The sequence below is a fragment of the Pseudomonas sp. C8002 genome (genome assembly GCF_013385765.1).
Lineage (GTDB): Bacteria > Pseudomonadota > Gammaproteobacteria > Pseudomonadales > Pseudomonadaceae > Aquipseudomonas.
The window spans coordinates 1-56,173 of sequence record NZ_JACAPJ010000009.1; the positions used below are offsets into that span (position 1 = coordinate 1).

Here is a 56,173-nt window from a genome sequence, read left to right on the forward strand (position 1 = left end):
CCGCCGTCTTCGCGAGCAAGCCCGCTCCCACATTTAGTCCTCACTCGGCTTGATTACAGCGCGACCGGCGCTCTTTCACACAGGGTATTGAGCGCCGCCGCCCACTGCGGGTCATCGTTCAGGCACGGCACCAACACCAACTCCTCGCCCCCCGCCTCGCGGAATTGCTCCAGGCCGCGATCACCAATTTCCTCCAGTGTCTCGATGCAGTCCGCAACAAACGCCGGGCACATTACCAGTAGCTTCTTCACGCCCTGTTGAGCCAACGCTTCAAGGCGTGCCTCGGTGTACGGTTCGATCCACTTGGCCCGGCCCAGCCGCGACTGGAACGCCACCGACCATTTGCCATCCGGCAAGCCAAGGCGCTCGGCAAAATCCCGCGCAACGCTGAAACACTGCGCGCGATAGCACGTGGCAAGCACCTCGGGAGAGGCGTTCTGGCAGCAGTTGGCGTCCTTGAAGCAGTGTTGCCCCGTAGGGTCGAGCTTTTTCAGGTGGCGCTCGGGCAACCCATGAAAGCTCAGCAGGAGGTGATCGAAATCCTCTTCCACATAGGCTCTGGCGCTGTTGGCCAAGGCGTCCAGGTACTCCGGTTCATCGTAGAACGGCTGCAGAATCGAAAACTCGATCGCCAACTTTTTGTGCCGCACCACGCGCCGGGCCTCTTCGATTACCGTGGTCACGGTGCTGTCGGCAAACTGCGGGTACAACGGCGCCAGGGTCACTTTCTTGATGCCTTGGGACGCCAGCCGGGTCAGTACGCTTTCAATCGACGGCTCGCCATAGCGCATGGCCAACTCCACCGGCCCCTGGGTCCACTGTGCAGTCATCTGTTGTTGCAAGCGACGGCTAAGAACTACCAGCGGCGAGCCTTCGTCCCACCAGATCGAGGCGTAGGCATGGGCCGATTGCTCCGGGCGCTTGATCAGGATCAGCGACACCAGCAAACGCCGAACCGGCCATGGCAGGTCAATGACGTAAGGGTCCATCAGGAACTGATTGAGGTAGCTGCGCACATCCGCCACCGAAGTGGACGCCGGTGAACCCAGGTTGACCAGTAACAACGCGTGATCCGTCATGCAACATCCTATCTCTAGAGGCGGCTGGACAAGTCGTCCAGGGCCGCATGCAACTCAGTGAACTGGAAAGTGAAACCGGCCGCCAACAGCCGCTGCGGCAAAGCCCGCTGGCCACCCAGCAACAAACCGGACAACTCGCCCAGGCCGATACGCAAGGCAAACGCCGGCATGGGCATGAACGCCGGGCGGTGCAGCACCTTGCCCAGGGTCTTGGCGAACTCCAGGTTGCGTACCGGGTGTGGCGCGCAGGCATTATAAGGACCGCTGGCATCGGTCTTGTGCAGAAGAAAATCAATCAGGGCGATTTGATCCTTTATATGGACCCATGGCATCCACTGCCGACCATTGCCGATAGGCCCGCCCAGCGCCAGTTTGAACGGCAGCAACAGCCGCGACAAAAAGCCGCCCTCCGCCGCCAGCACCAGCCCGGTACGCACCAGCACCACGCGGATGCCCAATGCCTCGGCACGCTGGGCGGTTTCTTCCCAGGCAATGGATAACTGGCTGCCGAAATCGTCCTGCACCGGGCCGCTGTCTTCGGTCAGCTCGCGCTCACCACCGTCGCCGTACCAGCCCACCGCGGAACCGGAGATCAACACCGCCGGTTTGTGTTCAAGGCCCTCAAGCCAGGCCAGCAGCGTTTCGGTGAGGCCGATACGGCTGCTCCACAACAGCGCCTTGCGTTTATGCGTCCAGGGCCGGTCGGCAATCGGCGCGCCGGCCAGATTGACCACCGCGTCCACCGCCTCGTTTATGTCCTGCAGGCGGGCGACGCCACGCACCTGGGCGCCGCACAATTTAGCCACTTGTTCGGGATGGCGGCTCCAGACCGTGAGGCGATGGCCCTGGGCAAGCCAGTATTGGCAAAGTTGACGGCCGATCAAACCGGTACCGCCGGTCAGCAAAATGTGCATGAGTTGTTCCTCGTGTAACGTTCGCCGACCACCGTTAGTCTATTTTATAAACAGGGATGTTTTAATCGGGCGCAACGCTGGTTAAACCTTCAGGTTTAACCATAGGTCACGCCAAACGATCAGGTACGCCAAAACTTATACCAAAAAACAATATTGTACAGCTATTGGTGTCGGCGTAGTCTGTACCCAACGGTAAAACGAGGCCTCCCATGACTGTTCCCATCGCGATCATTGGCACCGGCATCGCCGGTCTCTCCGCCGCCCGAGCGTTGAAAGACGCGGGGCACGTTGTACAACTCTTCGATAAAAGCCGCGGCAGTGGCGGTCGCATGTCCAGCAAGCGCAGCGATGCGGGCTCGCTGGACATGGGCGCACAGTACTTCACCGCCCGCGACCGGCGCTTCGTCAACGAGGTGCAACGCTGGCAGGCCAATGGTTGCGCCGAGCAATGGAAGCCACAGCTGTACAACTTCAAGTCCGGCCAACTGACGCCCTCCCCCGATGAACAGATCCGCTGGGTCGGCACGCCGCGCATGAGTGCGATCACCCGCGCCCTGCTCGATGACTTGCCGGTGCAGTTCGGTTGCCGCATCACCGAAGTGTTCCAGGGTAAACATCACTGGAACCTGCTGGACGCCGACGGCGAAAGCCACGGCCCGTTCAGCCACGTGATCATCGCCACCCCGGCGCCCCAGGCCACTGCCTTGCTGGCCGCTGCGCCCAAGCTGGCGAGTGTCGCCGCCGGGGTCAAGATGGACCCGACCTGGGCCATTGCCCTGGCCTTCGACAAGCCGCTGGATACGCCCATGGAAGGCTGCTTCGTCCAGGACAGCCCGCTGGACTGGCTGGCGCGCAACCGCAGCAAACCGGGGCGCGACACCACCCTCGACACCTGGGTTTTGCACGCCACCAGCACCTGGAGCAAGCAACACCTGGACCTGTCCAAGGAAGCCGTGATCGAACACCTGCACGGCGCCTTCGCCGAACTGCTGCACAGCGCCATGCCGGCGCCTTCCTTCACCCTCGCCCACCGCTGGCTGTACGCGCGGCCGTCCACCAGCCATGAATTTGGCGTGCTGGCCGACGCCGACCTGGGCCTGTATGTATGTGGCGACTGGTGCCTGTCAGGCCGCGTGGAAGGTGCGTGGCTCAGCGGCCAGGAGGCGGCGCGGCGGTTGATCGAGCACCTGCGATGAACCGCATCAATCCCGCCAAGTTGCTGCTGTCGAAGTGGACAGCAGCCCGCCCGCAGTACAAGGAAAAACATTTTCTGGTGACCAAACTGCTGCGTGATGACGAAGGCGATGTGCAGGAAATCGAGCTGGAAGCCGTGATGAGCCATCGCGTGCAGCGCCTGGCCTGGCAAACCCTGCAAAACGCCGAAGACTGGAAAATCGGCTGGAAATAGCCATTCCGCAAATACCTGTACAAATTATTTGACTTGTACAGCTTCAAACCTATGATGAGATTAAGTTGTACAGAAATTTAACTCTGTACAGGAATTTCATCGAGGTTTGGCCATGTCCAGCACCCTGCCCGCCACCGGCAAACCGAAAATCGCCATCAGCGCCTGCCTGTTGGGCGAGAACGTGCGCTTCAACGGCGGGCATAAACAATCCCAGCTGTGTAGCCAGACCCTGGCCGATTATTTCGACTTCGTGCCGCTGTGTCCTGAAGTCGCCATTGGCCTGGGCATCCCCCGCGAGCCGATTCGCCTGGTGGGCGACCCGCTCAATCCCCAGGCCGTTGGCACCGTAAACCGCGAACTTAACGTGACCCAGCCGCTGGACGATTACGGCCAGCAAATGGCTGCTGAACACACCGACCTCTGCGGTTACATCTTCATGCAGAAATCCCCGTCCTGCGGCCTGGAGCGGGTCAAGGTCTATCAGGACAACGGCATGCCCATCGACGGCGGCGGGCGCGGCATCTACGCCCAGGCGTTTTGTGCGCGCCACCCCAACCTGCCGGTGGAAGAAGACGGTCGGCTGAATGACCCGGTCCTGCGGGAAAACTTCCTGACCCGGGTGTTCGTCTACGCCACCTGGCAGCAACTGCTCGCCGAAGGCCTGACCCGTCACCGCCTGCTGGAATTTCACTCGCGCTACAAATACCTGCTGATGGCCCACAGCCCGGTGCATTACAAAAGCCTCGGCAACCTGCTGGGCAGCATGCCCAGGGACGTCGACCTGGGCGCCTTGGCCGCCGGTTACTTCAGCGAACTGATGAGCGCCCTGACCCAGTGCGCCACACGCGGCACCCACACCAACGTGCTGCAACACATCAGCGGCTACCTCAAGCAGGCCATCAGCGCCGAAGACAAACAGGAAATGCAGACCATCATCAGCCAATACCGCCAGGGCATCGTGCCGCTGGTGGTACCGCTGACGCTGCTCAAGCACCACTTTCGCCAGCATCCGGACCGCTATATCGCGCAGCAGGCCTACCTGCAACCGCACCCGGAAAACCTCAGCCTGCGTAATGCGATTTAACCTATGACTTTTCCCCTGCAAGAACCTGGCGAAGACATCGCCGAGGCCATCGAACAAGGCTGGCTGCCGATCCGCGAAGTGGCGCGCCAGACCGGCGTCAACGCCGTGACCTTGCGCGCCTGGGAGCGGCGCTACGGCCTGATCGTGCCCCAGCGCACGCCCAAGGGGCACCGCCTGTTCAGTGCCGAGCACGTGCAACGCATCCATACCATCCTGACCTGGCTCAACCGCGGTGTGCCGGTCAGCCAGGTCAAGAGCCTGATCGACACCGCGCAAGCCACCAGCGAACCGCCGGTGGAAAACGAATGGCACAACCGCCGCCAGCACCTGGTGCAGGCCATCAGCGAACTGGCCGAGCGCCGGGTGGATGATGCCTTCAACCAGGCCATGGCGCTGTACCCGCCGCGCACCTTGTGCGAGCAACTGTTATTGCCGTTGCTCAAGGAGCTCGAACTGCGCTGGCAAGGCCAGTTCGGCGCGCAGATGGAACGGGTATTTTTCTATTCCTGGCTGCGCAGCAAATTCGGTGCGCGGATGTATCACAACAACCGCCAGCTCAACGGCGCCCCCCTGCTGCTGATCAACCATTCCGACCTGCCGCTGGAGCCGCACCTGTGGCTCACCGCCTGGCTCGCCAGCAGCGCCGATTGCCCGGTGGAAGTTTTCGACTGGCCATTGCCGGTGGGCGAACTGGCCCTGGCCGTCGAGCATCTGCAACCCCGCGCGGTACTGCTGTATTCGAGCAAGGCACTCCATACCTCGGTGCTGGGCAAACTGTTGAGCGGCTTCAGTTGCCCAAAACTGATAACCGGACCAACGGTATGCATCCACCAGGCGGAGCTGTCCGTATTAACCCAAGAGATTCCTGAATTGCTCCTGGCCGAAGACCCGTTGTCGGCCCATCAGGTACTGATCCAGCGTGGACTTATTTAAATGCACTTGATCTGGCTGCGCACCGACCTGCGCCTACATGACAACACCGCCCTCGCCGCCGCCGCACAGCGTGGCCCGACAGCGGCCGTCTACCTGATCAGCCCCGGGCAATGGCTGGCCCACGATGACGCTCCGTGCAAGGTCGATTTCTGGCTGCGCAACCTGCAGCGCTTGAGCTCGGCACTGAGCGAGTTGAACATTCCGTTATTGATCCGCCATGCCGACACTTGGGATCAAGCACCTGAAGTTTTGGCAGGCCTGTGCCAGGAACTGTCGGTGGAGTCGGTGCACGTCAATGACGAATACGGCATCCACGAAGAGCGCCGCGACGCCGCCGTGGCCAAGGCCCTCGAAGCTCAAGGCATCACGTTCCACACCTATCTGGACCAGTTGTTTTTCCAGCCCGGCAGCGTGCTGACCAAGACCGGCACCTACTTCCAGGTGTTCAGCCAGTTCCGCAAGGTCTGCTACAGCCGCCTGCATGGCGCCTTGCCGCGTTTGGTCGCCACTCCCAAGGCGCAGGCACCGCTCACACTCAAAAGCGACGAGGTTCCGGATCACGTCGAGGGCTTCGCTACCCCGAGCGAAGCCTTGCGCGCCCTGTGGCCTGCCGGCGAAGCCGAAGCCCGGCGCCGTCTCGACCAGTTCGCCGACGCACAAATCAGCTACTACAAGGACGAACGCGACTTCCCGGCCAAGCCCGGTACCAGCCAGCTTTCGGCCTACCTTGCAGCGGGCGTGGTTTCACCGCGCCAGTGCCTGCATGCCGCGCTGCAAAGCAACCAGGGTGAATTCGAAAGCGGCGACATCGGCACGATTACCTGGATCAACGAGCTGCTGTGGCGCGAGTTCTACAAACATATTCTGGTGGGCTACCCACGGGTCTCGCGCCACCGCGCATTCCGTCCAGAGACCGAAGCCGTGGCCTGGCGCAACAGCCCGGAAGACTTGAAAGCGTGGCAGGAAGCACGCACCGGCCTGCCGATCATCGACGCCGCCATGCGCCAGCTGCTGGAAACCGGCTGGATGCACAATCGCCTGCGCATGGTGGTGGCGATGTTCCTGACCAAAAACCTGCTGATCGACTGGCGCGAAGGCGAGCGCTTTTTCATGCGTCACCTGATCGATGGCGACCTGGCAGCCAACAACGGTGGCTGGCAGTGGAGCTCGTCCACCGGCACCGACTCGGCCCCGTACTTCCGGATTTTCAGCCCCTTGAGCCAATCGGAAAAATTCGACGGCGAAGGTGTGTTTATCAAGCACTGGATGCCACAGTTGTCGGCGCTGAACAAAAAGGAAGTGCACAACCCCGACGCCGTGGGCGGCCTGTTTGGTGTGGCCGACTATCCTCGTCCTATCGTCGATTTGAAAAAATCCCGCGAGCGCGCCCTCGCCGCTTTCCGCAGCCTGCCTTCACGCCAGGCGGTCGGAGGTGCTTATGAGTGATTTCCTGCGCTGCTTCGCCCAGGTGTTCGCCAGTGTGGACAAGCACAACCTGCACCTGCTCGACGGCCTGTACAGCCAGGACATCAGTTTCACCGACCCACTGCACGAGGTGCACGGGCTGCCGGCGTTGCACCGCTACTTCGCCGAGCTGTACGACAACGTTACCCAGTTGCGCTTTGACTTCCATGGCTTTGATCAAGTGGCGGAAGGCGAAGGCTACCTGCGCTGGACAATGAGCTTCTGCCACCCGCGCCTGGCCAAGGGCGAAGTGATTCGTGTGGAAGGCTGCTCGCACCTGCTGTGGCGCGACAAGGTGTATCGCCACCGGGATTATTTTGACGCTGGACAGTTGCTGTATGAACACGTGCCGGTCCTTGGCGGTGTGGTCAGCTGGCTGAAAAGGAGAATGGGATGAGCCTTAACCTTCCACGTCGTTACTGGTTGACCGGTGCCAGCAGTGGCATCGGGGCCGAACTGGCCAAGACGCTGCTCGAAAGCGGTGCCCATGTGGCCCTTAGTTCCCGCTCCAAGGCGCCCCTGGAACAGCTTGCCCAGCAATACCCCGGGCAAGTGCTGGTGGTGGCCGGCGACCTGACCAACAGCCAGACCGTACGCGAGATCGGTGAACACATCGCGGTGGCCTGGGGTTCGCTGGATACGGTGATCCTGAATGCCGGCACCTGCGAATACGTGGATGCCAGGCAGTTCGACGCCTCGATCATCGAGCACGTGGTGCGCACCAACCTGCTGGCCAGCAGTTACTGCATCGAGGCCGCGCTGCCGCTGTTGCGTGCCGGTCATACACCGCACCTGGTCGGTGTGGCCAGTGCGGTGACCTACCTGCCGATGCCCAGGGCGGAAGCCTATGGTGCGTCGAAGGCCGGCCTGCGTTACCTGTTCGAGTCCCTGCGTATCGACCTGTCGCCTGAAGGGATCGACGTCACCGTGGTCAGCCCGGGGTTTGTCGACACGCCGCTGACCGCCCGCAATGATTTCCCGATGCCCCTGAGCTGGCCGGCAGACAAGGCCGCGCGACATATCTTCGCCAAGCTGCAAAACCGTCCATTGGAAATTGCCTTCCCTGCCCTGTTTATTGCCGCCTTGTGGCCACTGTCGAAACTGCCGAACCGCGTCCAGTTGATCATTGGCAAACGCATGCTGCGCAGCCCGCCGCCGAGAAAGGACGACCTGTGAAGATCGCCATTATCGGCAGCGGCATTGCCGGGCTGACCAGCGCCTACCTGCTCAGTCGCCGCCACGACATCACCCTGTTCGAAGCGGGCGACCGCATCGGCGGCCACACCCATACGGTGAATGTCACGGTGGAAGGCAAAAGCCATGCGGTGGACACCGGCTTTATCGTGTTCAACGACTGGACCTATCCCAACTTCATCAAGCTGCTGGGGCAAATTGGCGTGACGTACAAACCCACCGAGATGAGCTTTTCGGTGTGCGACCCGAACGCCGGGTTCGAGTACAACGGCAACAACCTCAACAGCCTGTTTGCCCAGCGCCGGAATATTCTGTCGCCGGGGTTCTGGGGCATGTTGCGCGATATCCTGCGCTTCAACCGCCAGGCGCCCCTGGACCTGCAAGAGCAACGCATCAGCGCCGAGATGACCCTGGGCGAGTACCTGCAAGCGGGCGGCTACGGCCAGCGATTTATCCAGCACTACATCGTGCCGATGGGCGCGGCGATCTGGTCGATGTCCCTGGCCGACATGCTCGGGTTTCCCCTGCAATTCTTCGTGCGGTTCTTCAAGAACCATGGCTTGTTGTCGGTGAGCAACCGGCCGCAGTGGTGCGTGATCGAAGGCGGTTCCAGCCGCTATATCGAGCCGCTGACCCAGTCCTTCCGCGAAAATATCCGCCTCAATTGCCCGGTCACCCGGGTTGAGCGTTCAGCCATCGGCGCAGTTATCCACAGCGCCGCCGGCAGCGAGGCATTCGACAAGGTGGTGTTCGCCTGCCACAGCGACCAGGCCCTGGCGTTGCTGGGGGATGCGAGCCTGGCCGAGCAACAGATCCTTGGCGCCCTGCCCTACGCCGACAATGACGTCGTCCTGCACACCGATACCCGTCTGCTGCCCGAGCGCAAACTGGCCTGGGCCAGCTGGAATTACCGCCTGGATGGCCGCGCGCAAAAACAGGCGGCGGTGACCTACGACATGAACATCCTGCAGGGCATCGACAGCACCACCACCTTTTGCGTGAGCCTCAATCAAACGGCGCTGATCAACCCGCTCAAAGTCCTCGCCCGCTACACCTACGCCCACCCGCAATACAGCCTGGCCGCCGTGGCCGCCCAAGCGCGCTGGGAAGAACTGCACGGCGCGCAGCACACCTATTATTGCGGCGCCTACTGGGCCAACGGTTTCCACGAAGACGGCGTGGTCAGCGCATTGCGCGTGGCCAAGGCGTTCGGGGAAATCCTGTGAACAGCGCCCTGTACAGTGGCTGGATCGCCCATCGGCGGTTTACGCCAAAGGGCCATGCCTTCCGCTACCGGATCGGCCTGCTGTACCTGGACCTCAGCGAACAGGACGAAGTGTTCGGCTTGTCGCCATTGGCGGGCGAGCGCTGGGCGCCGTTCGCGTTTCGCCAGCAGGATTACCTGCGTGAATTTACCCGTCACGGCATGAGCTTGACCGATGCCGTACGCCAAGAAGTCGGCAAGGCCCTGGGGCGCATCCCCTCGGGCGTTATCTGCCTGCTGACCCAGGCCCGCAGTTGGGGCCTGGCCTTTAACCCGGTGAGTTTCTTCTACTGCTTCGAGGCCGACGGAACGCTGGCCGCGATCCTTTGTGAAGTGACCAACACCCCGTGGCGCGAGCGCTATCACTACGTGCTGCCAGCCCAGGCGCTGCCTGCCGGTGAGCATCAGCACTTCGCCGTGGCCAAGGCGTTTCATGTGTCGCCGTTCTTGCCCCGGGACCTGGAATACCGCATGAGCTTCAGCCCGCCCGCCGCCAGGCTCGGCGTGCATATGGCCGACTGGCAGGGCGAACTGAAAGTCTTCGACGCCACCTTGAGCCTGCAACGCGAAGCCCTGAACCGCGCCAGCCTGCACCGCTACCTGTGGCGCTTCCCGTGGATGACCGCCAAGACCTGCCTGGCCATTTATTGGCAGGCCTTGCGCCTCTTGCTTAAACGCACGCCGATTTTTTCCCATCACGCCGCCGAAGGCGCTTCTCGCACCGCAGTCGGTTACACCAAGGATCGCCGCCATGAAATCCCCTAGCTTATCGGTCAAATCCAACCGCTTGAACGTCAACGGCATGACCGCCGCGCTGCTGCGCAAAGCCGTGCTGCGCCAGCTCGGCCAACTGCGCCACGGCCAGTTGGTGGTGATCGAGGACGGCGAACGGCAAGTCTTCGGCGCACGGGAAGCGCACCTGCTGGGGGAGATCCAGATCCTCGATTCAGCCGTGTGGGGGCTGGTGGCGGCCAACGGCTCCATCGGCGCCGGCGAGGCATTTATCCATGGTTACTGGAGCAGCCCGGACCTGACCGCCGTGGTACGAGTGATGGTCAGCAACCTCGACGTGCTGGATGCGCTGGAAGGTGGGCTGGCCAAACTGGCGCGGCCCTTCACCCAGGGCCTGCACTGGCTCAACCGCAATACGCGCAAGGGCTCGCAGAAAAACATTGCCGCCCACTACGACCTGGGCAACGACCTGTTCGAGGAGTTCCTCGACCCGACCATGATGTATTCGGCCGCGCAGTTCCTCACCGCTGACGACACCCTGGAACAGGCGCAGTTGAACAAGCTGGAACGCATCTGCCAGAAGCTCGCGCTGAAACCGTCCGACCACCTGCTGGAAATCGGCACCGGCTGGGGCAGCATGGCGATTTATGCCGCGCAGCAGTACGGCTGCAAGGTCACCACCACGACCCTGTCCAAAGAGCAGTTTGCCTACACCGAAAAACGCATCGAGGCCCTGGGTTTGCAGAATCAGGTGACGTTGCTGCTGGAGGACTACCGCGACCTGACCGGGCAGTACGACAAGCTGGTGTCGATCGAGATGATCGAAGCCGTGGGCCACCGCTTCCTGCCGACCTATTTCAAACAGTGCGCGCAGTTGCTCAAGAGCAACGGCCTGATGTTGCTGCAAGCGATCACCATTCGCGAGCAACGCTACGAACAAGCCAAGAGCAGCGTGGATTTTATCCAGCGCTATATCTTCCCCGGCGGCGCCTTGCCCTGTGTACAGAAGATGCTGGAGGTCGTCAGCCGCGACACTGACATGAACCTGCTGCACATGGAGGACTTCGGCCTGCACTACGCGCGAACCCTGCGCCTGTGGCATGAGAACTTTCGCCGCGCCCACAGCCGCCTGACGGAAATGGGCTACGACGAATACTTCCTGCGGCTGTGGGAGTTTTACCTGTGCTACTGCGAAGGCGGCTTTATGGAGCGCACCATCGGCACCGCGCAGATGCTGCTGGCCAAGCCGGCGGCGCTGACCCAGCCACTGCTCGGGCGCTTTGATGCTTAAACCACTGGCAAATGCCGTGCTGTTCCAGTGCGGCTGGTTTGCCTGTGTGCTGGGCGGCGACAGTCTGTGGCTGTTGGTGGGGTTGGCGGTGCTGGTAATCCACCTGCTGTGGATAAGTTCGTGGTCAGCGGAAGGCCAGGTGATTCTTGCCGTCACCTTGTTGGGCACCGTGATCGACACCGTGCTACGAGCATTCGGCGTGTTTCATTTCAGCCTGCCCGGACCGTTGGCACCATGGTGGCTGATCCTGTTGTGGGCATTGCTGGCGACCACGCTGCGCCATTGCCTGGCCTGGAGCGCCCAGCCCTGGTGGCGTGCGAGTTTGTTGGGGGCGGTGGGCGGGCCGTTGTCCTATTACGCGGGCAGCCAACTGGCCGGGGTGAGTTTCGGCTATGGCACCGTGCCGACCGTCATCGGCCTGGCGTTACTCTGGGGGATGATTTTTCCGTTGTTGCATTGGATTGCCAGGCAGTTGGCACATTGACGTCCGTCAGGCCTTTCACACACCTATGAGCCGCTTGCCTTACACTGCGCGCCTATGACCAACATCCCCCATACCCAAATCGCCGAACCTGCCGTCACCTGCTCCACCTGCGCCGCGTGCTGCTGCCAGCTGGAAGTCATGCTGATCACCGACACCGGCGTGCCCGATCGCTTTATCGATACCGACGATTGGGGCGGCGAAGTCATGCTGCGCCTGGATGACGGCTGGTGCGCGGCGCTGGATCGCGACACGATGATGTGCACGATTTACGAGAAGCGGCCGCTGATCTGCCGGGAATTCGAGATGGGCGCGCCGGAGTGCATCGATGAGCGCCAGGGGATTGCGACGGTGTATCGCTGATTTCGGAACCAATGAGTAGCAAATGTGGGAGCGGGCTTGCTCGCGAAAGCGGTGTGTCAGTCAACTGATTCGTGGCTGATATACCGCTTTCGCGAGCAAGCCCGCTCCCACAATGGTTTTGCAGTGTGCTTAAAAAACTACAACGGCAGCGTGTAGTGCAGCGAATAACTCTCTACACCATCATTATTGCTGCTGATCCCGGCATTGGAGTAATGGGTGGCCCGAATGCCCACTTCACTGCCACCGACAAAGCGCAAGCCAAAGCCCAGCCGGTCTTCAAACTGGAAAGCCTGGCCGATATTGTTGTCTTCTACCCGCGTGCGGGAGAACACGGCCACACCCACGCCGGCCTCGATGTACGGCTTCACCCTCTCCCCGGCAAACTCATACACAAACACGGGCGAGAACGACAGGCTGCTGACACTGGCGCGCTTGTCACCGTCCCAGTAGGTGTAGGCGCCGCTCCAGTACCCGGTCACGCGCCCCGTATCGGTCTGCCACCAGCTTTTATCCCAGTCCGAGGTCAGCCCCAACCGATAGGTCATGGTCGAATCGCTCGTACTTCCCACCCCAAGTTCCAGGCCTGCCGCCTGTGCGGAAAAAGAGTGCCCCAACATTGCGGCCGCAATCGCAGCCAAACAGAACAAGCGCTTCATAGAGAAACATCCCTTCCGAACGAAGTTGTATGATTTTGTACCGGCTAACTTGCTATAGAAGCTGCCGTATAGCCAGAAGTTCAGCGGATAAAGGCGTTATTTCACGTTTTTTTCACACGCCAAAACTACTCACAACTCCGGGAGATTTCCATAGGGTCGGTAGGATATTTCTTAGATGCTGCGGATCGCCGCTGGTCCAGAACTGTACAGGCGGCGGATTGCCAGTGGCCAGCAGTTCGCGATTACTCAAAAGACGCTGCAATTGACGCGCTACTGCCGCCCCGGTGTCGATCAAAATGATCGTCGGCGGGAGCATCTCGGCGAGCAGGGGCTTGAGGAACGGGTAGTGGGTGCAGCCGAGGATGATGGTGTCGCAACCGGCCGCAATCAGCGGCTCCACGTAGCCTTGCAACAGCAGGCGCAGGGCCGGGCTGTCCAGGTCGCCGGTTTCGATCAGCTCCACCAGGCCCGGGCAGGGTTGGGTGACCACCCGCACATCGGTGGCGAAGCGGTCGAGCAAGGCGGCGAACTTGGCGCTTTGCAGGGTGCCGGTGGTCGCCAGCACGCCGACGACGCCACTGCGGGTCGCGGCAGCCGCAGGTTTGACTGCCGGTTCCATGCCCACCAATGGCCAGTCGGGATAGTCCTGGCGCAAATCGGCAACCGCCGCAACGGTCGCCGTGTTGCAGGCAATCACAAACGCTTTGGCGCCCTTCTCACGGAAGAACGTCGCCACCTTTCGCGAACGATCGAGGATGAACGCCGGGGTTTTCTCGCCGTAGGGGATATTCCCGCCATCCGCCACGTACAGCAGCGACTCATGGGGCAGCAGACGCTGGATTTCGTCCAGCACCGACAGGCCGCCGACACCGGAGTCGAACACACCAATCGGCGCATCCTTAACCATGTTGGCTACCGCAGACGATGCAACCGGGGTCACGCTTGACCCGCAGCTCGCGAAAACGCGTGGTCAGGGCGTCGATCAACAAAAGCCGCCCCACCAACGGCTCGCCGAAACCGGCCAGTAACTTCAAGGCTTCCAGGGCCTGCAGGCTGCCGACCAGGCCCACCAACGGGCCGATGACGCCGGCTTCGCTGCAGGTCAGTTCGGCGTCGCTGCCGTGCCCGTATAAACAGTGGTAGCAGGGGCTTTCGGCGCGACGAGGGTCGAACACCGACAGCTGGCCTTCGAGGCGAATCGCCGCACCGCTCACCAAAGGCTTGCCGGCAGCGACACACGCAGCGTTGACCGCTTCGCGGGTGGAGAAGTTGTCGCTGCAATCCAGTACCACATCGACCACCGCCACGGCGGCCGCGAGGGAATCCTCATCCAGCGCGCTGCGATGGGCAACCAGCAGTATTTGAGGATTGATCGCGCTCAGGCGGCGAATCGCCGAGTCGACCTTGCTCAGGCCGACGCTGTCGGTGTCGTGAATGATCTGGCGTTGCAGGTTGGTCAGGTCGACAGTGTCGAAATCCGCCAAATGCAGCTCACCCACACCCGCCGCCGCCAGGTACAGCGCCACCGGCGAACCGAGGCCACCCAGGCCGACGATCAGCGCGCGGCTGTTTTTCAGGCGCAACTGGCCTTCGATGTCGACATGCTGCAACAGAATCTGCCGGCTATAGCGCAACAGCTCCTGGTCGTTCATCACGGGCGGCGTCCCAACGTGATGCGTTCGTGGCCGCCCAGGTCGATGCGGCTGTGGACTTCTTCAAAGCCTTCCCCCAGCAGCAGGTCGCGCACGGCGGGCGCCTGGTCGTAACCGTGTTCCAGCAGCAACCAACCTGCGGCGTCGAGGTGCGCGGGTGCCTGGGCGATGATCAGCCGCAGGTCGTCCAGGCCGTCATGCCCGGATACCAGCGCGCTGGCCGGTTCAAAGCGCACGTCACCGGCCACCAGGTGCGGGTCGGTGTCGGCTATATAAGGTGGGTTGCTGATGATCAGGTTGTAAGTGTGGCCTTCGAGGGCACTGAACCAATGGCTGTTCAGCACCGTGGCGTTGTTCAGGTGCAGGCGCTGGCGGTTGCGTTCGGCCAGGGCCACGGCTTCCAGCACGCGGTCGACCGCCGTGACTTGCCAGGCCGGGCGTTCGCTGGCCAGGGCCAGGGCAATCGCGCCGCTGCCGGTGCCCAGGTCCAGGACCTTGGCCGGTGTGGCAGGCAGCAATTCCAGGGCGGCTTCCACCAGCATCTCGGTTTCCGGACGCGGGATCAGCGTGTGCGGTGCCACTTCCAGGTCGAGCTTCCAGAAGCCTTGCTGGCCGAGGATGTAGGCCACGGGCTCGCCGGCACGACGGCGTTGCAGGTAGTCGGCAAAGGTCAGCGCGTGTTCACTGCTGACGATTTTTTCCGGCCAGGTGTGCAGGTAGCTGCGGGACTTGCCCAAGGCGGCGGCCAGCAACAATTCCACGTCCAGGCGCGCAGTCGGCGAGTCCGGCAGGTCGGCGGCGCGTAACAAACTGGCAATAATGGTCATTTATTCACCTATCGCCGCAAGCTGGTCGGCCTGGTATTCGGCCAACAACGGCTCGATTACCGCATCGACGCCACCGGCGAGGATTTCGTCCAGGGAGTACAGCGTCAGGTTGACGCGATGGTCGGTGACCCGGCCCTGGGCAAAGTTGTAGGTACGAATGCGCTCGGAACGGTCGCCCGAGCCCACCAGCAACTTACGCTCGCTGGCAATCGCATTGGCGGCAGCGCTGGTCTGCTGGTCATTCAGCTTGGCCGACAGCCAGGACATGGCCCGCGCACGGTTCTTGTGCTGGGAACGTTCTTCCTGGCACTCCACCACGATGCCCGAAGGCAAGTGAGTGATACGGATCGCCGAGTCAGTCTTGTTGACGTGCTGGCCACCGGCGCCCGATGAGCGGTAGGTGTCGACCCGCAGGTCTGCCGGGTTGATCTCGATGGCTTCCTGCTCGTCGGGCTCGGGCAACACGGCCACGGTGCACGCCGAGGTGTGGATACGGCCCTGGGATTCCGTGGCCGGCACCCGCTGCACACGGTGCACGCCGGATTCGAACTTCAGTTTGCCGTAGACATTCTCGCCCTCAACCCGGGCGATGACTTCTTTATAGCCGCCGTGTTCGCCTTCGTTCTCGGACAAAATCTCCACACGCCAGCCGCGACGCTCGGCATAGCGCGAATACATGCGGAACAGGTCGCCGGAGAAAATCGCCGCTTCGTCACCGCCGGTGCCGGCGCGGATTTCAAGGAATACGTTGCGCCCGTCGTTCGGGTCCTTGGGCAACAGCATGCGTTGCAGGTCGCCTTCCAGTTCGATCAGCTTGTCCTTGGCCTCTCGCACTTCTTCAACGGCCATTTCGCGCATGTCCGGGTCGCTGTCCTTGAGCAGCGCCTGGGCGCCTTCGAGGTCAGCCTGAACCTTGAGCAACTGTTTATAGGTGCCCACGATCGGCTCAACTTCCGCGTACTCCTTGGAATAGGTGCGGAACTTGGTCTGATCGGAGATGACCTCGCCATCGCCGAGCAAGGCGGTCAGTTCTTCGAAACGGTCCTGAAGGACGTCCAGTTTATTGAGCAGTGACGCTTTCATTGCGGTTTTTTATCCGAAGAGCTTTCTGTCGCGCCCTCACCGAGGGCAAAGAGTTCCTGGGCCATGGCCAGCGCATCGAGGCGGCCTTCGGCGGTAAGCTTTTTCAACTGGACACTGGGAGCGTGCAACAACTTGTTGGTCAGGCCGCGCGCCAACTGCATCAGCACGTCTTCGGCGCTGCTGCCGTTGGCGAGCATACGCTGGGCCTTGATCAATTCCTCGTCCCGCAGGCGTTCGCCTTGCTGACGGTAGGCCTTGAGCACGTCCACTGCCGCCAGTTCACGCAGGCGCACCATGAAATCGTCGGCACCGGTGCTGACCATTTCCTCGGCAGCCTGGGCAGCGCCCTGGCGACTCTTGAGGTTTTCGGCGACCACTTCGTGCAGGTCGTCGACGCTGTAGAGGTAAACGTCGTCCAACTCGCCGACTTCAGGCTCGATATCCCGGGGAACGGCGATATCCACCATGAAGATCGGCTTGTGCTTGCGCAGTTTCAGGGCGCTTTCTACCGCGCCCTTGCCGAGGATCGGCAACTGGCTGGCAGTAGAGCTGATGACGATGTCGCTGCGCACCAGCTCGGCCGGGATGTCGGAGAGCAACACCGCGTGGGCACCGAACTGCTCGGCCAGGATGCTGGCGCGTTCCAGCGTACGGTTGGCGACGACAATGCGCTTTACGCCCAGTTCGTGCAGGTGGCGGGCGACCAGGGTGATGGTCTCGCCGGCGCCGATCAGCAGGGCCTGGCTGCGCTGCAAGTCACTGAAAATCTGTTTGGCCAGGCTGACGGCGGCAAACGCCACGGACACCGGGTTTTCACCGATGGCGGTGTCGGTGCGCACCTGCTTGGCGGAGTTGAAGGTGGCCTGGAACAGGCGCCCCAGCAGCGGGCCGATGGTGCCGGCCTCGCGGGCCACGGCGTAGGCGGACTTCATCTGGCCGAGAATCTGCGGTTCGCCCAACACCAGCGAATCCAGCCCGGAGGCGACGCGCATCATGTGACGAACTGCCGCATCCTCTTCGTGCACATATGAGCTTTGGCGCAGCTCATCGAGGCTCAAATGGTGGTAATCGGCCAGCCAGCGCAGCACCACATCCGCTGAAAGATGTTCCTGCTCTATATAGAGCTCGCTGCGATTACAGGTCGAAAGGATCGCAGCTTCGCGACTGTCGGTGAGCCGGCAGAGCTGCTGCAAGGCCTCAACCAACTGCTCGGGAGTAAAAGCCACGCGCTCGCGGACGTCTACAGAAGCAGTCTTGTGGTTAATACCGAGTGCAAGGAAGGCCATTCAATATCGCTGATGATGTCGGGAAGCCGACAATTGTCCTACTTCGAATGATTCAGAACAACCACCGTAGGCTATTGTCCTAGTAGCTTACGCCTATAAAGGCCATCTGTAGGAGCGAGCTTGCTCGCGATGGTCGTTAACGATAACGCTGGCTTACGGGATAAAACGCGTTGTCCTCTGGTTCTTCGCGAGCAAGCTCGCTCCTACACGGTTATGTTTGGCCGAAGGCTTGTGTCATGATGATCCGACCGCAGGTTAGTCGTCCTCTTCCTATATGAATAGATCTTCCGCGTTGCTCCTTGCTTTTGTCTTTCTCAGCGGCTGCCAGGCCATGGCACCCGTGTCGCCGGACGGTACGCCGCCGGTAGAAGACAGCACCCCCGCCCCTGAAAAGCCCAAGGTTTATTCCTCGTTCAGTGAAGAGACGATCTTCAGCCTGCTGAGCGCGGAGCTGGCCGGCCAGCGCAATCGTTTCGACATTGCCCTGGATAACTACGTGACCCAGGCCATCAATACTCAGGATCCGGGGATTTCGGAGCGGGCGTTTCGCATCGCCGAGTACCTGGGCGCCGATCAGGCGGGCCTGGACTCCTCGCTGATCTGGGCGAAAAACGCCCCGGACGATCTCGAGGCGCAACGGGCAGCGGCCATTCAACTGGCCCGCGCCGGACGCTATGACGACTCCATGGTGTATATGGAGAAGGTCCTGCAGGGCAAGGGCGACACGCATTTCGACTTCCTCGCGCTGTCGGCCGCCGACACCGATCAGGACACCCGCAACGGCCTGATGAAGAGTTTCGACCGCCTGCTGCAAAAACACCCGAACAACAGCCAGCTGATTTTCGGCAAGGCGCTGTTGTTGCAACAGGATGATGAGCCCGAGGCTGCGCTGAAGCTGCTGGAGCAACACCCGCCGGAAGAGGGCGAGATTGCGCCGATCCTGCTGCGCGCCCGCCTGCTGCAAAACCTCAACCGCGGCAAGGAAGCGATTCCGCTGCTGGAAAAAAGCATCAAGAAGTACCCGGGCGACAAACGCCTGCTGCTGACCTATGCCCGCATGCTGGTTGAACAGGACCGCATGGAAGACGCCAAGGTGCAGTTCGCCAACCTCGTGCAGCAATACCCGGACGATGACGAATTGCGCTACTCCCTGGCGCTGGTGTGCCTGGAAGCCAAGGCCTGGGATGAGGCCAAGGGTTACCTGGAAGACCTGATCGCCCGCGAGAGCCACGTGGATTCGGCGCACCTGAACCTGGGCCGTATCGCTGAAGAGCGTAACGACCCGCAGGCTGCATTGCTTGAATACGCCCAGGTCGGCGCCGGCAATGACTACCTGCCGGCGCAACTGCGCCAGGCCGATATCCTGATGAACAACGGCCGCACCGACGAGGCGGAAAAACGCCTGGCTGCCGCACGGGATGCCGAACCGGACTACGCGATCCAGCTGTACCTGATCCAGGCCGAGACCTTGTCGGCCAACAAGCAGGGCGATCGCGCCTGGAAAATCCTCCAGCAAGCCTTGCTGCAGTATCCGGACGACTTGAACCTGCTGTACACCCGCGCCATGCAGGCGGAAAAACGCAATGACCTGGCGCAGATGGAAAAAGACCTGCGCCTTATCATCAAGCGCGACCCGGACAATGCCATGGCACTGAACGCCCTGGGTTACACCTTGTCCGACCGTACAACGCGCTACGCCGAAGCCAAGGAGCTGATTGAAAAGGCTCACCAGCTCAACCCGGAAGACCCGGCCGTACTCGACAGCCTCGGCTGGGTGAATTACCGCCTGGGCAACCTGGACGAAGCCGAACGCTTGTTGCGCCAGGCGCTGGAGCGCTTCCCCGACCAGGAAGTCGCCGCACACCTGGGCGAAGTGCTCTGGGCCAATGGCAAGCAGCGTGAAGCGCGACAAATCTGGGAGAAGTTCCTCAAGGAACAGCCCGAAAGCCCAATCCTGCGCAGCACCATCAAGCGCCTGACCGGATCCGAGACCCTTTAACTTTATGTTTTTGCGCCACGTTATCGTTTTCAGCTTTATTGCCCTGCTTGCCGGCTGTTCCGGTCTTGGCACCCGTGAATCTGTCGAAGGCCCGGGCAACCCGGCGCAGTGGCAGCAGCACAAGGATCAACTGAGCAGCCTTGATGGTTGGCAGATCGAGGGCAAGGTGGGCATTCGCGCCCCGAAAGATTCGGGCAGCGGCACCTTGTTCTGGCTGCAACGCCAGGACTATTACGACATTCGCCTGTCTGGCCCGCTGGGCCGCGGTGCGGCACGCCTGACCGGCCGGCCGGGGCAAGTCAGCCTGGAAGTGGCCAATCAGGGCCGCTATGAAGCGCCAACGCCGGAAGCCCTGCTGGAAGAACAGATGGGCTGGAAACTCCCCGTATCGCACCTGGTGTGGTGGGTACGCGGTCTTCCTGCGCCAGACAGCAAGAGCCGCCTGAGCCTCAATGGCGACAGCCGCCTGGCTTCGCTGGAACAGGATGGCTGGCAGGTCGAATACCTGAGCTATGTGCAACAGAACGGTTACTGGCTGCCCGAGCGCATCAAGCTGCATGGCACCGACCTTGACGTCACGCTGGTGATCAAGGACTGGCAACCGCGCAAGCTGGGGCAGTGAGATGAACGAGCAACGCCTGACCCTGCCCTCCCCGGCCAAACTGAATTTGATGCTGCACATTCTCGGTCGCCGTGAAGACGGCTATCACGAGTTGCAGACGATTTTTCAATTTCTCGACTACGGCGATGAGCTGACCTTCGCCGTTCGCGATGACGGCGTGATCCAGTTGCACACCGAATTCGACGGCGTGCCTCACGACAGCAACCTGATTGTGAAGGCCGCGAAAAAACTCCAGGAACAATCCGGTTGCCCGTTGGGCATCGACATCTGGATCGAAAAAATCCTGCCCATGGGCGGCGGCATCGGTGGCGGCAGCTCAAATGCCGCAACGACATTGCTCGGCCTGAATCACTTGTGGCAACTGGGTTGGGACCACGATCGCCTGGCGGCGCTGGGCCTGACACTGGGCGCGGACGTCCCGGTTTTCGTGCGTGGGCACGCCGCTTTTGCCGAAGGCGTGGGGGAGAAACTCACCCCTGTAGACCCCGAAGAGCCGTGGTATGTCGTGCTTGTTCCGCAAGTATCTGTAAGTACAGCAGAAATTTTTTCAGATCCACTGTTGACACGTAACTCTCCTCCCATTAAAGTGCGCCCCGTTCCCAAGGGAAACAGTCGAAATGACTGCTTACCGGTTGTAGCAAGGCGTTATCCAGATGTACGTAACGCTTTGAATTTGTTAGGTAATTTTACCGAAGCAAAATTAACCGGAACTGGAAGTTGTGTGTTTGGGGGCTTCCCAAGCAAAGCTGAAGCTGATAAAGTCTCGGCCCTTCTTACAGAGACCCTTACAGGGTTTGTAGCAAAGGGAAGCAACGTTTCGATGTTGCATCGCAAGCTGCAAAGTCTGCTCTAAAGGAACCGAGTACTGGGTACTCGTTGCAACAGATACAGGGGCGTCGCCAAGCGGTAAGGCAGCAGGTTTTGATCCTGCCATGCGTTGGTTCGAATCCAGCCGCCCCTGCCATTTTCTATACTCATCCAGGTTACCCTCAGCCTCTAGGTACTGCGCGTGTCCAAGATGATGGTCTTTACGGGGAATGCTAACCCCGATCTGGCTCGGCGTGTTGTACGTCAGCTGCATATCCCTCTCGGTGACATCTCTGTCGGTAAATTCTCCGACGGCGAAATTACAGCCGAGATCAATGAAAACGTCCGCGGTAAAGATGTCTTCATTATTCAGCCGACTTGCGCTCCGACCAACGATAACCTGATGGAACTCGTCGTGATGGCTGATGCCTTCCGCCGCTCCTCAGCGACTCGAATCACAGCTGTAATCCCTTACTTTGGTTATGCCCGTCAGGATCGCCGTCCGCGTTCCGCACGTGTGGCTATCAGCGCGAAAGTCGTTGCTGACATGCTGACCGTGGTAGGTATCGACCGTGTTCTCACGGTTGACCTGCACGCTGACCAAATCCAGGGGTTCTTCGATATTCCGGTAGATAACATCTACGGCTCCCCCGTCCTGGTGGATGACATCGAAGACCAGCGCTTTGAAAACCTGATGATCGTGTCCCCGGACATTGGTGGCGTCGTGCGTGCACGGGCTGTTGCCAAATCCCTGGGCGTGGATCTCGGGATCATCGACAAACGCCGCGAGAAAGCCAATCACTCTGAAGTGATGCATATCATCGGTGATGTCGAAGGGCGTACCTGTATTCTGGTTGATGACATGGTCGACACCGCCGGCACCCTGTGCCACGCGGCGAAAGCCTTGAAAGAGCACGGTGCAGCAAAAGTCTTCGCCTACTGCACACACCCTGTGCTGTCGGGCCGAGCGATCGAGAACATCGAGAACTCAATGCTGGACGAACTGGTGGTGACTAACACCATCCCGTTGTCCGCTGCCGCTCAAGCCTGTTCGCGTATCCGTCAACTGGATATCGCACCGGTAGTTGCCGAAGCGGTTCGCCGCATCAGCAACGAAGAATCGATCAGCGCGATGTTCCGTTAAGGGTCAAACCTTAGCAGCATCAACCTGACGAAAAGCGCCCCGCCCCAGCATTCTGTTGGGGCGGGGCTTTTTTGCCCATATCGCCTTTAGCGCTGGTCGCAAACGCTAGGGCGAATGTGGTTATTTTGGAGATACAACATGAACGATTTTACTTTGAATGCTGAACTGCGTTCCGACCTGGGGAAAGGTGCGAGCCGCCGCCTGCGTCGTCTCGCAAGCCTGGTTCCAGCTGTAGTTTACGGTGGCGAAAAAGCCCCTGAATCCATCAGCATGCTGGCTAAAGAAATCGCCAAACTGCTCGAAAACGACGCGGCTTACAGCCACATCATCGAGCTGAACGTTGGCGGCACCAAGCAGAACGTCATCATCAAGGCACTGCAACGTCACCCAGCTAAAGGCCACGTGCTGCACGCTGACTTCGTACGCGTAGTAGCTGGTCAGAAACTGACCGCTATCGTGCCTGTGCACTTCGTTGGTGAAGAAGCTCCGGTCAAGAAAGGCGGCGAAGTTTCGCACGTTATCGCCGAGATCGAAGTGACCTGCCTGCCGAAAGACCTGCCTGAGTTCATCGAAGTCGACCTGTCGGCTCTGGAAATCGGCGCAATCGTTCACCTGTCCGACCTCAAGGCTCCTAAAGGCGTTGAGTTCGTTGCACTGGCTCACGGTGACGACAAAGCTGTTGCAAACGTACACGCTCCACGCGTTGCACCAGAAGCTGAAGAAGGCGCTGCAGAGTAATTCACTCTGTAATGCCGGAGCTTGAGGAAACATCGCGGACCGGAACGTAGCGAGAAAGCGGGCGAGAATGCGAAGTTGGCCTCTAACGGTTAATGAGTTTTTGTCGTCCACTTTCGCCGCACCAACGGCGATGTTATCCACAACTCCAAAGGAAGGGCCCCTGTCGTGACTGCCATTAAACTGATCGTTGGCCTGGGAAATCCAGGCGCCGAATACGAACAGACCCGGCATAACGCGGGGGCCCTTTTTGTTGAGCGTATCGCCCACGCCCAAGGCGTCAATCTTGTGGCCGATCGCAAATATTTTGGCCTGACCGGACGCTTTTCGCATCAGGGTCAGGATGTTCGTCTGTTGATTCCCACCACCTACATGAACCGCAGCGGCCAGGCTGTCGCGGCGCTTGCGGGCTTCTTCCGGATCAAACCCGAAGAAATCCTGGTGGCCCATGACGAACTAGACCTGCCACCCGGCGTTGCCAAGCTCAAGCAAGGCGGCGGCCATGGCGGGCATAATGGCCTGCGCGACATCATCGCGCAGTTGGGCAATCAGAATACGTTCTACCGCTTGCGGCTTGGCATTGGCCACCCGGGCATTGCCAGTATGGTTTCAAATTTCGTCCTGGGTCGTGCGCCACGCGCCGAACAGGAAAAACTCGATGCCAGCATCGATTTTGCCCTCGGCGTGCTGCCGGATATCTTCGCCGGTGAATGGAACCGTGCGATGAAAAACCTGCACAGCCAGAAGGCCTGACTCTTTACCCGAGGGGAAACACCATGGGATTCAATTGCGGCATCGTCGGCCTACCTAACGTCGGCAAGTCCACCCTGTTCAACGCCCTGACCAAATCCGGTATTGCGGCGGAGAACTTCCCCTTCTGCACCATCGAACCGAACACCGGTATCGTGCCGATGCCCGATACACGCCTGGACGCCCTGGCGGCCATCGTGAATCCAAAGCGCATCCTGCCGACCACCATGGAGTTCGTCGACATCGCGGGCCTGGTAGCCGGCGCGTCGAAAGGTGAAGGCCTGGGCAACAAGTTCCTCGCCAACATCCGCGAGACCGATGCCATCGCCCACGTGGTCCGCTGCTTCGAAGACGAGAACGTGATTCACGTCTCCAACAGCGTCGACCCGAAACGCGATATCGAGATCATCGACCTGGAACTGATCTTCGCCGACCTCGACAGCTGCGAGAAGCAACTGCAAAAGGTCACGCGTAACGCCAAGGGCGGCGACAAGGACGCAGTGGTCCAGAAAGCCTTGCTGGAGCAACTGATTGCCCACTTCACCCTGGGCAAGCCGGCACGCAGCCTGATGAAGAACATGAGCGCCGACGAAAAAGCTGTGATCAAGGGCTTCCACCTGCTGACTACCAAGCCGGTGATGTACATCGCCAACGTGGCTGAAGACGGTTTCGAGAACAACCCGCTGCTCGACGTGGTCATGGCAATTGCCGAAGAAGAAGGCGCGATGGTTGTTCCAGTGTGCAACAAGATCGAAGCGGAAATCGCCGAGCTGGAAGACGGCGAAGAGAAAGACATGTTCCTCGAGGCCCTGGGCCTGGAAGAGCCTGGCCTGAACCGCGTGATCCGTGCCGGCTACGAAATGCTGCACCTGCAGACCTACTTCACCGCCGGTGTTGAAGAAGTACGCGCCTGGACCGTCAAGGTCGGTGCCACTGCCCCGCAAGCGGCTGGGGTGATCCACACCGACTTCGAAAAAGGCTTTATCCGCGCCGAAGTCATCGCCTACAACGACTTCATCCAGTTCAAGGGTGAAGCCGGTGCCAAGGAAGCCGGTAAATGGCGCCTGGAAGGCAAGGAATACATCGTCAAGGATGGCGACGTGATGCACTTCCGCTTCAACGTATAAGCTTTACCTGCGGCCTATGCCGCAAAACAAAAAGCCGATGCACTGCATCGGCTTTTTTGTGGGCGATGTTTGCAACTTTCTACAAAGATCGACTTTGAAATATCCCCTGACATCTTAATACGGCAACCCTATAAAACAACCACAGCCCTCAATACGTAAAAATACGCCAATCCTCCCTGACACCCCCGAGTTTAAGATTATTCCGACCCATTATCAGGCAATCACGAGCGAGCGCCCACTTGATAATATTTAACTTAAGATTTTTTGGTTTTTCACACATCACAAACGTCTATTTCGCACTCTCCGACAGAATGACAAATCAGCTAAATTCCGTTCTACTTATCCATATCAGCAGGGAAGCCCCTCAGTAAAACAATGAGAAACAATAGGAGCAACAGCGATATGTCGGCCTCCTATCAAAGCACGTTTGAAACGGATGATCCATTTACTGAATGCCCAACCATTGAAGCCACTATCAACAATACTGCGGCTTTAAACATCGACATACTTTTGCTGGGGGAAACCGGCACCGGTAAAGATACCCTGGCCCAACGCATCCATCGCTTATCGGGCCGGCGAGGCAACTTCGTCGCCGTCAACTGTGCTGCAATTCCCGAAAGCCTGGCGGAAAGCCAACTGTTCGGGGTCAACAGCGGCGCCTACACCGGTGCGATGCAATCACGGGCAGGCTTTGTCGAAGCCGCACACTTGGGTACCTTGTACCTCGACGAAATAGACAGCATGCCCCTCACCCTGCAAGCCAAACTGCTGCGGGTACTGGAGTCCCGGGGCGTTGAGCGATTGGGTTCTACCCGCTTTATCCCGGTGGACATGCGCGTTATCGCGTCCGCCCAGCATTCGCTGCACGAAATGGTCGAGCAAGGGTTATTCAGGCGCGACCTGTATTTTCGCCTGAACGTAATCAGCATCAGCCTCCCTCCCCTGCGCGAACGTCGCGAGCAGATTATCCCCTTGTTCCTGAACATCGTCCGCCAGGAAGCCGAGTACTTTAAATACCCGATACCCCTGGCATCCAGCTCGCTGCTGCAACAATTGCTATGCCATTCCTGGCCGGGCAACGTCCGCGAACTGCGCTCGACAGCCAAGCGCTTTGTGTTGGATCTTCCGCCGCTTTCAGAGTCGATGAGGGACCATCAGGACATAGAGATGAACCTCAAGGCGCGGCTACAGCAAATCGAGAAATCGCTGATTGAAGAGTCGCTGCGCCGTCACGGCGGCAACGTGGATGTAGTAGCCGGGGAATTGGGGGTTGCCAAGCGCACGCTGTACTACAGGATGAAACAACTGGATATATCACTCGGCGGAACAGGTTAAACCCAGGACCAGCAGTTTTTCTGGAACTGAAATCTTCATTTAACCACTCAAGGAAAGGCCATCTACGTGATCAGCAACTTCGCCGATCGGGCCAGCCATGTGCTTGGTTCATATGCCTGACGGGCAATGATGGGTCTACGTTCGTGGTTAAGCATCAACGCACAAACAAACAAAAAATTTAAATCAAGCAACTCAGAGGTGATGTTATGAGTGAAATCGATGTTAACAAGCGGGTTACTGCCGGCAGTCTTGGTGGCGGAGACAATGCCGATATCGAAGCGGCAAAAAAAGCTGAAATGCGTCGACTAAAAATACAGGAGGTTAAAAACGAAATACTGACAAAAGAACTCGAAAACATAGGCAAACTAAGGTTTTAAACCTTTGCTTCCTCTATTAAACATAGAGGAAGCAACCCGTTTGCTAGCATGGCTCATGCTGAACCGTCGAAAAAAACCAACATTACTCCCAAACCAACAAGAACGTTCCTAGCGTCTTGCCGGAGGTTTACATGCGCGTGCTCGCTGACGACTTCACAGAACGCCCGGTTTCACGAACGGTTGAATCACGAGGTATTGATACCTCTGCTTCCGACATGAATTTTTTCCAAGCCAGCCTGGTTGATCGCGCGTCTTCCCCGGGTAGCCAAAATTCAATGGTCGGTACGAACGCACTATCCGAACAGTCTTCTCATTTAACGAGGCTATCAAAACGTGCGACCAAAGGTTTGCGTGACCTGAGCCTTAATAAAAAATCAACGGAAATGCATCAAATTGCCAAGTCACTTTCAGACGCCCATCGGGAGCTGTCCATGTCAGTCAAGGTCATCAGCAAAACCGTGCAATGTTGCGAGAAAATAACCAACCTTCAGTAGGTAAGTCATGCTCCGCTGGATCACCACCCCATTAGTTTTATCATTGGCATTGCTGCTGGCCGGTTGCGGTGAAAAAGTAGAACTCCATAGCCGACTGTCCGAACAGGAGGCTAATGAGGTTGTTGCAGAACTCGCGGATAAACAAATCCGGGCCCAAAAAGTGCCAGCCAAAGACGGCGTTGTTGTGCGCGTCAACGCGTCGGACATCAGCAGGGCGGTCCGGACGCTCGAGGCCGCTGGCCTGCCCAAACTGGCCCGGTCGACCCTGGGCGATATCTTCCGTAAAGAAGGCGTTATCTCAACACCGCTGGAAGAACGTGCCCGCTATATCTATGCATTGTCTCAGGAGCTGGAGGCAACCTTGTCGAACATCGACGGGGTCATCGTCGCTCGAGTCCATGTCGTGCTCCCCGAACGGATTGCCCCGGGTGAACCCGTACAACCGGCATCAGCCTCGGTGTTCATCAAACATGATCCACGACTTGAGCCTGATAATATCCGCCCCCGAGTACGCAGGATGGTGGCCAGCAGTATCCCCGGCATGGCAGCCGCTGTAGAAAACACTCAAAAATTAACCGTAGTGTTTGTCCCCGCCGCGGCGTATCTGGAGCAGCAACGTCTGACCTATTTTGGTCCGTTCCTGGTTCAGGATAACGATCTCGGTTTCTGGCGCATGAGTCTTACCGTATTGCTCATCATATTGACGCTTGCGGGGGCTGGCGCGTTTATCTGGCGCAAACGGGGGGTGAATCAACAACACGACTCATCTGTCGTACCGGCTCATGCATCACTAAACCCGTCTGTTCATGAGTAATCAGCTGGCGTGGGTTCGATGGTGGGCCCGCCCATGGGAAACGCCAGCGTGTGACTGGGAGGTCCTCAGACCATATATCGCCTCGACCGATCTATGTCGCAGCCGGCATGAACGAGTGAGCACCGCACTGGCCATCACCCCCTGCCTGCCACCCTCACCCTCCCCTGCCTTGCTGCACCTGGTGCAAGCCTCCCCACCACAACGCGATCGCATGCTGACGCTGGTCGGCAGTGTCTGCCAGCCTGTACGCGACCACTTGCTGGAGGAGGATGAATACCTCTGGTGTCAGCGCCTTGCCAAAGCGCTCCCTGCGGACTCACGGGTACTGAACACAGACGATCCTCTGCAGTACCTGCGCGCCTGGGTTGAGCCTGCGGTATGGCAACGCCTACGACTTGGCTTTGCGAATCAACGGGTAGTCGACCTGGAGAAATATTCCAACCTGCCCGACCGTCATGGTCGGCTGGATACTCTGTGGCGAGCCGTCATCTGGCGAGCTACCGCCATCACGAATGATCACGCGTGGCCCTGATCAGGAGCAACCAACCTGCATGTTATGCCGACGTAAAATTGAGCTGAATAAAGGCCAGGACCTGCCACAAACCCTGATTGCCCGAGAGATGCTTATCGACTGTGCTCAGGCGGGCACATTACTTATTCGCGCCAAAGCCGAAGCGCGCGAACTACTACGCCAGGCCGAAGAGCAGCGCGAAATACTTTACGCAAATGCTTGCCGTGAGTTCTGGGAACGCGCCAACACTCAGTTGCAACGCTGGGAGATTGAACGCCAGGCTATCTACGACAACATTGAACCCATTGCCGCCTCCATCACCAGCCTGGCCATTCGTAACCTGCTGGAGGAAACAGTCTCCCCCCAACGCCTGAGCGTCCTGCTAAAGCAATTACTGGCCACCCAGGTCCCGCGAATCGAAGCCACTTTGCTCTGCAATCCATTGGACCGTAAAAACGTAGACCAGTGGCTGAGCAGGCACACAGACCTTCCCTGGACACTGCGCACCGAGGAGAACATCGCACCTCAAATGCTCATTCTGGAAACACCCGAAGGTGGATTTCGGATCGACTGGGATTCGATGGTGGAAACCCTATGGAATTCCGGCACGTCGGGTTCAACCCAATAACATGCAGGGGCTGCGGTTCAACGAGCGCTGACGTTTAACGAAATACCCGTGGAACTGGAATCACGCGTCGAGCCACACAGAACGTAACATCCTCTGGAGCAAAACCAATGAGCTTTGATTATCGCCTGCAAGCGAATCTCTACAGGCAACTGGAAAATTCGCAAAAGCGCTTTGAAAAGATAGAACGCGATGGATTGAACAACGACGAAGCCCTGGCGGCAATGAATGACGAAAAAGTCTTCCTTGCGGCCACGTTATCAGCCAGTTCCACCTACACCAATTACATGAGCGAAACAGCCAAGACCGTTATCGAAGGCATACAGTGAGTGGAAGCGTTACTCGGTCGTTGGTTGAGTAGCAGCGAACCGCTGATCACGTTGTTTGAAGATAATGACGAAATCAAGGTGCGGCGCGACCAACAAGCTTTTTTGATCAGTGTTCAACTGACCCACCATCGGGTCGACAAAAGAGCCTTGGAGGCGTGGATGCGCCTCGGACTGGAAAGTCTGAGGCATTTCCAGGGTGCCTTGGCGCAGGAAGCAATGACTGGTCATCTTTGGCTGCTTCAAAAACTCCCTGGCGACTGTGCCCTGCCCCACCTGCTTGGCAAACTCGAAACCCTGCTGAACCAGCGTGATACCTGGCGGGGCATTGTTGCGCACCTTGCCAGCCCAGCCCGGAAACTTAGGCCTACTTCGCTTCGGTCGCTGCGTCACTAAAACAGAGAATTCTCAATGCCTAACAAGATCGACAAGCACATCCGCTTGCGCGTCAATTCGCCTGCCGCCGCCGTAAAGCCTGCCCGTTGGCGCTACCTGATCCTCATGCCCTGGTTGTTGGCGCCCCTGGAAAGCACCCTGGCCGCCGTCCCCAGCGAATGGAAAAACACCGCCTATGCCTATGAGGCCGAACACAAGCCTCTGCGGGATGTGCTGGAAGACTTCGCCCAGACCTTCGGCACCCAACTGCAAATCGACGGCCTCCTCGAAGGCAACGTCAACGGCAAGATACGCGCCAATACCCCACAATCGCTTCTCGACAGGCTCGGCGTAGAGCACCGCTTCCAGTGGTACCTGTACAACAACACGCTGTACGTCAGCACCCTGGACCAACAGGAATCTGCACGCCTGGAGGTCTCCTCCGAGACCATCGCCGACCTCAAGCAGGCCCTCACCGATATAGGCTTGCTCGATAGCCGCTTCGGCTGGGGCGAATTGCCTGAGGACGGCGTCGTACTGGTCTCCGGGCCCAAGCGCTATATCGAACAGATCAAGCAGTTCAGCAGCCAGCGCAAGTCCCCGGATGAAAAGCAGAGCGTCCTCAGCTACCCGCTGAAGTTCGCCAATGCGGCGGACCGCCAGATTGATTATCGCGGCGAGAAACTGACCATCCCAGGCGTTGCCAGCATGCTGCGGGGGCTGCTGGAACCTCGCACGGCCTCGACGCTTTCAGGCATGAGCCCACGCCCTCCCTCTGCCGCGCAACCCTCACCCATAACCCCGGTATTTCCGCGCCTGAGTAACCCGATGCTGGGGCAAATGCTCGGTCAGACGATGAACCCGGGGCCGGCGGACAACGGTATGTCACTCACCCCTCGGGTACCGGTCTCCACCAGCAAAATCCGAGTCGAAGCCGATGTGCGCAACAACGCCATCCTGATCTACGACCTGCCGGAGCGCCAGGCGATGTACCGTGAGCTGATCAGCCAGCTCGACGTAGCCCGCAAGCTGGTGGAAATCGATGCGATCATCCTTGATATCGAACGCACTCAACTGCGGGAATTCGGGATTAGATGGGGCTTTCAAAACAGCCGTTTCCGGGGTGGCGTGAACATGGCGCCCGGGTCTTCATCACAGCTGTCGATCGAGCACCGTGATCGTTTCAACGCCGATATTCGCGCATTGGAGCAACGTGGCCTGGCGACCATGGTGTCCAACCCGTCGGTGCTTACTTTGGAAAACCAGCCGGCGGTGATCGATTTCAACCGCACCCAATACCTCACCGCCGGCACAGAGACTGCAACCATCCTGCCCATCACGGTCGGCACCAGCTTCCAGGTGGTACCGAGGGTGATCACTACCCGCGGCAATCACCAGATCCACCTGGTGGTGGATATCGAGGACGGTAACTTCGACGAGTCCAACCCCGCGCGCACCAGCCCCGATGTACGCCGCGGCAAAGTCAGCACCCAGGCGGTCATGGCGGAAAAACGTTCGCTGGTGGTCGGTGGCTTCCATGTCACTGAAAGCACCGACAAACAAAGCAAGATCCCTCTGCTGGGAGACATTCCGCTGCTGGGCAAGGCCCTGTTTTCTTCCTCCGAGCGCCAGAACAACCGGCGCGAACGCCTGTTTATCCTGACGCCGCGCGTGATCGGCGATCAGGCTGATCCTTCACGCTACTTGCCCCAGGAGGATCAAGCCGAACTGCAGGCCGCACTCAAGCCATTGGCCCGGCGGTATGCCGAGCATCAACCGGTGATCAAGCGCAGCGACATCACCAGCACCCTGGCTCACCTCGTCAGCGGGCAAGTACCCACGGCCTTCAAGGCCGCGCCCATGCCACTGGGCCTGGACACCTTGTGCAGCACCCGCGAGCTATTGGCCCTGAACACCGAACGCAGCCAATGGTATGCAGGCCCGCAGTTCAATGTGGCCGTGGTGGTGGTACGCAATCAGTTCAACCGTAACGTGCGCATCGATGAAAGAGAATGCAGCAACTCCCAGACCCTGGCCGTCAGCGTCTGGCCACGTGCCTGGCTCAAGCCGGGAGAAGAGGCGGAGGTATTTATCGCCATGCGGCCCGTGGTCAAAGATGAACACATCGGTGTGTCCCGCCCCTCCCTGATCACCCCCACCCGGAAGAACGCGCCATGAAACGCCTACTCACCCTCCTCGGCCTGGCCCTGCTTATCGTTGGTTGTACGCCGACGTGCAAGGGCGACTCCTGTTCACGCCCGCAATCGGGCGCCGATAAGCTGGTGGTCTGGTGGCCGCCGCAGATGCGCGTCGAATCGGGCCCTGCCGGCGAGCGCTCCGACTATCAAACGATCTCACTGGAACGGTAAGTTCCATGGGGCCGAACGATACGTCGTCTCGCCAGGTATTCCTGGATAACCTGGTGGGCGGCAAGGACGCCCACCTGTCCCTCGGCCCGGGCATAAGCGTGTGCCGGTTAAAGGCCGGTGGTAAACCCGGGCTTGCGTTGCTGGTCGACCGTGGAGCGCTGGAAGCCGGACAGTTGGAACGGGTACTGGAGCGGCTTTTTGAACAGGCGGTGGCGTTTGACGGCTGCTTTGCCTGTCTCGATGCCAAGGATGCCCTGGTGATCTGGCACGCGCTGCCGGCAGGTGCAGAGGAGGCAGATGACATCATCGGCAAGCTGCTTTCGCTGGGCTGCCTCGATATGCTGGACGTGCACCGCTACCGTTAACGTTGCTTAAGCTCCGGAAACTCCAGCGTTTCACGCTTGGCCTCGTCATTGAGCTCACGCAGGGTGCGGTAGAGGAACGCTACCGCCTGCAACGTCTCCCGGGGAATGTTCGCCCCAAGCTTCTTCTCGTACAGCGTGCGCGCGAGCCATACACACTGGATCACCGGCACGTCGGCCGCCTTGGCCCGGTCTATCAGTTTCCGGGCCTCGGCATCCGTGCCTTTATCCACCAGCAGCGGCAGCGGCGTTTTGCCCGGCCGGTAGTACAGCGCGACAGCAAAGTGCGTCGGGTTGACCACCAACATGTCGGCCTCCTCCAGCTTGGGCAACTTGACCTTCGGCTCCTCCTGGGCCAGCTGTTGGGCCAGGGCGCGGCGCTGCCCCTTGACGTGAGGGTCGCCCTCCATGTCCTTGTATTCCTTGACCACCTCGACCTGAGTCATGCGCATGCTCTTGGCAAAGAAGTGCTTCTGCAGCGCCATGTCGATCAATGCCAGGACCAGCAGCAATCCCAGGCAAGCGTGCAGCAGATGGCGAAACAGGATGATCAGCGCGAGGATGTAACTCTGCAGGTCGCTGGTGGCCAGATTGATCAAGGCCCCTAGTGACGGACTGATCACCACGTACAAAATCAGCGCAAGCAGTAGCGCCTTGGCCAACCCCATCAACAGGTTCGTCACTGACTTGGCAGAGAACATCTGCTTGACCTGGCTGAGTGGGTTGAGACGGCTGAAATTCAGCTTCAGGCTTTCCGGCGCAAACAGGAAACCGAACTGAATCCAGCCGCTGATCAACTTCACCGCGATCGCCAATCCGGCCATCAGCAAGGCGAAGGAAAAAAACACGATCAAGCCTTCCGTCAGCACTTCCTCCAGCGCCCGCACAAAGGGCTGCCCGAAACGTGACATGGGCATCACCAGCAACTGCTGGAAGCGCTGCATGCTGGTTTCGGCGGTGAACAACGCGATTTCGCTGAGGGCGGTCAACACCAGTAGCTTACCGACGTCCTGGCTTTGGGCGACCTGGCCTTTCTGGCGCTGATCCTTGAGTTTCTTGGGCGTGGCCGCGTGTTTTTTCTCACCCGAATCACTCATGTCCCGAGCCCCTGAACATCAGGCCGAGGGAATGCTTGAGGTCTCCCAACTGCGCCATGCGCCCGACGATCAAGTCCTGCAACAGCGGGAAGTACAGCAGCAGGATAACCAGCCCCGCCAAGCTCTTGACCGGCGTTGCCAGGGTAGAGACTTGCAATTGCGGGCTGTACAGGCCCAACAAGGCGAAGCCGAACTCCAGGAACAGCAGCACGGCAATAAACGGTGCGGCATACAGCATCATGTGGGTAAAAGTATCGCCCAGCAGCCCGATGAATACACTGAAGCCATTGACCGCCGGCAGCGGCAACCAGGCGGTTGGCGGCCAGATCAGGTAGCTGTCCCAGATCACTTGGGTCAACACGCTCAAGCCCAGGACGGCAATCAGCAAATAAATCACCAACTGTTTGAACAGGTGCCCGATCGGCGTCGCATCCGGCCCCAGCGAGGGGTTGAGTTGGCCACCCGCCAAAGCCCCCCGCTGGTTATCCAGCAGTGCGCCCACTGACTCGAACATCCAGAACGGCATGGCCAACAGAATCCCCAGCAAAAACCCCAGGGCAGCTTCCTTGAGTACCAACCCGCTGATCATCAGCGCGGAGTAATCCTTGGCAGCCAGGACGGCATGAATGCCGGGCGCCGGAATCAACGCCATGACCATCACGATGATGTGGCGGGGCATACCGCGTATATGCTGGAAACAAAACGCAGGCACCAGAAATGCACAGGGATAAATGCGCGCCATGGCCACGAGCAGGCTGGGCAGGAATTCAAGATAAAGCAGCACACGCAGGCCCTCAGTTCAATGCCGAGCGGGCAATCATGTCGAACATCAGGTTGATCAGTTGGATCAGCTCCACGCCAATCCAGCGACCGGTCAAAATCAGCGTGATGCCCACCGCAACCAGCTTGATGCCAAAGGGCAGCGTCTGGTCCTGTATCTGCATCAGGGCCTGCACCAGCGACGTCAACACACCGACGACCACCGCCACGATCAGCGGCGGCGCCGACAGCACCACCACCAGCAACATGCCCTGCTTGAACAGCACGATCGGTTCCATAGGGCACTCAGAGGTAAGAAAGGAACAGGCTGTCGAGCAGCCGCGACCACCCGGAAACCATGACGAACAACAGCAGTTTGAGCGGCAGCGAAATGGTCATGGGCGAGACCATCTGCATACCGAGGGCCAACAGCAGGTTGGACACAATCAAATCGATGACGATGAACGGAATGTAGATCAGAAAGCCGATCTCGAACCCCGCCTGCAGTTGCGACAGCACGAAGGCCGGGACCAGCAGGATCAAGTCTTCGCGCTGGGTGCTCTGCGCCATTTCAGGCGGCCACATGCGCGCACTGTTTTCCAGCAGGTGAGTCAACACATCGGCATCGGTGTTGCGCAGCATGAACGCACGCAACGGCTGTATGGCCGCCTGCCCGGTTTCCAGAAGGCTTTGCACGCTACTCGTGTCCACGGGCGAGGCCTTGACGTTCTCGGCAATCTGGTACCCCACGGGCGCCATGATGAACAGTGTCGCGGCCAGCGCTATTCCGTTGATGGCCATGCTCGGCGGTACCTGCTGCACGCCGATGGCGTTACGGGTGATCATCAGCACAATCACGATCTTCAAGAACGATGTGCAGATGATCAGCAGCATTGGCATCAGCGACAACGAACCTAAAAACAGCGCCAGGACAAGAGGGTCGACCCCCTGAAATGTCATCGCGAAAAAATCACGCGGGACAACTGCAAACCAAGGCGCCCATCTACTTCCACCAACTGCCCTTGCCCTATCGGCCTGTCGCCGTAATAAAGCCCGGCCATGCCCGGCGCGTACCCGGCAATGCCCAACACCGCACCGGGGGCGAGATTGCGCAGTTCGCCCAGGGTCAGGTTCAGGGTGCCACAACGTACCGTCAGGGCCATGTTCAACTCATCGAAAGGCTCGTGGCCAAAGACATCCACTACCGGTTCATCCAGCTCATCCCCCGGGTACTGCGATGTTGCAAAATCCTCGTCCACGGACGTTTCCTCGATCGAAACAAGCGTCAGGCACAACGGCCCGGATTCATCATCAATGCACCCTTGCAGCCGGTGCTTGCCGACATACAGGTGACCATTGCCCTGCACATCGAAAAAGGGTTGCTCAAGCATCACCACGTCACCGGCACGGACACCGCTCAATTGCGTGATGGATAGCTTCAAGCGGCCCAGGGTCATCGCCACTGCCAACTGGAACGACGCCGGCAATGGCCCCGCTATCGACTGCCACGGACCGGCCTCGCACAGTGCCAGCAAGCGCTCAGGAGTCAGCCACAGGTAACCCACGACCCTGGACTTCCCCAGCGTCACCGTGAAGCGACAACCGAAGTTCAATTTCCTGGGCGCCGGCAGCAACCGCAGGAAGCCAAACAGCCCCCGCACCTGCGGGCTCAGGTGGTGCTGGAACAGTTCCCAGAACCACGAGTCTGGATCGTTGTCGGCCTCTGCCAGCGTCACCGGGCACTCCCCCAGCAGGCTGAACAGCGGCCCTGGTTCGGCGAAAGCCAGCACCCCGCAGGCGCTCTCGAAAAACAGCGGCTTGACGCCTGCGGGGGCACGGCCCGGTTCCATCAACAGTTCCCCGTTCTGCCCCGCGACCTGAAACGCCATGCGCAAGCCGCGCCCCAGCCTGCGCCGCGCCGCGACATTGGCGCCGCTGACCACCGGCAAGGTTAAAAACGGCATGATCATGCCGGGTCCACAGGTGCCAGGTGTACGGTGACAGGCTGCGCCAACGCGCCGGCCAGCCCGTCCTCAAGGTGCTGGCGCACCCCAGGCAGCCAGCGCGCGGTGCGCTCTTCCTGCGCCTCCAGCTCAACGTTCCAGGTACCTTGCTCGCGGCGCACGCTGGCGTTGATCCGCCCCAGGCTCGGCAGGTAAAGCACAGCGTGCAAAGGCCACTGAACAGCGGCGTGAATCCGCGGTACCAACTGCTCGGTCATGGCCGCGATCATCGCGGCATGACTTGATGCAGGGGTTCCCGGTAGGGCGGAACCGAAACCGCCCCCTTCATCATCGTTGCCAAACAGCTGGGCAAATAACCGTCCGTGCTCCCATGGCACTATCGCCCCCGGGCCGGGTTCACGTTCATCCCGAGGCTCGCCCGGACGCGGGCGCTCAGGACTGTTCACTGGAACTTGCGTCATGTTTCTTCCTGCACGGCTTCTTCCTGCCCCAACAAAAGGGACAGTTCCTGGAGTTTTTCAACCTCGCGCAAGCACTGGGTAACCTGCTTCTGCGCGCTGTCGATGTGGATCAACTGCTCATCGCGCTGGCCGTGCAGCTCATGTAACTGCCCTTCTTCGCGGCGGGTGTCAGCGGACAACGTGCGCTCCTGGGCATTCCAGGACTTGATGTCCTGGAACGAGATCACTTGCCCTTGATGCTTGCTCAGCAACTCAGCGGTTTTCCGGGCTTCGTCCAGCCGGGTCTGCTCAAGGGCATCCGCCGCCTGCCGGATCTGCAACAGCAGCGCTTGCTGTTGCCTTTTGGCGGCACGCAGCGCGCGCTCCGCCCGGTCAGCCCGGTGCTTGCGCAAACGCCGCAAGGTATCGATTTCAGAAAGGGACATCGGTGGTCAACTCCATCAATTGGTCCAGCGTCATCGCCATCGCGGCCGGCTCACGCAGGTCCTGGCGCAGAAAGCCATCGACGGCCTGGCGGCTGTCCACCGCCAGGTCGGTCAGGGCATCACTGCCGGGTTGGTACTCGCCCAACTTGAGCATCAGTTCGATCTGCTGGTACGCCGACAACAAGCGGCGCAAGGCGGTGCCCGCCCTTATATGCTCGGGCGTGGCGACGTTGCTCAAGATCCGCGAAAGGCTGCCCAGCACATCCACCGCCGGGTAGTGGCCACGCTCGGCCAGCTTGCGTGACAACACGATGTGGCCGTCGAGCAGGGAGCGCACTTCATCCGCTACCGGATCGTTCATCGAGTCCTGCTCGATCAGCACGGTGTAGATGGCGGTAATCACTCCGTCACGGGTCAGCCCGGCCCGCTCCACCAGGCGCGGCATCAGGCTGTATACCGACGGTGGCAAGCCGCCGCGGCCCAGGGGCTCGCCCGCGGCCAGGCCGATTTCACGCTGGGCCCGGGCAAATCGGGTCAGGGAGTCAATCAGCAGCAGTACCCGCTGGCCCTTGCGCCGGAACCCTTCGGCCAGCGCTGTCGCAGTGAACGCCGCGCGGGCGCGTTCCATGCTTGAGCGGTCGGAGGTGGCACACACCAGCACCGCCTTGGCGCGCAGTTGATCATCCAGCTCATGGTCGAGAAATTCCCGCAGCTCGCGTCCGCGCTCACCAATCAACCCGAACACGATCACATCGCACTCGACGTTTCGGGCGATCTCGGCCAACAAGGTGGTCTTGCCGCAGCCCGCGCCGGCGAACAGGCCGACGCGCTGGCCTTCTCCCAGCGTGATCAATCCATCAATCGAGCGTACGCCGGTGGACAACGCCCGGCTGATCCTCGGGCGTTCGGTAGGCAACGGCGCCTCGCACAACACCGTGCTCGCCTCTGCGATGTCGGCCTCCACAAAGGCGCTGGGGCCATCGCCCGCAATCGGCCGGCCAAACCCATCGAGCACCTGGCCGAGCAAATCGTCGCCGACCCGTACCCGGTGTGGCACCCCCAGGCGTTGCACACTGGCACCCACGCGCACGCCTTCAAGATTGCCCAACGCACTGAGCACTGCATCCTGCTGGTCGAAACCGATGATCTCCGCCAGCATGTATTCACCGATGGACTTTTCGACCTGGCACAAATCACCGATGCGCGCCTGGGGCAGCCGGCATTGCAACAACATGCCGTTCACCCGCTGGATACGACCGCGCACCGACACCGGCGCGAAGCTGACCAGCGCACTCGACTGGCGTTGCTCCCAGGCCTCAAGACGGGCTTGCAGGTCACGGCTCACCAGCGCACCTCGAAGCGTTGCTTACCGTCGAACACCACTTTGGTGTTATCGATCAGCACCAGTCGCAAGCCGTCCACTTCATCCCCCACAAACAGTCGGTTCCCCTGTTCCAGAACCACGTGACCGTTGGGGCCGCCGACAATCTGCAAAATCTTGAAAGGGAACGTTCCGTCGCGAGTCCTGACCCGGCTCATCACCGGCACCGCGGTATCGAACTGTTCGCCAAACCGGCTGAGCATGCGCGATACCAACTCCATGTCTTCCTGGAGTACATCGCCGTCGAGCAGCACCTGGTCATTGACCAACTGGATGCTTATACGGTTGATCAATTCGCGCTCGCTGAGCATCCTGAGCAACTGCTGGCGCACCTCGAAAGGTGAGGCCAGCTCGTTCTTGCGGATCACCGGTGACATCAACGACGCCTGGGCTTCGCGGTCACCGCTAGTGGTCATGCCCAGCGCGGTGATGATGACCGCAACGACGACGACCAGGCTGATCAAGCGTTTCTGCTGCGTGCTCGAAATTGAAGAAAGCTTCAGCGGCACGAGGGGCTCGGCCGCAGGCGTGGGCGCCTGTTCGGCAGTCACCGTCGGCTGGGGCCAGGGCTGGTCGGCGCGGGTGACGAAGAGCCGAACGTTGCCAATCGAAAATGTCGTGTTGAGTGCCAGGTCGGCAATCTGCGCCAGGATCAGGCCGGCGGCATCCTGCATCACCCCTCCCTCGGCCTGCACCGACCAGCGCTGGTCAACACACTGCAATCGCACATGACGCTCGGCAATGCCCGGGTCGTATAGCGCCAGGTCAGCGTCAGGGTGCGCACCAATGCTCCACTGCTCGCCGAACAACGGCAGCGCCGCCCCCTGGTGCATACCATCGAGTACTCGTAGCTCAAACATTGTCAGGCCCTCATGGCCGCACGGACCAACCGGCCCCACGCAGCACCGTCCGTTTCAAGGCAATGCGCAATCGCCAAAACAGTACTCATGCCACGGCCCCACGCAGCAGATCGTCATGACTCAGGTCAAACCGCCCCAGCACCTTGACCTTCGACGAACTGCCCAACTCGGCAAACGACAACACCGGCACATGGTTGAACTCTTCCACAAGCAATGTCCGCAGGGGGCTGCGCAAGTCTTGCGCAACCAGCAGCACACTTTTGCTCTTGGCCCGCACGGTAAAGGCTTGCTTGAGCAAGCTCACCAGCGTCGCACTGCTGTCGTTGTCGAGGGAAAAGAACACCCCGGTCTGGGTCTGGCGCAGCGCCTCGCGCAGGACATTCTCGGTATGCGGTGACAACAACCAGGCGTGCAGGCCATCAGCCTCGCTGTACTGGTGCAGAATCTGCGACTTGAGGGCGATTCGCGCATAGTCGGCCAGGGCATCCGCTTCACGCTCATGCTGGCCGTACTCGATCAACGACTCGACAATCAACCGCACCGCGCGCAGCGGAACGCCCTCGCTGGCCAGGCGCTGCAACACGGCAGAGAAGCGCGAAAGCGGCATGATCCGCTGCAGCTCCTGAACCAGCTCCGGCTGGTTGAACTCGAGCCAGCTGAGAATCGACTTGCACTCCTGGATACCGAGAAACTGCGGCCCGCTGAGCAGCATCGCCCGTGTCATGCGCTCGATGATCAAGTCATGGGCGGTATGGCGTTCAAGCTGTGCATCGTCGAGCAGCGGATCATCGGGCGCCAACCATAACCAGTCTTGCTCGTCTCGCTCCGCCAGACCCTGGGTACCTGCTTGTGGCTCGACGCCCAGCGCCGCCGATTCCACCGCGACCCGATCACCGAAGGTAGCTTTGATCACAGGGACTTCGTGCACGCAAAAGCGAAACTCATCGTCGGATAAGGCGGGAATAAACTCGACGTTAAAGGGCGGCAGTGTCAGGCCGATATGGGCAACCAGGCGGTTTCGGGCCTGGCGAATGCCATGAACCACTTGCGCTGTTCGGTCAGAGCCCTGCAGGCCCGATGAAAACTGCAGCAAGTAAGGCCGGGATGGATCAAAGGCGCGCAGATCTTCGTCACCGTTGATCTCCGCCGGGACGGCGTCAGCCGCCGCATCTGCGGGCGCGTCCTGCTTTTGACGCTGACGCATAAGGTAATAACCCAGCGAGCCCGTCATCAGCGAAATGAGGATAAAGACCACCGTCGGCATGCCCGGAAGCGCTGCAAAAGCCAGCATGCCGATCGAAGCAATGATCCAGCTCTTGGGCTCACTGGTCATTTGCCGGGCGATTTCGGCGCCCATGTTATTGGCCCCTTTATTCGCCCCGGCCGGTGCTACACGGGTAATGATCATGCCGGCGGTCAGGGAGATCAGCAGTGCGGGAATCTGCGCAATCAGGCCATCGCCAATCGTCAGTACCGAATACAGCGCCATGGAGTCGGCGGCGCTCATGCCATGCTGGAACATGCCGGTGCTGAACCCGCCCAGCAAGTTGATCACCACGATAATCAGCCCGGCCACGGCATCGCCCTTGACGAACTTCATGGCCCCGTCCATCGCCCCGAACAGCTGGCTCTCACGGGACAACTGCTCGCGTTTGTCGCGCGCCTGTCCACCATCGATCAGGCCGGCACGCAAGTCGCTGTCGATGGACATCTGCTTGCCGGGCATGGCATCCAGGCTGAAGCGCGCCGCCACTTCGGCGACACGCTCCGAACCCTTGGTGATCACCAGGAAGTTGACGATGGTCAGGATCATGAAGATCACCAACCCCACCGCCAGGTTGCCCCCCACCACGAAGTTGCCGAAGGCCTCCACAATGTCACCGGCGTCCTGTTCCAGCAGGATCAGGCGCGTGGTCGCAATCGACAACGCCAGGCGGAACATGGTGGTCAACAGCAGGATCGACGGAAACGAGGAAAACGCAAGCGGCCCGGGCAGGTACAGCGCCAGCACGATCAACAGGCACGAAATGCAAATGTTGACGGCAATCAGGATATCCACCAGCCAGGTCGGCAACGGCACGATAAAGATGAACACAATGCCCAGGATCACGACCGCACCCAGCACCTCGGCGCGTTGTGCAACCTTGAGCAGTATCGCGTTGACTGCCCGCAGCGCACTCATGAGTGGTTTATCGGCAGCGCGCCGACATGCCGGGAGCCTCGTTCGATGCGAGCGTACTCATCCATTACCACCATGAAATTGTGCAACGCTTCCTGGCGGCCCTTGCTGTCGCGCCACAACGCCAGGGGCAGGCTCCCGAGCACGGGGTAAAGGGCATTGAGCGAAACAATCTGGACGGATGATGCCGGCCCACCCAACTCGCAGGCCAGGCGCTGGACTTCGGCAGACGCGATGCCCGTGCCCGCGTAACCGAGAATGCGCTGCAGCAGCGCTACGGTGTCCCGATCAATTTCGGGGTGCAATACGGCCAGCCGATCGATCAAGTCACGGCAGCTGGCCAGCACACTGCCCAGTTGACCACAACTGCTCAACCCCAACAGCAAGGTGCGCAGCTGGGCGGTGGGGAGCGAAGGGCAATACGCCGCAATGTCGTCTGCCAGGGCCCGACGCATCAATTTCAACCCGCGGCCAAACTCATCGCCACCGAACAACCCCAACAGCGCCTGCATCATGCTGGCGAGCGATTGCCGGGCGACCACGCTGGCGTAATACACACTGCGTACCGCCTGCCGCAAACTCGGGTCGTCACTGCTTGCCTGCAAGGCCTGCGCGATGTTCAGGCCGGCCTGGATCTGCGGCTTGAAGCGGACCTCCAGCCGCGCCAGGGCATCGCTGGCCAGCGCCGCCTCGGAGGTACGCGCTTCAGCTTGTGCCTGCGCAGCCACCTGCTTGAGCACGACAAACGTACGGGCCGGGTCGTTTCCTGTCAGCTCCAGCAACTTCTCGAGGCTGGGCTTGAGCAACAGTTGAACCCTGATGGAGCGCGCAATGGTCGCCAGTGTTGCCTGAGCGGGATGGCCCAGTTGCTCATAGAGTTGTGTCAACTGCGCCACAGGCGTCACGCCCAGCCCCAACATACGCCGGCTCAAGGCCTTGCTGTTGAGTTCAACCTCCAGGCCGAACAGCGCCTCGAAATTGTCGACCGCCGTCCCGGCGGGTGCCTGGCGAACTGGCGGGTTATCAATACTCGCTGGAACAGGCTGATCCAGGCTCTGGTTTTTTTGCACATCAATAGAAGGATCAAGTTTCATGGAGATGCCTGGACAGGAAGTTTCGTTTCCTTGTGTGGCTGGCAATCCCGTTACGGTTCCATGTTTATCGACGATACCGGGCATGTGAAAAGATCGGCACGCGCCCGTAGCCACTTGTGCAAAACCTTGCACAAAAAAGCCTGGAAACAAGATATTTATTTATATAAATCAATTGCTTATGAATTTTTTTCCCTTGGCACAGGCAGTGCTAAGAGGGTTCCCGTCGAAATCATTTCGACCGTGTCTACCCTGAGGAAAAAATCATGGATATCCCTATCGATGTTTTAGTTCACCTTACACCTGACCCGCACCGCTCCATCCAGAACCTGTCCGAAGACCACCACAAGAAACTCCGGCGCTTCATTCATAAACGCGTACTCAACCCGGAAGATGCAGACGATATTCTGCAACTGACGTACCTGGAGGCCTGGCGCAGCCGAGACCGCTTCAGCGGCCAGGCCACCGTCAGCACGTGGATGTGCGGGATTGCCCAGAACCTGATCCGCAATCACTTTCGGCGCATGTATGCCAAGCCGGTGCATTGCGAGTTCGATGAGGCGCTGTGGCATGGGCAGGAAGACAACAACAACCTGGACTGGCAGTTCGAGGTCAACCGCAAGCTCGAAAGAACCCTGCGGGCGATCACGGATTTGCCGCTGGAAATGCGTAAAACGCTGTACGCCTCACTGGAGACCGACGGCAGCTACCAGGACACCGCCGACGCCATGGACATCCCCATTGGCACCGTGCGCTCACGTTTGTCCCGGGCGCGCGAACACCTGAAGCGGGCCACCTACAACCCGCTGTAGGCGTAAATCAGGGCACCGGCGCAACGCCGACACCCTTTGCAGGAGCAGTTGATTTACCCGTTTGACGCAAGCGTTGGGCAGCAGGGATATCTGCCCGACTCGATTGACCTGGTATCAGGCCTTTTTGGTACGCGGCAACAGAATCGCCAACACCCCGAACAGCGGCAGGAACGAGCACAGCGTGTACACGTACTCGATGCCGTGGATGTCTGCCAGATGCCCCAGCAGCGCCGCACCAATCCCGCCAAAACCGAACATCAAACCGAAGAACACCCCGGCGATCATCCCCACATTGCCCGGCACCAATTCTTGCGCGTACACCACAATCGCCGAGAACGCCGAAGCCAGGATAAAGCCGATCACCACGCTCAGGATGCTGGTCCAGAACAGGTCCACATGGGGCAGAATCAGGGTGAACGGCGCCACGCCGAGGATCGAAAACCAGATCACTGCCTTACGGCCGATCTTGTCGCCAATCGGCCCGCCAAAGAACGTGCCCGCCGCCACCGCGCCGAGGAACAGGAACAGATGCAGCTGGGAACTGGCCACCGACAGGTCGAACTTCTCGATCAGGTAGAAGGTGAAGTAACTGGTGAAACTGGCCATGTAGAAGTACTTGGAAAACACCAGCAGCCCCAGCACCACCAGCGCGCTCAGCACCCGGCCCTTGGACAGGCCGTGAGTGGCCGCCTGGCCTTGCTTGAGCTTGAACAGGTTCAAGTGGTGGGCGTACCAGCGGCTGATCGCATACAGCACAAACAACGCAAACACCGCGAACAGGCCGAACCAGGCCACATTGCCCTGGCCGAACGGAATGATGATCGCCGCCGCCAGCAACGGGCCGAAGGCCGAGCCGGCATTACCGCCCACCTGGAACGTCGACTGCGCCAAACCATAACGCCCGCCCGAGGCCAGGCGCGCCACGCGGGAGGCTTCCGGGTGGAAGGTCGACGAGCCGATGCCGATCAGCCCCGCCGCCAGCAGGATCAGGGGGAAGCTGCCCACCTGGGACATCATCAAAATGCCCACCAGCGTACAAATCATCCCGCAGGGCAACAGGTACGGCTTGGGATGGCGATCGGTGTAATAACCCACCCACGGCTGCAGCAGGGACGCGGTGAGCTGGAACGTGAGGGTGATCAGGCCGACCTGGGTGAACGTCAGGCCGTAATTGGCCTTGAGCATCGGGTAGATCGAGGGCAGTACCGACTGGATCAAGTCATTGATCAAATGCGCCAGCGCCACCGCGCCGATTACACGCATCACCAACGGGCTGGTTTGCCCGGCGGCAGGCGCCGTAGCCACGGAGGGCTGGAAATTGCTCAGAGCCATGGGAGGTTTTCCGTACAGCAGATGGATGCACAGGTGCAGGTGCGACAATGTGCCACTTTTGGGTGCAGGAAGGCTATCCCGTTAGCAGGCTAACGAGTAGATGAATCGATGCAGCGGTCATGGTTTGTAAAGGGCCAGCAAGATGAATCCCTTTAATTTGCGGGACGTTTCCTAGAGAATCTTTCGGCCTTGTGCCTGGGGGAGTCGGTGGCTAGTCTTCGGTCCGTCGCTGGTTTTCAGTGATCGGGTTTAGTCGCCCGGACTTATATCAGGCGCATGCTCCCATGAGGTTTCATGGTGGCTGTGCGCAGGGCACCTTCGGGTGCGCCGGGTTTTCCTGATTAGCCGGTCGACTAACCTGCGTACAGCCGCCACCCTTCGTTTAGTCGCGAGCGGTACGGCTCCAAGTTAATCAGGAGCTATGCCATGTTTAAAATTGTCCCCGATCCACCCCGTGACCAGGCCAAAGACCGCGCCGCATTCACCCGAGCGCTCGACCACTACTTGCCGACCGATCCGCCGCAACCCTCGACAAACTTCTACGCCATCAGCGACGAAATCAGCTTCGAAGACTCCCTGCTCTACACCGCCGACCTGCTGCACAGCGCCTCGGCGACCGCGCTCGACTGTGGCGAACAACTGCAAAGCCCCGAACGCGCCAAAGTGCTCGCCGTGTGGCACCTGCTGGAAATCGCCAAGGCCATGGTCGACCGCTCGATAGAGTGCCTGCACCCGCGCAAAACCTGACGCGCGAACGCCAGAACACCGCAGATCAAATGTGGGAGCGGGCTTGCTCGCGAAGGCGGTGGACCAGCCAATACCTCTGCTGACTGACACACCGCATTCGCGAGCAAGCCCGCTCCCACCTTTTGATCTTCGCTGCCTTGGGATCTGCGCAAACCCCAACCGCTCGTCACCAAACCCGGTGTTTCCCGTTAAACAGTTGATAGCGTAGATAAATTTTCAAAAAAAGCGCTTGACGCATTCCCGTTCTCCGCGAATAATGCGCGCCACTTGGCTACATAGCTCAGTTGGTTAGAGCATAGCATTCATAATGCTGGGGTCCGGGGTTCAAGTCCCTGTGTAGCCACCAAGTACCGATCCATAGATGTCTACAGCAGTCTATGAATCACCTCAAGAAGCCCGCCTAGTGCGGGCTTTCTTGTGTCTGGCTGTCCACCTCTATCTACCCCTATCGTTCCCCACCGTGTGAATCGCCCCGGATTCTCTAGACACCTTGCAAGCTCATTGCGTAACGCTTTTCAAACTCTACTGGTGACAGCTGATTGTTGAAACCATGGCGGCGTTTTACGTTGTAGAACATCTCGATGTAATCAAACACATCACTCCGAGCATCTTCCCGCGTGGTGTAGATTTTTCGCTTGATCCGTTCCCGTTTCAGAAGCTGGAAAAAGCTCTCCGCCACGGCGTTGTCATGACAGTTGCCTCGGCGACTCATGCTGGCAATCAAATTGTTTGCCTTCAAAAAGCTGCGCCAATCGGAGCTGCTGTACTGGCTGCCTTGGTCGGAATGAACCATCACCTCTTGCTTCGGTTTACGCCTCCAAACCGCCATCAACAACGCATCAATAGCCAAATCACTGGTCATCTGCGACTTCATTGACCAGCCAACGACCTGCCGAGAAAACAGATCCAGTACCACCGCCAAATACAACCAGCCTTCATACGTACGAATGTACGTGATGTCGGTTACCCAAACCTTGTTGGGTTCCACAACATCGAACTGGCGCTTCAGCAAATTGGGTGAGACGACCGCTGGCTTACCGCCGTACTTTCCAGGGCGGCGTCGATAACCTGTCTGAGAACGCAGACCTTCAAGACGCATCAGCCTCGCCACACGATGACGACCACAATCCTCACCGACCTCGCGCAGATCGTCGTGGATTTTGCGATAGCCATAAACGCCGCCGCTCTCCAGCCAGGAATGCTTGATCAAACCCAGCAGTCGCTGGTCGTCTTTGGCGCGTACAGATTGCGGCTCAGACAGCCAGGCGTAATAACCGCTGGGATGGACTTTCAGCGTCAGGCATAGCCGTCGAATCGAATAGTCGCCCGCACGCTGCTTGATAAAGGCGTACTTCAGCCGCACTCCTTGGCAAAGTACGCGGCGGCCTTTTTTAATATGTCTCGCTCTTCAGTGACGCGCTTGAGTTCCGCTCGCAGACGACGTAGCTCAGCGTGCTGATCATCATCCTGCTGCCGTTCTTCTTGAGGTTTGCTGTAGCGCTTTATCCAGGCATAGAGGCTATGCGTCGACACGCCGAGACGGGCCGCTACCTCAGCGACAGGCAGCTTCTTTTCGGTCACTTGATTGACTGCTTGGATTTTGAATTCTTCGGGATAACGCGGGTTGCTCATGGCACCTCCTGATTGGCCTCATTTTAAGGCATGGAGGTGTCTACGAAACCCGGGGCGATTCAAGCTGCGGTTGAGCATCATCGCCGTCAACAACTGCTCATCAACGCCCTGGAACAAGAGTTGGTGACAATTGATCTGCACATCACGGAGGCACAAAAAGAATACGCCAAGATCGAGAACACAGCAGCGCAGCTGGCGAACACAGTGCTGGAAGAACAATGGAACGAGGCCGCGAAGGCATTGCTGGAAACCGGCGGCAAGCTGTGGGCAGCACGCAACCTGATTAGTCGTGACTCGATTGCACTGATGAAGCTGGATATCCCTGAACAGGGCGAGCACTTTGGAAGCTGGACATGGCGCGAACTCCTGGATCGCTCACACCAACACAGCCTGATTGACCTATTGGCAGCCTAACCCAAACCCTCCCCGAAGCAGCCTAAGAAAGGCCGGCTGTTTCGGGCCTAACATCGGTCTCACCATGAATAAACCACCACAGAACAATGCTCAGATGCCTGATTACCTAAAGGCCCGCAAGCTTCACTTGAGCGAGATAATTGCCGCCATAGCTGGCATGAAAAAGCTCAATGCAAGAGCAAACAAAGATACTAAAGTCGAGATACTCACGATTTCTGCAATTCAAGCAGAGCTAGGTTTCATTGATCATCAGATAAAAAGAAAGGAGGGATAATGCAGAGGCGGAATCCTCAAAGGCTTCCGCTTCGCTAAATCTATATCCTACAGACGGCATCCTAAATAAGTCTGCACCCGGCCAATCAAGGTCATTCTCCGTAAAATTTTAAGATAACTCCTGGCTATTATAATCACTCCCTAAAATAGTACCGAGTACATCACTACCTGCTAGGGCCGCACGAAAACGGCGAATAGATGTCGCAAGCCATTCGTTTTCTGGCCTGCCGGTCTCGCCAAACAATATATTCGCCCTTTCCAAAACAACATCGGCATCAAACATCAAATCAAGAGTACTACGATCGCAGACGAGCCCCGGAGGCAGCATGAGTGCGGCCAGAGAGACTAAAGCCTCCTGGGTGTCCAATTGATCGGTAAAGCATTGCCTTAGATCGCCATCCCAGTAGTCGCTATTTACTATGCAGAAGATCGCCTCAGCATCAGGCAGCCTCCGAAGCGCGATGCCTTCCATTACAGCCGAACGGTATCGAGGGAGCTCTCGCTCACGTAGCGCCATGGTCTCGCTGAAAGTATATATTTGATCGCCATGCCCTTGGCGCCTATGGGAGGTAAGTCCGTGAGCAAACAGGTGCCTTCTTAATATCCAGGGAACAATCAGAAGATCTCCGCTCTCGATCAAAGCGTCGATAATTAATTTAAAGCGTAAAACTCCACCTTCACCAGCATGAGCAATCCGCCACAGAATTGAACCAATATCCTCAACGAAACCTCGCTCGACCTCTTCGCTTAAAATCCAATCATGCTCACGCATCAGCACCCTAGATAGAGCACCCCAAAAAACCTGGTCGTTACTCTGGGGCAATAAAGATGATAGATCTCCGACACGATCTAATAAAGTTTCAAGACGACCAACTTGCTGCAGCGATCTCAGCTCATTGACAAGTACATCCCGATTATTAATTACCCAAAGTCGTTCTATATTAGCCCTTGAAAGCTGCGTTGGCGGATTCCCCAAATAGAGCAGCCGAGTAAGGTTTCTTCGTTTCGCGACTCTCTCACCGTCGAACGTTTCAGAAGAACGCTGTTGGCTATCACTGAAACGAGGAAAAAGCAGTTGTAACATCTCTAAATGGCCCTCTGCAGATGCCCCGAGTACATCCACCAGAGTTTCGACTCTGTCGCTATTGTCGCGACGCCATCGCTGCCGTCTCAAGTGCTCAGCGTCACTTGGATCATTAACGAGGCTCTGAATCCTATCTGAGATGCCCTGGCGTATACTAGGTGCTTTTGTAGTTAACCAGCTATATGCAAGCACATCAAAAGGACATATCTCGCCTCGCACAATTTCTTCTAACACAGAAAACGCACCTATCAAACGCTTGATTTCACGTGGGGTCCGAACGGCCCGGAGCAACTGGTTAAAAATCTCAGCCTGATATGGGTGCGCCACTGACGGCATAGCAACACCGTTATTTTTCATTGCATCGAGCAACAGACTACGAGAGTCGTCTTCGAACAAAGGACGCAAAGGAATAGGAAACTGGATAATTTTTTCAAGGTAACTCTCGCCAGATTTTTGCCTTTCTTCTTGGCTGCTTCCCCTGCCTAGGGCCTGAGTTACTCGATCAGGATCATAGGCTACGAGATAAGAAATCCCTTTAATATCCCCTACCGCTTTAACAAGCTGCGCGACAGCGCGTACCTCTTCGTCCTCTACTCGATCAAGTTCGTCGATCAACACTACTACGGCTACTTTCTGTTCCGAGAGTTTGGCCTCGAGGCTTTTTCGTTCTTGGCTCGCAGAAAGCTCTTTTGGTTTGATTAAAGCGCTGACAGACTTAAGAAACCATCTTTTGAAGAAACTTGAGGCCGTACCGCCGCCGACAAACACATCAATTAGGCCAGCAGTCGTTGTGCCCACATATTCAATCGAGGCCTTGTACCGCTCTAGCTGTCTCAGCAAGCTTCTTGTTTTTTCTGTTTTGCTATGTCCGAGAGCCTCCCGCAGACTATTGAAATATGCGTCCACCAATTCGTCCCGCCCCTTGAAGAGCCAAGGATTCAGCGTAGCCACGACCACATGCTCCATCTGTTTAAGCTGGAGCCCAAGAAGGTTCAACACGCTGGATTTTCCCAAGCCCCACTCTCCTGTGAGCCCAACCACAAATCCGGTCGCATGGCGGGACACAACAGTGCCTGAGCCGGTGCACTCAGTGTGAACTAGGGTTTTTACCAAGCTAGCGACAAACGGGCCTCGTTCCAATGCATCTGATTTAGTATTTTCAATGGCGCGGTCTTGTCGTGCGACGTGATCAATATTTTCCACGCTCAAACTGCTACCCCTTTTGGATAAAGTTCCCAATACACTTGGCCAATTTTGAGTTTCAAAACTCACAAAGCTAGACCTTGTTCGCAGTTTAAATCTATGCTCGCACTACTTAACTACTCCAAGCAAGCCCTGCTCAAGCCCTTCGCATTGATAGGTCATCCACTCCTCTCAGACGCGGCCAAAAGAAATAAAACATACCAATGCTTCCACTTAATCTAAGTCAATATTTTAAAAGCGTGTTAAATGCTCGCCTCGATCGATACCTCAGCCTCAACATGAGTCGCAATTTTATTGGCAATTTCAGTATATAACTGCACGTCTTCGCCTTTTGAAGAAATTGAAATGATGAGGCTATAACGGGCTTTAGATCGATGTCTATTTAAATGTGCTCTATAACGCCACCATCCCGACACAGGATAAACGGCAATTTTATCTCTAGCAGCCAAATCAATCGCGTGACCAATCCAAACATCGCTATGCACCGAACCTGCAGCTATACTTTTTGATCCAAAAGTCCAATTATTATCAACTTCAGCTGGCTGAGGTTTTATTTCCGCCTTTTCAAGTTTATTTATTCTATGTTTGAAATCAGAATCAGTATCTGATTTTCTCTTCAACTCAAAACGAAGACCGTAAGACTGATACCGGGCAGGTATGACCTGCGCCATCTCACCAGGGCTAGGCTCTATAAAATATGACAATGTAATCTTAAGTTGAACCTCTCGGTTTTCCAAGCGTTCAAGCTCGCCTTTTGGCCAAGGAAGATCGTAATAATGCACTTCGTTAAACGATGGCGACCCGACCTCTCGACCTTTATCATTTAGCTCTTTTTTGAATGGCTGAATATAAGTTTCGGAAATTAGCGCAAGATCATTTTGTGCAGATGCGAGAGCGCGTTCTAATTGCGGTACGCCATACCCAAACTGGCGCGCTAGCCTAATGCATTCTTTTTTTGTTTTCCCATGGAGCTTGGTAAGCATTGCCGGAGTCCACTGGGCACTATGAATAATAAGAGCCCTTATAGTTTCAGGCCAAAGTTCTGGAAACCTCGCCATGATTTCTGCCGCTAAGCCAGCAGCCTGAGCAGTCGCAGAGCTCGTTGCCCAAAATTCTTCAATCGGATTTTTTGTGAGGTTTTTTCCAGTTGTTAGTATAGAAAGTGCTGGCACACCAGATAGCAGTTCCCGCCCATCTGGGCTAATAGCTTTGTTACCTGCCTCAAATACGATTTCAGGCTTTATCGGGCTTCTTGAGTGCTCCCAGTCTGTACTAATACGACTATATGGACTCTGGCCGCCAACCTCGGCTAGCGCTCCCCAGCCATCCATCTTGGGTTGGTCCGACAGATCTACTTTGTCTGTAAAACCTCCAACAGCAATAGCATTCCATGACTGTCCTGGGTCCTCAATTGGAAACTCATCAAGATCAGAGACATCATCTGGATCCGATGAGTCTGGGATATTTCCTGCCGACAGAATGAATAACCGTTTCGGGCCTGACTGATCGCCATCTAACTCACCAAGCATCGAGCCAGAGCAAATCTGATCAATTGCTGAGCTCCATGTAGTTGGCCGTTCACCAGATACATCCTCATTAGAGATAGCCATGCAAAATACACGTTTTCGCCTAGGCGCTTGAGTTTCCGCAAGAGCAACAGCTGCCTGAGTGATGACGCCATAACTGGAAGGTTCGTTCCTTGACCAATTAGGTGGAGGGATAAATTTTACAGATTCTAATCGTACATTTAACCTAATACTCCGTTGATCCGCTAAAGCAAATGTGAGATCGCCATACAGAGCAGTACCGGCCATATTTGTCCCATGACCATCATGATCATCACTTCCCCAGTCAGAATGAATTGACTGACAATCTTCTAACGCCAAAGCATATTGAAGAAGAGGGTGACCTTGATTCACCCCATTATCAAGTACACATACCGCTGGACAGTCAATGGAGGGGGGGACCACTCGCCCCACTAAATCAGCAACCCAACTATACTTTTCCGAGGGAGTTAATCTTGTAAAGAAATAGGGATTATCCGTTGCTTTTCGCAACTCTTCAACTGCGTCGGTGTTACTGATTAGTATACTCATCTCAAGTGGATTAGCATAAACCAATAAGACCTCTGTATCTGGAAAACTCAAACCTGCTTCATTTATTCGCAGTTTTAGCTTGCGGGCGATTCTGCGAAGCTTTTCTGATCTAGAAGATATGCACCAACACTCCCACCACAAATTTTTCGTCATATCTCTAGGAAAAGACCGCGAGTCAGTCCACAGACTTTCGATATCACCTATTGTTATATCTTCGACTGGTGCGAACTTTAACTCATTTTTTGCCTTACCTGACTCGACTGTCTCCTCAGCGTACTCCTGAACCTTTAGAGTCAGGAACTCCACCGCATCTTCGGGGACATATAAAGCACCGAAAATCTCACCATCGTCAGCTACTCTTAATGCCGAAAATCGTATATCCTGACTCTTCCAATTAAGATCTGGAATGGAAGACTCTGCAGAGATTAAAATCTCCAAGTATATTGCTGGACGGCTCTCACTTATATCAGAATCATAAAAACCATTATTTCCAGCCGCAGCCTGAAAAGCCAACGCCAACTTGTCTCGAAGTTTTTTACCATGAGACACACCTCGACTTGAAGTCATACCGCTTAAATCTTTATTCGGTCGCTGATACAGGTGGCCGCTTTGAAAAGCTTCGACCCGAAAGTGTGGAAGATTGTAATTTAAGGCCTTAGTCGCATCTTCCATGGTTCTACGGCTCCTGCCTACGCTTACTACCTAGTTTTGGGATAACCCCGACATAGCTTCCCTAAGAGCATGGCGCTCTTTAAGAGCTCTTATTATCACATCGACTGCAATCTGTTTCAAATCACCGAGAATCATCTCTTTTATAACTTCACTTGCTGCCCTGCTGAGTTCAGCCTGACTTAAGCCTACAGCAGCATCAACAATTTTTCCCCAGGAAAAACGCTTGGGCAAGTAGGGGCATAAAAGTGAACTTAATACTGCTTTGACGCCATCGGAATCGGGAAGTTCGTACTCTAGGATATCGTCAAATCTACGGAACAGTGCGCGATCTAAGAGCTCTGGGTGGTTAGTTGTAGCAACAACGAGGCTATCTGTACTATTTGACTCCTCGAGAAATTGTAGAAAGGAGTTCAATACCCGTCGCATTTCTCCAACATCATTGTCTGCATTGCGCCGCCCGCCAATAGCATCAAATTCATCAAATAAATAAACGGCACGAACAGATGCAATCTGATCGAAAATCAACCTCAATTTAGAAGCTGTCTCACCCATGAATCGTGTGATAACCGTTTCGAGGCGGATAGTAAACAGTGGCAGTTGCAGTTCACCAGCTAAGATTGAAGCGGTTAATGTTTTACCAGACCCAGGCGGCCCTACGAGTAGTAAACGAGAGCTAGGTGAAAGACCGTGATGCCGCAGTCGGTCGCGCTGCCTTTGCTGATGAATCAAACGTTTTAGACGATCCCGCATAGAGTCTTGCAAGATCAAGTCTTGAATTTGAGCCTTGGGATACGAAACAGATAGAAGGTTCTCGAGATCCCCCCGAGGTTTTGAAATGGGGATCGCAACTTCGCCCCCTAAACGACCGGAAACACTTCGGATTGACGTTTTTCGTTTGCGTGCAGTATCTACGAGCGTCTTCAACTCGTCAGCGACTTCCTGACGGCCACGACGCGCTTCCGCAGCTGCAACCTGAAGAGCGATCGAGAGAAACTGCTCCTCGTCCCCCTGATTGTGGCTGCTGAGCAATGCGATAATTTGTCGGGCCGTAGCCATAGAAGCGTCTTCCCTGTCCTGTCTATGGGCTGCTGCTTGGGTTCAATCAGCAGTCTAGACGATCATCTATCCCGAGCCTACTCACGGTCGTCAGATAAAGCTCTCCAACGCTCTAATATGAGCTAATCCACCGAAAAAGCCGGCCATAATGATTTGGGAGCAGTCCAGCCCTACGACGCACGCTTTCTTAATAAGCAACAGCTAGTGAACATCGAGCGCCCGGGGGCCAGTAAGATCCTATCTAGTCCGAGCACTACAGGCGTCGTTGAAGAGCCTGACATGGGCCGCACGCTTGCCCCGGGAGGGGGGGGCATTGAAGCAGGTCGATCGTAGTCGATGACGTGCTTGCTGGTATTGAATTCATGCTCCTGGACGCCAATCAGTCAGCCCCTTCCAACCGTAGCGAGCTAGGTCAGAGAGGACAACGGTATAACAACGCTATGTATGAACGGACCGGCAACATGCACCCTGCCCTCATAGAGCCATCTCCATGTAACACCAATTACCTATGTAACACGCCCGTTCGACAACACCGCGCCAACGTGTAACGACTAATAAATCCATTAAAATCATTAAGTTATACTGATTTGTTACACGAGTTACACCTGTAACACCGACTTTCAAAGAGTATCCCCTAGCCCCAGTAGTAAATGCCCCTCCAGCGACATGGGTGATAGGCGTGCTTTTATACTTCAAAACGATGGGGCCCCTGGATGATCGGACTAGATACGGGGTAGGAAACCCGCCGGATCGTGTTAGCGGAAGGGCACCCAGCTTAGTGAACAGGTGAACCTGGTGAACTCCAGTTCATCAGTGCATATGCCCTACCCTTTCAGCCATCTGCGAGTACCTTTACCAATACGGTAACGATGCCCTTTTTTCTTCAAGATCCTTTCAATTTCAACATTGAAATTTCAGTAAGCTGGTGTGGTTGCCGCTTCCACGATCCCGCGGGTTTCATGCCCCGTACCCTTGCGTTTGCTCCAGGGTCCCCGGCAGTATCTAACGTCCACCTCGGCCAAAAACGCCCTACAATACCTCGGCCATTATCTATATGCAGGGAATGCCATCTTGGAACTCAGCCATTTTTGTAATTACGTAACTCCTCAGGGTGACAACACATGGACACTCGCGACACGTCTAGCAAATATGCTCTACAAAGCAGAACAGCTATACGGCCCTAGAGACCTTTCTTGGACGGTCGTTGGCGTGGAATTCGGTACCGATATACCTAGCATCTGGTTTCCGCAGCCAGGCAAAAACGTTGCTATCCGACTCACCACGAGCGCTCTAGATAGCAAAGAAACGGCCTACTATGAGCTTGCCCATGAATGTATTCACCTGCTGTCGCCCGCAGGCCGCGTGGTGGTACCAGTCATTGAGGAAGGTCTAGCGACCGTATTTTCAGAGGACTACTACGAGGAAGTTTTTCAACAAAAAGCAACTACGCGGATGCCCTCCTACGCCAAAGCAGCTGCACTGGTTCGCGACTTACTCTCCATCGCTCCTGACGCAATTCTAAGGATCAGATCGGTACAGCCCGCATTTACACTGATCACTGAGAAGACGTTCCTCGACGCTGGTCTCAGCGTCCCGCGGGCTCTGATAGATGAGTTACTTCTACCCTTCCAGCGTGTATGAGTTGGCCCTTAGGACATTTTAATTTCAGGAGCAGCATCCGGCCTTTGAGGAGCTCTCGAACTGGGTTGAGCATCGAGGATCTACATAAGTGGCAGAGAACATCCGGGGGGCGCTGGACACCCTAGATGAGAATGCAGGATTCATCCCCCTTGCTCTCGCCTCATTGCCGGCAGAAGGCCGGACAAAAAAGTAACTACCCTGCCAAATGGCAACACACCCAACCAGCTGGTGGTGCTTTACCTAGCGGAATACCACGATATCAGTGGGCAGAAACAGGCAGCGTGTATGCCCAAATGTATGCCTAACTGAACGACAATATTTAAATACCTTTAAATACAGCACATTAGACAACCAGTTCAAATGACTGTGTAACCAAGTACTAAAAACGGCTTACCGAAAGGTAGGCCGTTTTTTTATGCCTGAAGAAAAGTAAACCGCCCTATTGCCCCACAGACGTCAGTGTTTATGCCGATGGTGCACATCGGGAAAATGCGCATGACTATGCTGAATC

The 56,173-nt window shown here is 57.8% G+C and carries 60 protein-coding genes and 2 tRNA genes (1 of these 62 cut by a window edge); 36 read left to right on the forward strand and 26 right to left on the reverse strand.

Features of this window, described 5'->3' with window-relative positions; genetic code table 11:
- Positions 1-53: 53 nt before the first annotated feature.
- On the reverse strand, positions 54-1,079 hold the full coding sequence (gene hemH / locus HX814_RS15430) for a ferrochelatase (protein ID WP_003208438.1): 1,026 nt from the start codon (positions 1,077-1,079) through the stop codon (positions 54-56).
- Between the two features lie 14 nt (positions 1,080-1,093).
- Positions 1,094-1,993 carry a TIGR01777 family oxidoreductase gene (locus HX814_RS15435; RefSeq protein ID WP_003208436.1) on the reverse strand — a complete coding sequence of 300 codons (900 nt, stop codon included), beginning with the start codon at positions 1,991-1,993 and terminating at the stop codon, positions 1,094-1,096.
- A gap of 209 nt (positions 1,994-2,202) precedes the next feature.
- Between HX814_RS15435 and HX814_RS15440 the strand changes: the two genes are divergently transcribed.
- The 12 genes from HX814_RS15440 to HX814_RS15495 all read left to right on the forward strand — a co-directional run bounded on the left by HX814_RS15440 (position 2,203) and on the right by HX814_RS15495 (position 12,207).
- Complete coding sequence (locus tag HX814_RS15440) at positions 2,203-3,189, forward strand: NAD(P)/FAD-dependent oxidoreductase (protein WP_003208434.1); 987 nt, start codon at positions 2,203-2,205, stop codon at positions 3,187-3,189.
- The gene (locus HX814_RS15445; RefSeq protein WP_008432289.1) at positions 3,186-3,401 is read left to right on the forward strand and encodes a TIGR02450 family Trp-rich protein; all 216 of its coding nucleotides are present in this window, start codon (positions 3,186-3,188) and stop codon (positions 3,399-3,401) included. The genes HX814_RS15440 and HX814_RS15445 overlap by 4 nt, the downstream gene beginning before the upstream one ends.
- A 112-nt stretch (positions 3,402-3,513) precedes the next feature.
- Positions 3,514-4,485, forward strand: coding sequence for a DUF523 and DUF1722 domain-containing protein (locus HX814_RS15450; protein ID WP_008432288.1), 972 nt, complete (start codon positions 3,514-3,516; stop codon positions 4,483-4,485).
- A gap of 3 nt (positions 4,486-4,488) precedes the next feature.
- Complete coding sequence (locus HX814_RS15455; RefSeq protein WP_008432286.1) at positions 4,489-5,418, forward strand: MerR family transcriptional regulator; 930 nt, start codon at positions 4,489-4,491, stop codon at positions 5,416-5,418.
- On the forward strand, positions 5,419-6,864 hold the full coding sequence (gene phrB, locus HX814_RS15460; protein WP_177009577.1) for a deoxyribodipyrimidine photo-lyase: 1,446 nt from the start codon (positions 5,419-5,421) through the stop codon (positions 6,862-6,864). It begins immediately after the preceding gene.
- A complete protein-coding gene (locus tag HX814_RS15465; RefSeq protein WP_177009578.1) occupies positions 6,857-7,279 on the forward strand; it encodes a nuclear transport factor 2 family protein in 423 nt (140 codons plus the stop codon). The genes phrB and HX814_RS15465 overlap by 8 nt, the downstream gene beginning before the upstream one ends.
- Complete coding sequence (locus tag HX814_RS15470) at positions 7,276-8,058, forward strand: SDR family oxidoreductase (protein WP_008432280.1); 783 nt, start codon at positions 7,276-7,278, stop codon at positions 8,056-8,058. Before HX814_RS15465 ends, HX814_RS15470 begins: the two co-directional genes overlap by 4 nt.
- On the forward strand, positions 8,055-9,302 hold the full coding sequence (locus tag HX814_RS15475) for an FAD-dependent oxidoreductase (RefSeq protein ID WP_177009579.1): 1,248 nt from the start codon (positions 8,055-8,057) through the stop codon (positions 9,300-9,302). The genes HX814_RS15470 and HX814_RS15475 overlap by 4 nt, the downstream gene beginning before the upstream one ends.
- Complete coding sequence (locus tag HX814_RS15480) at positions 9,299-10,105, forward strand: DUF1365 domain-containing protein (RefSeq protein ID WP_003208422.1); 807 nt, start codon at positions 9,299-9,301, stop codon at positions 10,103-10,105. The genes HX814_RS15475 and HX814_RS15480 overlap by 4 nt, the downstream gene beginning before the upstream one ends.
- Complete coding sequence (locus HX814_RS15485) at positions 10,092-11,363, forward strand: cyclopropane-fatty-acyl-phospholipid synthase family protein (protein ID WP_087693767.1); 1,272 nt, start codon at positions 10,092-10,094, stop codon at positions 11,361-11,363. The genes HX814_RS15480 and HX814_RS15485 overlap by 14 nt, the downstream gene beginning before the upstream one ends.
- Entirely contained in the window at positions 11,356-11,847 is a 492-nt protein-coding gene (locus tag HX814_RS15490; RefSeq protein ID WP_177009580.1) for a DUF2878 domain-containing protein, read from the forward strand. Before HX814_RS15485 ends, HX814_RS15490 begins: the two co-directional genes overlap by 8 nt.
- A gap of 54 nt (positions 11,848-11,901) precedes the next feature.
- A complete protein-coding gene (locus HX814_RS15495) occupies positions 11,902-12,207 on the forward strand; it encodes a YkgJ family cysteine cluster protein (RefSeq protein ID WP_003208416.1) in 306 nt (101 codons plus the stop codon).
- Between the two features lie 137 nt (positions 12,208-12,344).
- On the opposite strand, the gene HX814_RS15500 is transcribed toward HX814_RS15495, so the two are convergent.
- The 6 genes from HX814_RS15500 to hemA form a co-directional block, all read right to left on the reverse strand.
- Entirely contained in the window at positions 12,345-12,863 is a 519-nt protein-coding gene (locus tag HX814_RS15500) for an acyloxyacyl hydrolase (protein ID WP_003208415.1), read from the reverse strand.
- Between the two features lie 112 nt (positions 12,864-12,975).
- A complete protein-coding gene (gene murI / locus HX814_RS15505) occupies positions 12,976-13,770 on the reverse strand; it encodes a glutamate racemase (RefSeq protein WP_177009581.1) in 795 nt (264 codons plus the stop codon).
- On the reverse strand, positions 13,763-14,518 hold the full coding sequence (locus tag HX814_RS15510; protein ID WP_177009582.1) for a molybdopterin-synthase adenylyltransferase MoeB: 756 nt from the start codon (positions 14,516-14,518) through the stop codon (positions 13,763-13,765). Before HX814_RS15510 ends, murI begins: the two co-directional genes overlap by 8 nt.
- On the reverse strand, positions 14,515-15,342 hold the full coding sequence (gene prmC / locus HX814_RS15515; RefSeq protein ID WP_003208408.1) for a peptide chain release factor N(5)-glutamine methyltransferase: 828 nt from the start codon (positions 15,340-15,342) through the stop codon (positions 14,515-14,517). Before prmC ends, HX814_RS15510 begins: the two co-directional genes overlap by 4 nt.
- Positions 15,343-16,425: a peptide chain release factor 1 gene (gene prfA, locus HX814_RS15520; protein WP_003208405.1), complete on the reverse strand. Its 1,083-nt coding sequence runs from the start codon at positions 16,423-16,425 to the stop codon at positions 15,343-15,345.
- On the reverse strand, positions 16,422-17,711 hold the full coding sequence (gene hemA, locus HX814_RS15525) for a glutamyl-tRNA reductase (RefSeq protein ID WP_008432265.1): 1,290 nt from the start codon (positions 17,709-17,711) through the stop codon (positions 16,422-16,424). Before hemA ends, prfA begins: the two co-directional genes overlap by 4 nt.
- A 274-nt stretch (positions 17,712-17,985) precedes the next feature.
- On the opposite strand from hemA, the gene HX814_RS15530 reads away from it, so the two are divergent.
- The 15 genes from HX814_RS15530 (at position 17,986) to HX814_RS15600 (ending at position 29,380) form a co-directional block, all read left to right on the forward strand.
- Positions 17,986-19,710 carry a tetratricopeptide repeat protein gene (locus tag HX814_RS15530; RefSeq protein ID WP_177009583.1) on the forward strand — a complete coding sequence of 575 codons (1,725 nt, stop codon included), beginning with the start codon at positions 17,986-17,988 and terminating at the stop codon, positions 19,708-19,710.
- Between the two features lie 4 nt (positions 19,711-19,714).
- Complete coding sequence (gene lolB, locus HX814_RS15535) at positions 19,715-20,332, forward strand: lipoprotein insertase outer membrane protein LolB (RefSeq protein ID WP_008432261.1); 618 nt, start codon at positions 19,715-19,717, stop codon at positions 20,330-20,332.
- 1 nt (position 20,333) lies between these two features.
- Entirely contained in the window at positions 20,334-21,185 is an 852-nt protein-coding gene (gene ispE / locus HX814_RS15540; protein WP_003208395.1) for a 4-(cytidine 5'-diphospho)-2-C-methyl-D-erythritol kinase, read from the forward strand.
- A gap of 36 nt (positions 21,186-21,221) precedes the next feature.
- Positions 21,222-21,296 (forward strand) — tRNA-Gln (locus tag HX814_RS15545).
- A gap of 45 nt (positions 21,297-21,341) precedes the next feature.
- Positions 21,342-22,283 (forward strand): ribose-phosphate pyrophosphokinase, encoded by a 942-nt coding sequence (locus HX814_RS15550; RefSeq protein ID WP_003208392.1) that lies wholly within the window; start codon positions 21,342-21,344, stop codon positions 22,281-22,283.
- Between the two features lie 138 nt (positions 22,284-22,421).
- Complete coding sequence (locus HX814_RS15555; protein ID WP_003208391.1) at positions 22,422-23,021, forward strand: 50S ribosomal protein L25/general stress protein Ctc; 600 nt, start codon at positions 22,422-22,424, stop codon at positions 23,019-23,021.
- 165 nt (positions 23,022-23,186) lie between these two features.
- Entirely contained in the window at positions 23,187-23,771 is a 585-nt protein-coding gene (gene pth, locus HX814_RS15560; RefSeq protein ID WP_177009584.1) for an aminoacyl-tRNA hydrolase, read from the forward strand.
- Positions 23,772-23,794: 23 nt separating this feature from the next.
- Positions 23,795-24,895, forward strand: coding sequence for a redox-regulated ATPase YchF (gene ychF / locus HX814_RS15565; RefSeq protein WP_177009585.1), 1,101 nt, complete (start codon positions 23,795-23,797; stop codon positions 24,893-24,895).
- A gap of 402 nt (positions 24,896-25,297) precedes the next feature.
- Entirely contained in the window at positions 25,298-26,230 is a 933-nt protein-coding gene (locus HX814_RS15570; RefSeq protein ID WP_177009586.1) for a sigma 54-interacting transcriptional regulator, read from the forward strand.
- 206 nt (positions 26,231-26,436) lie between these two features.
- Entirely contained in the window at positions 26,437-26,607 is a 171-nt protein-coding gene (locus tag HX814_RS15575; RefSeq protein ID WP_177009587.1) for a hypothetical protein, read from the forward strand.
- Positions 26,608-26,738: 131 nt separating this feature from the next.
- Complete coding sequence (locus tag HX814_RS15580; RefSeq protein WP_023659153.1) at positions 26,739-27,101, forward strand: hypothetical protein; 363 nt, start codon at positions 26,739-26,741, stop codon at positions 27,099-27,101.
- A 7-nt stretch (positions 27,102-27,108) separates the two neighbouring features.
- Entirely contained in the window at positions 27,109-27,915 is an 807-nt protein-coding gene (gene sctJ, locus HX814_RS15585) for a type III secretion system inner membrane ring lipoprotein SctJ (protein WP_177009588.1), read from the forward strand.
- A 211-nt stretch (positions 27,916-28,126) separates the two neighbouring features.
- Positions 28,127-28,447 (forward strand): type III secretion protein, encoded by a 321-nt coding sequence (locus tag HX814_RS15590; RefSeq protein WP_218175016.1) that lies wholly within the window; start codon positions 28,127-28,129, stop codon positions 28,445-28,447.
- A 19-nt stretch (positions 28,448-28,466) separates the two neighbouring features.
- Positions 28,467-29,054, forward strand: coding sequence for a type III secretion system stator protein SctL (gene sctL / locus HX814_RS15595; RefSeq protein ID WP_177009590.1), 588 nt, complete (start codon positions 28,467-28,469; stop codon positions 29,052-29,054).
- Between the two features lie 107 nt (positions 29,055-29,161).
- Positions 29,162-29,380 (forward strand): hypothetical protein, encoded by a 219-nt coding sequence (locus HX814_RS15600; protein ID WP_003208375.1) that lies wholly within the window; start codon positions 29,162-29,164, stop codon positions 29,378-29,380.
- 9 nt (positions 29,381-29,389) lie between these two features.
- On the opposite strand, the gene HX814_RS15605 is transcribed toward HX814_RS15600, so the two are convergent.
- Positions 29,390-29,716 carry a hypothetical protein gene (locus tag HX814_RS15605; RefSeq protein WP_173406097.1) on the reverse strand — a complete coding sequence of 109 codons (327 nt, stop codon included), beginning with the start codon at positions 29,714-29,716 and terminating at the stop codon, positions 29,390-29,392.
- A gap of 72 nt (positions 29,717-29,788) precedes the next feature.
- Here HX814_RS15605 and sctC point away from each other — a divergent pair, with 72 nt between their 5' ends.
- From sctC to HX814_RS15620, 3 genes are read left to right on the forward strand one after another with little or no spacing between them, the layout of a single operon-like run.
- Positions 29,789-31,930, forward strand: coding sequence for a type III secretion system outer membrane ring subunit SctC (gene sctC / locus HX814_RS15610; RefSeq protein ID WP_177009591.1), 2,142 nt, complete (start codon positions 29,789-29,791; stop codon positions 31,928-31,930).
- Positions 31,927-32,121, forward strand: a complete 195-nt coding sequence (hrpT, locus tag HX814_RS15615; protein ID WP_003208370.1) for an HrpT family type III secretion system protein — start codon at positions 31,927-31,929, stop codon at positions 32,119-32,121. The genes sctC and hrpT overlap by 4 nt, the downstream gene beginning before the upstream one ends.
- Before the next feature lie 5 nt (positions 32,122-32,126).
- A complete protein-coding gene (locus HX814_RS15620; protein ID WP_003208368.1) occupies positions 32,127-32,486 on the forward strand; it encodes a hypothetical protein in 360 nt (119 codons plus the stop codon).
- Here the strand turns inward: HX814_RS15620 and sctU are convergent.
- The 11 genes from sctU to sctW all read right to left on the reverse strand — a co-directional run bounded on the left by sctU (position 32,483) and on the right by sctW (position 42,703).
- Positions 32,483-33,580 carry a type III secretion system export apparatus subunit SctU gene (sctU, locus tag HX814_RS15625; protein WP_177009592.1) on the reverse strand — a complete coding sequence of 366 codons (1,098 nt, stop codon included), beginning with the start codon at positions 33,578-33,580 and terminating at the stop codon, positions 32,483-32,485. The two genes, HX814_RS15620 and sctU, sit on opposite strands and share 4 nt — an antisense overlap.
- On the reverse strand, positions 33,573-34,364 hold the full coding sequence (sctT, locus tag HX814_RS15630) for a type III secretion system export apparatus subunit SctT (RefSeq protein ID WP_003208364.1): 792 nt from the start codon (positions 34,362-34,364) through the stop codon (positions 33,573-33,575). Before sctT ends, sctU begins: the two co-directional genes overlap by 8 nt.
- Before the next feature lie 10 nt (positions 34,365-34,374).
- On the reverse strand, positions 34,375-34,638 hold the full coding sequence (sctS, locus tag HX814_RS15635; protein ID WP_003208363.1) for a type III secretion system export apparatus subunit SctS: 264 nt from the start codon (positions 34,636-34,638) through the stop codon (positions 34,375-34,377).
- Between the two features lie 7 nt (positions 34,639-34,645).
- The gene (sctR, locus tag HX814_RS15640; protein ID WP_003208361.1) at positions 34,646-35,299 is read right to left on the reverse strand and encodes a type III secretion system export apparatus subunit SctR; all 654 of its coding nucleotides are present in this window, start codon (positions 35,297-35,299) and stop codon (positions 34,646-34,648) included.
- Positions 35,296-36,309, reverse strand: coding sequence for a FliM/FliN family flagellar motor switch protein (locus HX814_RS15645; protein WP_008430697.1), 1,014 nt, complete (start codon positions 36,307-36,309; stop codon positions 35,296-35,298). The genes sctR and HX814_RS15645 overlap by 4 nt, the downstream gene beginning before the upstream one ends.
- Positions 36,306-36,764 carry a type III secretion system HrpP C-terminal domain-containing protein gene (locus HX814_RS31510; protein ID WP_256344082.1) on the reverse strand — a complete coding sequence of 153 codons (459 nt, stop codon included), beginning with the start codon at positions 36,762-36,764 and terminating at the stop codon, positions 36,306-36,308. The genes HX814_RS15645 and HX814_RS31510 overlap by 4 nt, the downstream gene beginning before the upstream one ends.
- Positions 36,761-37,189, reverse strand: a complete 429-nt coding sequence (locus HX814_RS15655; RefSeq protein ID WP_003208357.1) for a YscO family type III secretion system apparatus protein — start codon at positions 37,187-37,189, stop codon at positions 36,761-36,763. The genes HX814_RS31510 and HX814_RS15655 overlap by 4 nt, the downstream gene beginning before the upstream one ends.
- Complete coding sequence (locus tag HX814_RS15660) at positions 37,176-38,534, reverse strand: FliI/YscN family ATPase (RefSeq protein ID WP_008430699.1); 1,359 nt, start codon at positions 38,532-38,534, stop codon at positions 37,176-37,178. The genes HX814_RS15655 and HX814_RS15660 overlap by 14 nt, the downstream gene beginning before the upstream one ends.
- Positions 38,531-39,430 carry an FHA domain-containing protein gene (locus HX814_RS15665; protein ID WP_177009593.1) on the reverse strand — a complete coding sequence of 300 codons (900 nt, stop codon included), beginning with the start codon at positions 39,428-39,430 and terminating at the stop codon, positions 38,531-38,533. The genes HX814_RS15660 and HX814_RS15665 overlap by 4 nt, the downstream gene beginning before the upstream one ends.
- An 85-nt stretch (positions 39,431-39,515) precedes the next feature.
- The gene (gene sctV / locus HX814_RS15670) at positions 39,516-41,612 is read right to left on the reverse strand and encodes a type III secretion system export apparatus subunit SctV (RefSeq protein WP_177009594.1); all 2,097 of its coding nucleotides are present in this window, start codon (positions 41,610-41,612) and stop codon (positions 39,516-39,518) included.
- The gene (sctW, locus tag HX814_RS15675; RefSeq protein ID WP_008430704.1) at positions 41,609-42,703 is read right to left on the reverse strand and encodes a type III secretion system gatekeeper subunit SctW; all 1,095 of its coding nucleotides are present in this window, start codon (positions 42,701-42,703) and stop codon (positions 41,609-41,611) included. Before sctW ends, sctV begins: the two co-directional genes overlap by 4 nt.
- Positions 42,704-42,966: 263 nt before the next feature.
- Between sctW and HX814_RS15680 the strand changes: the two genes are divergently transcribed.
- Positions 42,967-43,512, forward strand: coding sequence for an RNA polymerase sigma factor (locus tag HX814_RS15680; protein WP_003208348.1), 546 nt, complete (start codon positions 42,967-42,969; stop codon positions 43,510-43,512).
- Positions 43,513-43,626: 114 nt separating this feature from the next.
- On the opposite strand, the gene HX814_RS15685 is transcribed toward HX814_RS15680, so the two are convergent.
- On the reverse strand, positions 43,627-44,844 hold the full coding sequence (locus HX814_RS15685; RefSeq protein WP_177009595.1) for an MFS transporter: 1,218 nt from the start codon (positions 44,842-44,844) through the stop codon (positions 43,627-43,629).
- Positions 44,845-45,270: 426 nt separating this feature from the next.
- On the opposite strand from HX814_RS15685, the gene HX814_RS15690 reads away from it, so the two are divergent.
- Both HX814_RS15690 and HX814_RS15695 read left to right on the forward strand, forming a co-directional pair.
- Positions 45,271-45,591 (forward strand): DUF6124 family protein, encoded by a 321-nt coding sequence (locus HX814_RS15690; protein WP_177009596.1) that lies wholly within the window; start codon positions 45,271-45,273, stop codon positions 45,589-45,591.
- 269 nt (positions 45,592-45,860) lie between these two features.
- Positions 45,861-45,937 (forward strand) — tRNA-Met (locus tag HX814_RS15695).
- Between the two features lie 135 nt (positions 45,938-46,072).
- On the opposite strand, the gene HX814_RS15700 is transcribed toward HX814_RS15695, so the two are convergent.
- A protein-coding gene (locus tag HX814_RS15700; RefSeq protein WP_102606481.1) for an IS3 family transposase occupies positions 46,073-47,223 on the reverse strand; the annotation gives its coding sequence in 2 pieces (ribosomal slippage) (positions 46,073-46,980 and positions 46,980-47,223; 1,152 coding nt in all).
- 36 nt (positions 47,224-47,259) lie between these two features.
- Here HX814_RS15700 and HX814_RS15705 point away from each other — a divergent pair.
- Together HX814_RS15705 and HX814_RS15710 are read left to right on the forward strand one after the other, a co-directional pair.
- The gene (locus tag HX814_RS15705; RefSeq protein WP_256344084.1) at positions 47,260-47,637 is read left to right on the forward strand and encodes a hypothetical protein; all 378 of its coding nucleotides are present in this window, start codon (positions 47,260-47,262) and stop codon (positions 47,635-47,637) included.
- 64 nt (positions 47,638-47,701) lie between these two features.
- The gene (locus HX814_RS15710; RefSeq protein ID WP_256344085.1) at positions 47,702-47,911 is read left to right on the forward strand and encodes a hypothetical protein; all 210 of its coding nucleotides are present in this window, start codon (positions 47,702-47,704) and stop codon (positions 47,909-47,911) included.
- A 108-nt stretch (positions 47,912-48,019) separates the two neighbouring features.
- On the opposite strand, the gene HX814_RS15715 is transcribed toward HX814_RS15710, so the two are convergent.
- From HX814_RS15715 to HX814_RS15725, 3 genes are all read right to left on the reverse strand, one after another.
- Positions 48,020-50,266 (reverse strand): KAP family NTPase, encoded by a 2,247-nt coding sequence (locus tag HX814_RS15715; protein WP_371318525.1) that lies wholly within the window; start codon positions 50,264-50,266, stop codon positions 48,020-48,022.
- Positions 50,267-50,439: 173 nt separating this feature from the next.
- Positions 50,440-52,965 carry a S8 family peptidase gene (locus tag HX814_RS15720; protein WP_177009597.1) on the reverse strand — a complete coding sequence of 842 codons (2,526 nt, stop codon included), beginning with the start codon at positions 52,963-52,965 and terminating at the stop codon, positions 50,440-50,442.
- 30 nt (positions 52,966-52,995) lie between these two features.
- Complete coding sequence (locus tag HX814_RS15725; protein ID WP_177009598.1) at positions 52,996-54,021, reverse strand: AAA family ATPase; 1,026 nt, start codon at positions 54,019-54,021, stop codon at positions 52,996-52,998.
- A gap of 1,071 nt (positions 54,022-55,092) precedes the next feature.
- Here HX814_RS15725 and HX814_RS15730 point away from each other — a divergent pair.
- Positions 55,093-55,662 carry a hypothetical protein gene (locus HX814_RS15730; protein ID WP_177009599.1) on the forward strand — a complete coding sequence of 190 codons (570 nt, stop codon included), beginning with the start codon at positions 55,093-55,095 and terminating at the stop codon, positions 55,660-55,662.
- Positions 55,663-56,118: 456 nt separating this feature from the next.
- Here the strand turns inward: HX814_RS15730 and HX814_RS15735 are convergent, their stop codons facing one another.
- Positions 56,119-56,173, reverse strand: the final stretch of a protein-coding gene (locus tag HX814_RS15735; protein ID WP_102604724.1) for a DMT family transporter. Its footprint extends 986 nt past the window's final position; only the last 55 of its 1,041 coding nucleotides appear in the window; its start codon lies beyond the right edge, outside the window — the gene reads right to left on this strand; its stop codon occupies positions 56,119-56,121.

Excerpts from the sequence above, each read along its gene's own strand:
- ychF (WP_177009585.1), top strand. The coding sequence starts at position 23,795 with ATGGGATTCAATTGCGGCATCGTCGGCCTACCTAACGTCGGCAAGTCC.
- phrB (WP_177009577.1), top strand. The coding sequence starts at position 5,419 with ATGCACTTGATCTGGCTGCGCACCGACCTGCGCCTACATGACAACACC.
- sctW (WP_008430704.1), bottom strand. The coding sequence starts at position 42,703 with ATGAAACTTGATCCTTCTATTGATGTGCAAAAAAACCAGAGCCTGGAT.
- HX814_RS15470 (WP_008432280.1), top strand. The coding sequence starts at position 7,276 with ATGAGCCTTAACCTTCCACGTCGTTACTGGTTGACCGGTGCCAGCAGT.
- HX814_RS15500 (WP_003208415.1), bottom strand. The coding sequence starts at position 12,863 with ATGAAGCGCTTGTTCTGTTTGGCTGCGATTGCGGCCGCAATGTTGGGG.
- HX814_RS15445 (WP_008432289.1), top strand. The coding sequence starts at position 3,186 with ATGAACCGCATCAATCCCGCCAAGTTGCTGCTGTCGAAGTGGACAGCA.
- HX814_RS15590 (WP_218175016.1), top strand. The coding sequence starts at position 28,127 with ATGCTGACGCTGGTCGGCAGTGTCTGCCAGCCTGTACGCGACCACTTG.
- HX814_RS15720 (WP_177009597.1), bottom strand. The coding sequence starts at position 52,965 with ATGGAAGATGCGACTAAGGCCTTAAATTACAATCTTCCACACTTTCGG.
- HX814_RS15645 (WP_008430697.1), bottom strand. The coding sequence starts at position 36,309 with ATGATCATGCCGTTTTTAACCTTGCCGGTGGTCAGCGGCGCCAATGTC.
- HX814_RS15685 (WP_177009595.1), bottom strand. The coding sequence starts at position 44,844 with ATGGCTCTGAGCAATTTCCAGCCCTCCGTGGCTACGGCGCCTGCCGCC.
- HX814_RS15570 (WP_177009586.1), top strand. The coding sequence starts at position 25,298 with ATGTCGGCCTCCTATCAAAGCACGTTTGAAACGGATGATCCATTTACT.
- murI (WP_177009581.1), bottom strand. The coding sequence starts at position 13,770 with ATGGTTAAGGATGCGCCGATTGGTGTGTTCGACTCCGGTGTCGGCGGC.
- sctR (WP_003208361.1), bottom strand. The coding sequence starts at position 35,299 with ATGACATTTCAGGGGGTCGACCCTCTTGTCCTGGCGCTGTTTTTAGGT.
- ispE (WP_003208395.1), top strand. The coding sequence starts at position 20,334 with ATGAACGAGCAACGCCTGACCCTGCCCTCCCCGGCCAAACTGAATTTG.
- HX814_RS15490 (WP_177009580.1), top strand. The coding sequence starts at position 11,356 with ATGCTTAAACCACTGGCAAATGCCGTGCTGTTCCAGTGCGGCTGGTTT.
- HX814_RS31510 (WP_256344082.1), bottom strand. The coding sequence starts at position 36,764 with ATGACGCAAGTTCCAGTGAACAGTCCTGAGCGCCCGCGTCCGGGCGAG.
- HX814_RS15465 (WP_177009578.1), top strand. The coding sequence starts at position 6,857 with ATGAGTGATTTCCTGCGCTGCTTCGCCCAGGTGTTCGCCAGTGTGGAC.
- sctL (WP_177009590.1), top strand. The coding sequence starts at position 28,467 with ATGTTATGCCGACGTAAAATTGAGCTGAATAAAGGCCAGGACCTGCCA.
- HX814_RS15655 (WP_003208357.1), bottom strand. The coding sequence starts at position 37,189 with ATGTCCCTTTCTGAAATCGATACCTTGCGGCGTTTGCGCAAGCACCGG.
- hemH (WP_003208438.1), bottom strand. The coding sequence starts at position 1,079 with ATGACGGATCACGCGTTGTTACTGGTCAACCTGGGTTCACCGGCGTCC.
- HX814_RS15690 (WP_177009596.1), top strand. The coding sequence starts at position 45,271 with ATGTTTAAAATTGTCCCCGATCCACCCCGTGACCAGGCCAAAGACCGC.
- hrpT (WP_003208370.1), top strand. The coding sequence starts at position 31,927 with ATGAAACGCCTACTCACCCTCCTCGGCCTGGCCCTGCTTATCGTTGGT.
- HX814_RS15435 (WP_003208436.1), bottom strand. The coding sequence starts at position 1,993 with ATGCACATTTTGCTGACCGGCGGTACCGGTTTGATCGGCCGTCAACTT.
- HX814_RS15530 (WP_177009583.1), top strand. The coding sequence starts at position 17,986 with ATGAATAGATCTTCCGCGTTGCTCCTTGCTTTTGTCTTTCTCAGCGGC.
- HX814_RS15600 (WP_003208375.1), top strand. The coding sequence starts at position 29,162 with ATGAGCTTTGATTATCGCCTGCAAGCGAATCTCTACAGGCAACTGGAA.
- sctV (WP_177009594.1), bottom strand. The coding sequence starts at position 41,612 with ATGAGTGCGCTGCGGGCAGTCAACGCGATACTGCTCAAGGTTGCACAA.
- HX814_RS15440 (WP_003208434.1), top strand. The coding sequence starts at position 2,203 with ATGACTGTTCCCATCGCGATCATTGGCACCGGCATCGCCGGTCTCTCC.
- HX814_RS15580 (WP_023659153.1), top strand. The coding sequence starts at position 26,739 with ATGCGCGTGCTCGCTGACGACTTCACAGAACGCCCGGTTTCACGAACG.
- HX814_RS15485 (WP_087693767.1), top strand. The coding sequence starts at position 10,092 with ATGAAATCCCCTAGCTTATCGGTCAAATCCAACCGCTTGAACGTCAAC.
- HX814_RS15680 (WP_003208348.1), top strand. The coding sequence starts at position 42,967 with ATGGATATCCCTATCGATGTTTTAGTTCACCTTACACCTGACCCGCAC.
- sctS (WP_003208363.1), bottom strand. The coding sequence starts at position 34,638 with ATGGAACCGATCGTGCTGTTCAAGCAGGGCATGTTGCTGGTGGTGGTG.
- sctC (WP_177009591.1), top strand. The coding sequence starts at position 29,789 with ATGCCTAACAAGATCGACAAGCACATCCGCTTGCGCGTCAATTCGCCT.
- HX814_RS15710 (WP_256344085.1), top strand. The coding sequence starts at position 47,702 with ATGAATAAACCACCACAGAACAATGCTCAGATGCCTGATTACCTAAAG.
- HX814_RS15450 (WP_008432288.1), top strand. The coding sequence starts at position 3,514 with ATGTCCAGCACCCTGCCCGCCACCGGCAAACCGAAAATCGCCATCAGC.
- HX814_RS15620 (WP_003208368.1), top strand. The coding sequence starts at position 32,127 with ATGGGGCCGAACGATACGTCGTCTCGCCAGGTATTCCTGGATAACCTG.
- HX814_RS15725 (WP_177009598.1), bottom strand. The coding sequence starts at position 54,021 with ATGGCTACGGCCCGACAAATTATCGCATTGCTCAGCAGCCACAATCAG.
- HX814_RS15495 (WP_003208416.1), top strand. The coding sequence starts at position 11,902 with ATGACCAACATCCCCCATACCCAAATCGCCGAACCTGCCGTCACCTGC.
- HX814_RS15455 (WP_008432286.1), top strand. The coding sequence starts at position 4,489 with ATGACTTTTCCCCTGCAAGAACCTGGCGAAGACATCGCCGAGGCCATC.
- lolB (WP_008432261.1), top strand. The coding sequence starts at position 19,715 with ATGTTTTTGCGCCACGTTATCGTTTTCAGCTTTATTGCCCTGCTTGCC.
- prfA (WP_003208405.1), bottom strand. The coding sequence starts at position 16,425 with ATGAAAGCGTCACTGCTCAATAAACTGGACGTCCTTCAGGACCGTTTC.
- sctJ (WP_177009588.1), top strand. The coding sequence starts at position 27,109 with ATGCTCCGCTGGATCACCACCCCATTAGTTTTATCATTGGCATTGCTG.
- hemA (WP_008432265.1), bottom strand. The coding sequence starts at position 17,711 with ATGGCCTTCCTTGCACTCGGTATTAACCACAAGACTGCTTCTGTAGAC.
- HX814_RS15665 (WP_177009593.1), bottom strand. The coding sequence starts at position 39,430 with ATGTTTGAGCTACGAGTACTCGATGGTATGCACCAGGGGGCGGCGCTG.
- prmC (WP_003208408.1), bottom strand. The coding sequence starts at position 15,342 with ATGACCATTATTGCCAGTTTGTTACGCGCCGCCGACCTGCCGGACTCG.
- sctU (WP_177009592.1), bottom strand. The coding sequence starts at position 33,580 with ATGAGTGATTCGGGTGAGAAAAAACACGCGGCCACGCCCAAGAAACTC.
- HX814_RS15555 (WP_003208391.1), top strand. The coding sequence starts at position 22,422 with ATGAACGATTTTACTTTGAATGCTGAACTGCGTTCCGACCTGGGGAAA.
- HX814_RS15575 (WP_177009587.1), top strand. The coding sequence starts at position 26,437 with ATGAGTGAAATCGATGTTAACAAGCGGGTTACTGCCGGCAGTCTTGGT.